The 56495-nt window shown below is 58.8% G+C and carries 51 protein-coding genes, 1 pseudogene and 2 riboswitches (2 of these 54 running past the window's edge); of the genes and pseudogenes, 21 read left to right on the top strand and 31 right to left on the bottom strand.

Going from position 1 to position 56495, the window contains the following annotated elements; translation table 11 throughout:
• Positions 1-417: the 5' portion of an SDR family NAD(P)-dependent oxidoreductase gene (locus BWI76_RS14010; protein ID WP_004137997.1), read on the bottom strand. 366 nt of this gene lie to the left of the window's left edge; the window shows 417 of its 783 coding nt (coding positions 1-417); it begins with the start codon at positions 415-417; the stop codon falls past the left edge of the window.
• Positions 418-533: 116 nt separating this feature from the next.
• Between BWI76_RS14010 and BWI76_RS14005 the strand changes: the two genes are divergently transcribed.
• A complete protein-coding gene (locus BWI76_RS14005) occupies positions 534-1082 on the top strand; it encodes a TetR/AcrR family transcriptional regulator (RefSeq protein ID WP_004137999.1) in 549 nt (182 codons plus the stop codon).
• Positions 1083-1084: 2 nt separating this feature from the next.
• Here BWI76_RS14005 and BWI76_RS14000 read toward each other — a convergent pair whose 3' ends face one another.
• The 10 genes from BWI76_RS14000 to BWI76_RS13955 form a co-directional block, all read right to left on the bottom strand.
• Positions 1085-1828, bottom strand: a complete 744-nt coding sequence (locus tag BWI76_RS14000) for a glutamine amidotransferase (protein WP_049090385.1) — start codon at positions 1826-1828, stop codon at positions 1085-1087.
• Between the two features lie 103 nt (positions 1829-1931).
• Positions 1932-3851 carry a penicillin-binding protein 2 gene (gene mrdA, locus BWI76_RS13995; RefSeq protein ID WP_004138002.1) on the bottom strand — a complete coding sequence of 640 codons (1920 nt, stop codon included), beginning with the start codon at positions 3849-3851 and terminating at the stop codon, positions 1932-1934.
• A gap of 184 nt (positions 3852-4035) precedes the next feature.
• A complete protein-coding gene (atzF, locus tag BWI76_RS13990; RefSeq protein ID WP_064371759.1) occupies positions 4036-5832 on the bottom strand; it encodes an allophanate hydrolase in 1797 nt (598 codons plus the stop codon).
• Positions 5829-9434: an urea carboxylase gene (gene uca, locus BWI76_RS13985; RefSeq protein WP_064371758.1), complete on the bottom strand. Its 3606-nt coding sequence runs from the start codon at positions 9432-9434 to the stop codon at positions 5829-5831. Before uca ends, atzF begins: the two co-directional genes overlap by 4 nt.
• Before the next feature lie 168 nt (positions 9435-9602).
• Positions 9603-10238, bottom strand: a complete 636-nt coding sequence (locus BWI76_RS13980; protein ID WP_004138008.1) for an urea amidolyase associated protein UAAP2 — start codon at positions 10236-10238, stop codon at positions 9603-9605.
• Between the two features lie 10 nt (positions 10239-10248).
• On the bottom strand, positions 10249-10977 hold the full coding sequence (locus tag BWI76_RS13975) for an urea amidolyase associated protein UAAP1 (protein ID WP_064342652.1): 729 nt from the start codon (positions 10975-10977) through the stop codon (positions 10249-10251).
• Positions 10978-10981: 4 nt separating this feature from the next.
• On the bottom strand, positions 10982-11758 hold the full coding sequence (locus BWI76_RS13970) for an ABC transporter ATP-binding protein (RefSeq protein ID WP_004138010.1): 777 nt from the start codon (positions 11756-11758) through the stop codon (positions 10982-10984).
• Entirely contained in the window at positions 11755-12570 is an 816-nt protein-coding gene (locus BWI76_RS13965; protein WP_004138011.1) for an ABC transporter permease, read from the bottom strand. The genes BWI76_RS13970 and BWI76_RS13965 overlap by 4 nt, the downstream gene beginning before the upstream one ends.
• A gap of 24 nt (positions 12571-12594) precedes the next feature.
• A complete protein-coding gene (locus tag BWI76_RS13960; protein ID WP_004138013.1) occupies positions 12595-13653 on the bottom strand; it encodes a putative urea ABC transporter substrate-binding protein in 1059 nt (352 codons plus the stop codon).
• A 57-nt stretch (positions 13654-13710) separates the two neighbouring features.
• Positions 13711-13809, bottom strand: a riboswitch (guanidine-I (ykkC/yxkD leader).
• 190 nt (positions 13810-13999) lie between these two features.
• Entirely contained in the window at positions 14000-14602 is a 603-nt protein-coding gene (locus BWI76_RS13955; protein WP_004138015.1) for a helix-turn-helix domain-containing protein, read from the bottom strand.
• Between the two features lie 43 nt (positions 14603-14645).
• Between BWI76_RS13955 and BWI76_RS13950 the strand changes: the two genes are divergently transcribed.
• Positions 14646-15338: a B3/4 domain-containing protein gene (locus BWI76_RS13950; protein ID WP_049086086.1), complete on the top strand. Its 693-nt coding sequence runs from the start codon at positions 14646-14648 to the stop codon at positions 15336-15338.
• Between the two features lie 46 nt (positions 15339-15384).
• Here BWI76_RS13950 and BWI76_RS13945 read toward each other — a convergent pair whose 3' ends face one another.
• The 3 genes from BWI76_RS13945 to BWI76_RS13935 all read right to left on the bottom strand — a co-directional run bounded on the left by BWI76_RS13945 (position 15385) and on the right by BWI76_RS13935 (position 17079).
• Complete coding sequence (locus BWI76_RS13945; protein ID WP_004138018.1) at positions 15385-16017, bottom strand: LysE family translocator; 633 nt, start codon at positions 16015-16017, stop codon at positions 15385-15387.
• Between the two features lie 19 nt (positions 16018-16036).
• Positions 16037-16116, bottom strand: a riboswitch (ZMP/ZTP riboswitch).
• Positions 16117-16170: 54 nt separating this feature from the next.
• Complete coding sequence (locus BWI76_RS13940; RefSeq protein ID WP_024358203.1) at positions 16171-16635, bottom strand: DMT family transporter; 465 nt, start codon at positions 16633-16635, stop codon at positions 16171-16173.
• A 9-nt stretch (positions 16636-16644) separates the two neighbouring features.
• Entirely contained in the window at positions 16645-17079 is a 435-nt protein-coding gene (locus tag BWI76_RS13935; RefSeq protein WP_004138020.1) for a DMT family transporter, read from the bottom strand.
• Positions 17080-17178: 99 nt separating this feature from the next.
• Here BWI76_RS13935 and BWI76_RS13930 point away from each other — a divergent pair, with 99 nt between their 5' ends.
• Both BWI76_RS13930 and katG read left to right on the top strand, forming a co-directional pair.
• Positions 17179-18111 carry a LysR family transcriptional regulator gene (locus BWI76_RS13930; RefSeq protein WP_004138021.1) on the top strand — a complete coding sequence of 311 codons (933 nt, stop codon included), beginning with the start codon at positions 17179-17181 and terminating at the stop codon, positions 18109-18111.
• Between the two features lie 265 nt (positions 18112-18376).
• Entirely contained in the window at positions 18377-20560 is a 2184-nt protein-coding gene (gene katG, locus BWI76_RS13925) for a catalase/peroxidase HPI (RefSeq protein WP_004138022.1), read from the top strand.
• Between the two features lie 50 nt (positions 20561-20610).
• Here katG and mgtU read toward each other — a convergent pair whose 3' ends face one another.
• From mgtU to BWI76_RS13910, 5 genes are all read right to left on the bottom strand, one after another.
• Positions 20611-20697, bottom strand: a complete 87-nt coding sequence (gene mgtU, locus BWI76_RS28665) for a magnesium transporter protection protein MgtU (RefSeq protein ID WP_253075166.1) — start codon at positions 20695-20697, stop codon at positions 20611-20613.
• 13 nt (positions 20698-20710) lie between these two features.
• A complete protein-coding gene (gene mgtR / locus BWI76_RS28115; RefSeq protein ID WP_004101989.1) occupies positions 20711-20803 on the bottom strand; it encodes a protein MgtR in 93 nt (30 codons plus the stop codon).
• Positions 20804-20821: 18 nt separating this feature from the next.
• Positions 20822-23554, bottom strand: a complete 2733-nt coding sequence (gene mgtA, locus BWI76_RS13920) for a magnesium-translocating P-type ATPase (protein ID WP_004138023.1) — start codon at positions 23552-23554, stop codon at positions 20822-20824.
• A 141-nt stretch (positions 23555-23695) separates the two neighbouring features.
• Positions 23696-24391, bottom strand: coding sequence for an MgtC family protein (locus BWI76_RS13915; RefSeq protein WP_004138035.1), 696 nt, complete (start codon positions 24389-24391; stop codon positions 23696-23698).
• A gap of 414 nt (positions 24392-24805) precedes the next feature.
• Positions 24806-25315 (bottom strand): anti-virulence regulator CigR family protein, encoded by a 510-nt coding sequence (locus BWI76_RS13910; protein WP_004138037.1) that lies wholly within the window; start codon positions 25313-25315, stop codon positions 24806-24808.
• Positions 25316-25603: 288 nt separating this feature from the next.
• On the opposite strand from BWI76_RS13910, the gene BWI76_RS13905 reads away from it, so the two are divergent.
• The gene (locus BWI76_RS13905) at positions 25604-27013 is read left to right on the top strand and encodes an MFS transporter (protein WP_004138039.1); all 1410 of its coding nucleotides are present in this window, start codon (positions 25604-25606) and stop codon (positions 27011-27013) included.
• A gap of 17 nt (positions 27014-27030) precedes the next feature.
• On the opposite strand, the gene BWI76_RS13900 is transcribed toward BWI76_RS13905, so the two are convergent.
• Positions 27031-28194 (bottom strand): MFS transporter, encoded by a 1164-nt coding sequence (locus tag BWI76_RS13900; protein WP_004138042.1) that lies wholly within the window; start codon positions 28192-28194, stop codon positions 27031-27033.
• A gap of 104 nt (positions 28195-28298) precedes the next feature.
• On the opposite strand from BWI76_RS13900, the gene BWI76_RS13895 reads away from it, so the two are divergent.
• Positions 28299-29204 carry a LysR family transcriptional regulator gene (locus tag BWI76_RS13895; RefSeq protein WP_024358208.1) on the top strand — a complete coding sequence of 302 codons (906 nt, stop codon included), beginning with the start codon at positions 28299-28301 and terminating at the stop codon, positions 29202-29204.
• On the opposite strand, the gene BWI76_RS13890 is transcribed toward BWI76_RS13895, so the two are convergent.
• The gene (locus BWI76_RS13890; protein WP_004138046.1) at positions 29173-30078 is read right to left on the bottom strand and encodes a LysR family transcriptional regulator; all 906 of its coding nucleotides are present in this window, start codon (positions 30076-30078) and stop codon (positions 29173-29175) included. The genes BWI76_RS13895 and BWI76_RS13890 overlap by 32 nt on opposite strands.
• A gap of 157 nt (positions 30079-30235) precedes the next feature.
• Here BWI76_RS13890 and BWI76_RS13885 point away from each other — a divergent pair, with 157 nt between their 5' ends.
• Together BWI76_RS13885 and BWI76_RS13880 are read left to right on the top strand one after the other, a co-directional pair.
• Positions 30236-31048 carry a helix-turn-helix transcriptional regulator gene (locus BWI76_RS13885; protein ID WP_064371757.1) on the top strand — a complete coding sequence of 271 codons (813 nt, stop codon included), beginning with the start codon at positions 30236-30238 and terminating at the stop codon, positions 31046-31048.
• Positions 31049-31133: 85 nt separating this feature from the next.
• A complete protein-coding gene (locus tag BWI76_RS13880; protein ID WP_024358210.1) occupies positions 31134-31751 on the top strand; it encodes a LysE family translocator in 618 nt (205 codons plus the stop codon).
• Between the two features lie 44 nt (positions 31752-31795).
• Here the strand turns inward: BWI76_RS13880 and BWI76_RS13875 are convergent, their stop codons facing one another.
• From BWI76_RS13875 to BWI76_RS13845, 7 genes are all read right to left on the bottom strand, one after another.
• Positions 31796-34096, bottom strand: coding sequence for an FdhF/YdeP family oxidoreductase (locus BWI76_RS13875; RefSeq protein ID WP_049132190.1), 2301 nt, complete (start codon positions 34094-34096; stop codon positions 31796-31798).
• A gap of 189 nt (positions 34097-34285) precedes the next feature.
• Positions 34286-35203 (bottom strand): bestrophin family protein, encoded by a 918-nt coding sequence (locus tag BWI76_RS13870; protein WP_004138054.1) that lies wholly within the window; start codon positions 35201-35203, stop codon positions 34286-34288.
• Between the two features lie 203 nt (positions 35204-35406).
• Positions 35407-36315, bottom strand: a complete 909-nt coding sequence (locus tag BWI76_RS13865) for a cation diffusion facilitator family transporter (RefSeq protein ID WP_004138056.1) — start codon at positions 36313-36315, stop codon at positions 35407-35409.
• 197 nt (positions 36316-36512) lie between these two features.
• Positions 36513-37382: an oxygenase MpaB family protein gene (locus tag BWI76_RS13860; protein WP_004138057.1), complete on the bottom strand. Its 870-nt coding sequence runs from the start codon at positions 37380-37382 to the stop codon at positions 36513-36515.
• A gap of 115 nt (positions 37383-37497) precedes the next feature.
• Complete coding sequence (locus tag BWI76_RS13855) at positions 37498-37929, bottom strand: OsmC family protein (RefSeq protein WP_004138064.1); 432 nt, start codon at positions 37927-37929, stop codon at positions 37498-37500.
• Between the two features lie 79 nt (positions 37930-38008).
• Positions 38009-38488: a GNAT family N-acetyltransferase gene (locus BWI76_RS13850; RefSeq protein ID WP_004138066.1), complete on the bottom strand. Its 480-nt coding sequence runs from the start codon at positions 38486-38488 to the stop codon at positions 38009-38011.
• A complete protein-coding gene (locus BWI76_RS13845; RefSeq protein ID WP_004138067.1) occupies positions 38488-39390 on the bottom strand; it encodes a LysR family transcriptional regulator in 903 nt (300 codons plus the stop codon). Before BWI76_RS13845 ends, BWI76_RS13850 begins: the two co-directional genes overlap by 1 nt.
• A gap of 114 nt (positions 39391-39504) precedes the next feature.
• Between BWI76_RS13845 and BWI76_RS13840 the strand changes: the two genes are divergently transcribed.
• The 6 genes from BWI76_RS13840 to BWI76_RS13815 all read left to right on the top strand — a co-directional run bounded on the left by BWI76_RS13840 (position 39505) and on the right by BWI76_RS13815 (position 46171).
• Complete coding sequence (locus BWI76_RS13840; RefSeq protein WP_064371756.1) at positions 39505-40356, top strand: Vmh family MBL fold metallo-hydrolase; 852 nt, start codon at positions 39505-39507, stop codon at positions 40354-40356.
• Positions 40357-40592: 236 nt separating this feature from the next.
• Complete coding sequence (gene sra, locus BWI76_RS13835; RefSeq protein ID WP_004101955.1) at positions 40593-40733, top strand: stationary-phase-induced ribosome-associated protein; 141 nt, start codon at positions 40593-40595, stop codon at positions 40731-40733.
• A 184-nt stretch (positions 40734-40917) separates the two neighbouring features.
• Positions 40918-42615, top strand: a complete 1698-nt coding sequence (locus BWI76_RS13830) for an NAD-dependent malic enzyme (RefSeq protein ID WP_004138070.1) — start codon at positions 40918-40920, stop codon at positions 42613-42615.
• Between the two features lie 152 nt (positions 42616-42767).
• Positions 42768-43463, top strand: a complete 696-nt coding sequence (locus BWI76_RS13825) for a hypothetical protein (protein ID WP_004138072.1) — start codon at positions 42768-42770, stop codon at positions 43461-43463.
• The gene (locus BWI76_RS13820) at positions 43456-44136 is read left to right on the top strand and encodes a hypothetical protein (protein WP_004138073.1); all 681 of its coding nucleotides are present in this window, start codon (positions 43456-43458) and stop codon (positions 44134-44136) included. Before BWI76_RS13825 ends, BWI76_RS13820 begins: the two co-directional genes overlap by 8 nt.
• Before the next feature lie 322 nt (positions 44137-44458).
• Positions 44459-46171 (top strand): ABC-F family ATP-binding cassette domain-containing protein, encoded by a 1713-nt coding sequence (locus BWI76_RS13815; protein WP_064371755.1) that lies wholly within the window; start codon positions 44459-44461, stop codon positions 46169-46171.
• Between the two features lie 37 nt (positions 46172-46208).
• Here the strand turns inward: BWI76_RS13815 and BWI76_RS13810 are convergent, their stop codons facing one another.
• Together BWI76_RS13810 and BWI76_RS13805 are read right to left on the bottom strand one after the other, a co-directional pair.
• Positions 46209-47165: a bifunctional helix-turn-helix transcriptional regulator/GNAT family N-acetyltransferase gene (locus BWI76_RS13810; protein ID WP_004138077.1), complete on the bottom strand. Its 957-nt coding sequence runs from the start codon at positions 47163-47165 to the stop codon at positions 46209-46211.
• 200 nt (positions 47166-47365) lie between these two features.
• Entirely contained in the window at positions 47366-47965 is a 600-nt protein-coding gene (locus BWI76_RS13805) for an inorganic diphosphatase (protein WP_004138078.1), read from the bottom strand.
• Between the two features lie 255 nt (positions 47966-48220).
• Here BWI76_RS13805 and adhP point away from each other — a divergent pair, with 255 nt between their 5' ends.
• Positions 48221-49231, top strand: coding sequence for an alcohol dehydrogenase AdhP (gene adhP, locus BWI76_RS13800; protein ID WP_004138079.1), 1011 nt, complete (start codon positions 48221-48223; stop codon positions 49229-49231).
• A 42-nt stretch (positions 49232-49273) separates the two neighbouring features.
• On the opposite strand, the pseudogene BWI76_RS28780 reads toward adhP, so the two are convergent.
• A pseudogene (locus BWI76_RS28780) lies at positions 49274-49372 on the bottom strand (hypothetical protein); the annotation flags it as partial.
• Between the two features lie 242 nt (positions 49373-49614).
• On the opposite strand from BWI76_RS28780, the gene BWI76_RS13795 reads away from it, so the two are divergent.
• The 6 genes in view from BWI76_RS13795 to BWI76_RS13770 are tightly spaced (at most 10 nt apart) and all read left to right on the top strand, a layout consistent with a single transcriptional unit that may run on beyond the window.
• Positions 49615-51237, top strand: a complete 1623-nt coding sequence (locus BWI76_RS13795) for a TIGR04028 family ABC transporter substrate-binding protein (RefSeq protein WP_004138080.1) — start codon at positions 49615-49617, stop codon at positions 51235-51237.
• 10 nt (positions 51238-51247) lie between these two features.
• On the top strand, positions 51248-52192 hold the full coding sequence (locus BWI76_RS13790) for an ABC transporter permease (protein WP_064371754.1): 945 nt from the start codon (positions 51248-51250) through the stop codon (positions 52190-52192).
• The gene (locus BWI76_RS13785; protein WP_049090366.1) at positions 52189-53040 is read left to right on the top strand and encodes an ABC transporter permease; all 852 of its coding nucleotides are present in this window, start codon (positions 52189-52191) and stop codon (positions 53038-53040) included. The genes BWI76_RS13790 and BWI76_RS13785 overlap by 4 nt, the downstream gene beginning before the upstream one ends.
• Positions 53037-54641: a dipeptide ABC transporter ATP-binding protein gene (locus BWI76_RS13780; protein WP_064371753.1), complete on the top strand. Its 1605-nt coding sequence runs from the start codon at positions 53037-53039 to the stop codon at positions 54639-54641. The genes BWI76_RS13785 and BWI76_RS13780 overlap by 4 nt, the downstream gene beginning before the upstream one ends.
• Complete coding sequence (locus BWI76_RS13775; RefSeq protein WP_064371752.1) at positions 54638-55627, top strand: putative FMN-dependent luciferase-like monooxygenase; 990 nt, start codon at positions 54638-54640, stop codon at positions 55625-55627. The genes BWI76_RS13780 and BWI76_RS13775 overlap by 4 nt, the downstream gene beginning before the upstream one ends.
• Positions 55628-55636: 9 nt before the next feature.
• A protein-coding gene (locus BWI76_RS13770; RefSeq protein ID WP_064371751.1) for an alkylhydroperoxidase domain protein crosses the window boundary here: on the top strand, positions 55637-56495 show its 5' portion. Its footprint extends 233 nt past the window's final position; only the first 859 of its 1092 coding nucleotides appear in the window; it begins with the start codon at positions 55637-55639; its stop codon lies beyond the right edge, outside the window.

The raw sequence follows: 56495 nt of genomic DNA, 5'->3' as shown, positions 1-56495 counted from the left end.
CGCGATGTTGACAATCGCCCCCTCTCCGGCTTCGGCCAGACGCGGCGCGATGGCGTTCGCCAGGCGAGCCACTGAGGTCACGTTGAGGGTAATCAGGCGAGTGATATCGTCGCTGCTCTGGTGGAGGAAATCACCGGGAATCGAGGTACCGGCATTATTGACCAGAATCCCAATACGCGCGTCTTCCCGCAGGCGCTGCTCCACGGCGATGATGTCGCTATCCTGGGTTAAGTCGGCCTGCAGGATGTCGACCTGAACACCGGTTTCACCGCGCAGTCGCTCGGCCAGCGCCGTCAGACGCTCGCGGTTACGCGCGACCAGCACCAGGTCGTGGCCGCGGCGGGCAAAACGTTCGGCATAGACTGCGCCAATTCCGGTCGATGCGCCGGTTACCAGTACCGCTGATTTGCTGCTCATAGATGCACTCCTGAATTTATACATGATGACTGTCATGTATAATGGCACGGGTTGGGTATACTGTAAATAATGTTATATGATGGTCATCATAAATAATTTCGCAGCAGGACGACGCCATGAGAGTGAGCAGAAAACAGGTTGAAGAGAATAAGCAGACAATCCTGACCGCCGCCGGACGCTTGTTTCGCGAGCGGGGTTTTGACGCGGTCACGGTCACCGATATTATGAAATCAGCCGGTCTGACCCACGGCGGATTTTATGGCTACTTTAAATCGAAGGATGACCTGATCGCCCAAACCCTCGCGGAACTGAAGATCGAAAGCGAGACGACGGAAAACGACTTCGCGTCGCGCGTTGAACGCTATCTCTCCCCCGAACACCGGGATAATTTTGCCAACGGCTGCCCGCTGGCTGCGCTGGCGGCGGAGACCATCCGCCAGTCCGAACCCGCGCGCGATGAAATGACCGCCCGGCTGCGGCAGCACATAGACCAGCTCAGTGAAGCGATGGATGATCAAGACGCTGAAGCCCGCCGTCGCGCGGCGATTGGCAGCTGGTCGGCCATGGTCGGCGCGTTAATTTTGGCGCGGATGACCGCGGATTCGGCGTTTTCCGACGAAATCCTGGCTGAAACGGCGGCCTGGCTCGCGGAAAAACAGCGCTAACGTTAAGCCAGGTTCAGATCCGGCTGCAGGTAGCCTGCGACAAAGCGGGTCAAAATCGCCGAGGCCACCGGGCTCTCCGCAACGTCACGACTCAGCCTGTCCGGGTCAACCCCCTCGTTGCGCAGCGCCGACTGACGGAACGCGATCAGCGAGCGGGCAATCGCCGGGGTGATCTCCGGATGAAACTGCGTAGATACGGCATGCGCGCCGTAGCGCACAATCTGGTGCGGATCGTGCTGCGACGAGGCCAGCACCGTCGCCCCCGGCGGTAATCGGGTGACCGTTTGCATATGCGTGAGGTGCGCGCTGAACGGCGCCGGGTGGTCAGCCAGCAGACGATCCGTCAGGCCGTGTGCGGACAGTGAAATGGTTTTACTTCCCGCTTCGCGTCCGGCTGGATGGTAGTCCACCTCGCCGCCCAGCGCGTGCGCCATTAGCTGATGCCCGTAGCAGACGCCAAACAGCGGCATCTCTATCGCCATCGCCTCGCGGATCCATGCGGCGGTCATTTCGCTCCACGGCAGGCGCTCCGTGACCATATCCCAGGAGCCGGTAATCACCGCCACGGTATTATTGTCCGGCGCGGGAAGCGGCTCGCCGGCATACACCCGCGCCACGCTGATTTTATTGCGCCACGGCGCCAGCAGATTGCCAAACCAGAGGGGAAGATCGCCGTGGTCGGAGACGATTTCATCCGGCGGAGTCCCGGTCTGGACAAGAAGAAGGGTATTTCGGCTTAACGACATCAGAGCGCCTTTTTCACAGCAACACAGAACGCTACTATGCGCAAAAGCGCCGGCGGCGGCAAATAACCAATCCGCCAACGCTTATGCTCTCAACGAATAACCGCTACTGCGCGTCGGCGCTCTCCACCTGCGGCACCGTCGAGGCCGCGCCCTGTACCGCCGGCGCGTTGGCCGGGTCGAAGATATGGTCGAGGATGGCGCGCGCCGTCGGTCCCGCTACCACGCCATCGCCGCCGCCGTTCTCCAGAATCAGCGCCATCGCCACCTTCGGATGCTGATACGGCGCAAACAGGGTGTAGAAGATATGGTCGCGCAGGCGCACCGGGATCATTTTCGCGTTATAGGTCTGGTTCTCCTTCAGGCTGAACACCTGGGACGTCCCGGACTTGGCGGCGATCTGGTACGGCGCGGTATGGAACAGCTTATAGCCGGTGCCGTTTGGCAGGTTCGCCATGCCGTACATGCCGTTGCGCACCACGCCCCAGTAAGGCGAGCGCGGATCGCCAACCTGCGGCAGATCCTGCGGCGGCTGATAGCGCTCAACCTTATTCCCCTGTTTCATGGAGTAAAGCAGATGTGGGTTTTGCACTTTGCCGTTGTTAATCAGGGTCGTCAGCGCCTTGACCATCTGGATCGGCGTGGCAATCCAGTAGCCCTGGCCGATACCGACGGAAATGGTATCGCCCTGATACCACGGTTTTTTATGCACCCGCTGTTTCCACTCCCGGCTCGGCAGCACCCCGGCATACTCTTCGTTAAGATCGATGCCAGTTGACTGACCGTAACCGAACTTGCTGAGCCACTCGTGAATACGGTCGATACCCATCTCAAACGCAACCTGATAGAAGAAGGTGTCCGCCGATTCTTCTATCGCTTTGGTGACGTTAAGCATGCCGTGGCCGCTCTTCAGCCAGTCGCGGTAGCGGCGCTGGGTTCCCGGCAGCGTCCAGGTCGGCGCGCCGAAGAAGGAGGTGGTTGGCGTGATAACGCCCGCCGATAGCGCCGACAGCGCCATGTAGGGTTTCACCGTCGACGCGGGCGGATAGAGACCCTGGGTGACCCGGTTAATCAGCGGCCGGTCCGGGTTATCGAGCAGCGAACGGTAGGCCTGATAGCCGATGCCCCTGACAAAGGGATTGGGATCGTAGCTGGGGCTCGACACCATGGCCAGCACGCCTCCATCGCGCGGATCGACGGCCACCACCGCCGCGCGCTGCCCCTTCAGTACCGACTCGATATACTGCTGCAGGTGCAGATCCAGCGTCAGGTAGATGTTCTTCCCGGCCACCGGCGGCACCTCTTTCAGCAGGCGCACCACCCGCCCGTGGTTATCCACCTCGACCTCCTGATATCCGGTGGTGCCGTGCAGCGCTTTCTCGTAGTAGCCTTCGATACCCTGCTTGCCGATATTATGGTCGGCGGCGTAGTTCTCCTCTTCCCCCGCTTTGGCCAGCTTTTGCAGATCGCTGTTGTTGATTTTCGATACGTAGCCAACCACGTGCGCCAGTTCGGCCCCGTAGGGGTATGCGCGCTGCTGGTAGCTCTCCACCGTGACGCCGGGGAAATGAAACTCATTGACCGCAAAACGCGCCACTTCAACATCGCTCAGGTCCGCTTTTAAGGTCACCTCTTTATAGCGGCTGTTGTGGTGCATATCGTCGCGAAAATCGGCGATATCCTGCGGGGTTAAATCGACGATCGGCGTCAGCTGCTGCAGCAGCGCCGTCATATCGGCGATTTTGCTCGGGATCACCTGCAAACGGTAGAGGGTAATATTTTGTACCAGCGGGATACCGTTGCGGTCGAAAATCAGCCCCCGGCTCGGCGCGATGGGCAGCATTTTAATGTCGTTCTGGTTTGAACGCGTCTGATAAAAATCGTGCTGATCGACCTGCAAACGGTAAAGATTAAGGATCAGGATGGCAAAGCAGACCACCACCAGTAGAAACGCAATGACGGCTCGGCGGATAAATAGCATCTCTTCCGCTGAATGGTCGCGAATTTCATCTCTCATTAGGGACATTAGCGGTCATATACCTGGGTTACAAAGGGCCTGAAAAAGGAAAAGCGGGGAAGAATAGCGTTATCGCAGCGGGAGCCCTATCGAAAGGTTGCTAATGATTTGGCAGAAATGTTTCAGCATGTTAGAAACGTGACGTCGTCACAAAAATCACCTCCCTCGGGACTTCGACGGAGGTGATGATGTCCTAGCGCGCCAGCCAGGCGCGCCAGCCGCCGTAGGCGGTAATCTCCGTGGCTTCGCCTAATCCTTCGGCTTCGCAAATAAAGCCCGTTAACCGGCGTCCGTCGGCAAGCTCAACTTTCCCTAAGCCCAGCGGCGCGGGAATGGCCGCCAGCAGCGAACCGACCTCCGCGCTGGGTAGCTCCCACACTTCAACCGCAATCGCCGCCCCGCCGCTCTCATCGCGAACCATTGCCGGGCGCTTACCGTCCGCGAGGGCGTACAAACGATAGTGCGGCGCGCTGCGGGTTTCCTGCAGCAGCTGGCCGCCCCGCGCCAGCAGCTGATCGTTTAGCGGCAGGCCGGCAAGATGCGCGCCGCAAACAACCAGCGCCATCCGGTCATGACCGGCTGCGCGTTCGGGCGGCGGGGTTTCCAGCCGCGTCCCGCCGGCCAGCGGCAGCCGCTCCGCTCGCTGAAACGCGTCGGCCAGGCTGAGCAAATACTGGTCGGTAAATGCCCGGCCAAACAGGGTAACGCCGGAGGGCAAGCCGTCCGGCATAAATCCGCACGGCACGCTCACCGCGGCGTAGTCCAGCAGGTTCATAAAGTTGGTGTAATACCCGAGATCGGCGTTGCGCGCGATCGGTTCCGCTTGCAGCTCGTCGAGCGTCACCGGACGCGGATAGGTTGGCGTCAGCACGCAGTCGAGGGTCTCGAGGATCGCGTCGCACCGGGCTTTGTACTGCTGTAGCTGATAAATCGCCTTAAAGGTCGCCGTGGCGTCGGTATCCGGCGCTTTCGCCAGCACCTCGCGAATGACCGGCAGCACCGCCTCCGGCTGCCGCGCCATCAACGGGCCGACTACCGCGTAACGTTCGGCGACCCACGGTCCGTCATACAGCAGTCGGGCTGCCGCCAGAAACGGCGCGAATTCGATCTCAACCGCCACCCCACCCAGCGCCGTCAGCCGCTGCCGGGCCTGGGTAAACAGACGCTCGCTTGCGCTGCAGCCGAGGAAATTCAGCTCGCGCGGAACGCCAAAACGAAAACCGGCTGCCGGCCTGCCGAACGCCTGACGGCTGTTCCACTGCGGATTATGGCGGCTCCAGGCATCCAACGGATCGTACTGCGCGACCAGCGCCAGCAGCTGGCTCGCCTCGTCGGCGGTGGCGCTGAAAAAGGTCACACAGTCTAACGTACGGCAGGCGGGCACGACCCCAGCGGTGGAGATCAGCCCTTTCGTGGCCTTCAGACCCACCAGGTTATTCAGCCCCGCCGGGACGCGGCCGCTGCCGGCGGTGTCCGTTCCCAGCGAGAAGCTGGCGACGCCCAGCGCCACCGCCAGCGCGGAACCGGCGCTGGAGCCCCCGGATGGGTAATCTGCAAGATAGCCGTTGCGGCAAGCACCGTACGGCGAGCGGGTACCGTTCAGGCCGGTGGCGAACTGATCGAGATTGGTTTTACCGACCGGCACCGCCCCCAGCGCGATCAGCTGAGCGACAATCGTCGCGCTCTGCTCCGCCCGGTAAGCAAACGCCGGGCAGGCGGCGGTGGTGATAATCTCCGCCAAATCGATATTGTCTTTGATGGCGAACGGCACGCCGTATAGCGGCAGCTCGGTCGGCGAGAGGCCTTCCAGCGCCGCCAGAAGCGGCTCCTGCTCCTCTTCGCTCAGGATATGGATAAATAAGCGGAATTCGGGGTTCAGCGCCTGCGCCCGCTGGCGCACTTCCGCCAGCAGACGGCGCGGGGTGGTTTTGCCGTTGCGATAGTCTGCCGCCAGGGTCGCCAGGCGTAAATCAAACGTCTGCTGCATCATGCCTTCTCCTCAATAATCACCGCCACCCGCTGCCCGGCGCGCACCGCGCTGCCCGGCTGCACGTGAACCTGTTGAATAACGCCGTCGCAGGGGGCCAGCAGCGGGATCTCCATCTTCATCGACTCCAGAACGACCAGCACATCCCCCGCGCGAACCCGACTGCCTGCCGCGGTTTGTACCTGCCATAAGTTGCCGGAAATCGGGCTCTCCACCCCCTGCTCGCCCTGACGCAGCGGCGCGTCGCCGCCCTCATCCACGGCGCCCTCCTGGCTGTCGAAATGGGCCTGGCCGCTGGCTATCCAGCGATCGCGTTCGGCGTTAAACGCCCGCTGCTGATGCTCGCGAAACGCGCCGATGCTGTGCGCTTCGCGGTGGAGAAACTGCTGGTATTCCGCCAGCCGCAGCGTGCTGTTCTCAATGCGCAGCGGGTAGCGTCCGAGCGGAAAATCGCGGCGAATTTGCAGCAGCTCTTCGGCCGAAACCGGATAGAAACGCAATTGGTCGAAGAAACGCAGCAGCCAGGGTTTGCCGGCAAAATCCGCCACGTCGTGGTAGCGATTCCACATTTGCAAGGTCCGGCCAACGAACTGATAGCCGCCGGGTCCCTCCATGCCGTAGACGCACAGATAGGCCCCGCCGATGCCGACCGAGTTTTCCGCCGTCCAGGTGCGCGCCGGGTTGTACTTGGTAGTGACCAGGCGATGGCGCGGGTCGAGCGGCGTCGCCACCGGCGCGCCGAGATAAACATCGCCCAGCCCCATGACCAGATAGCTGGCGTCAAACACCGTATTCCATACCGCCTGCTCGTCAGGCAGATCGTTAATCCGGCGGATAAACTCAAGGTTGCTCGGGCACCACGGCGCGTCCTGGCGTACGGTGGTCATGTATTTATCGATCGCCTTGCGGCAGGCCGGGTCGTCCCAGGAGAGCGGCAGATACACCACGCGCGTCGGCACCTGCAGATCGTCGCTCAGGCATACCGTGGACCACTCGCCGCGCACCCGGGCCAGCAGCGTCTCCAGGGGCAGGGTTTCCGGCTGGAAATGAATTTGCAGCGAGCGGATCCCCGGCGTGATATCAATCACGCCTTCTGCGGATTGCGCCTCCAGGGCCTGCATCAGGGCATGAATGCGGAAACGCAGCACCAGATCCAGCTCCGGCTCCCCGGCTTCCAGCAGCAGGTGGGTATCGCCGGAAAGGCGCGCCACCAGGCGTTTATCCGCCTCGCCGCAGGTCATGACGACAGGCGACGTCAGCGGCGCGGGCTGCCAGGCTATCGCCTGGTGACTTAGGGTCGTCAGTTCGGCGCGCCGCCCTTGTGCCAGCCGCCGGGCGGTGGGTAAATCTACCGCCACGAAACGTACTTTGTCCCCGGCCTTGAGCTGGCCTAACTGCCAGAGGTCGGCTTCAATAACGGTGACCGGGCAGACGAAACCGCCGAGGCTCGGCCCGTCCGGCCCGAGGATCACCGGCATATCGCCGGTAAAATCGACCGCGCCCACCGCGTAAGGATTATCGTGAATATTCGACGGATGCAGTCCCGCTTCGCCGCCGCTGTCGCGGGCCCACAGCGGCTTGGGTCCAATCAGGCGCACGCCGGTGCGGCTGGAGTTAAAATGAACCTCCCAGTCGGTGGCGAAAAAAGTCGCGATATACGCCGGCGTAAAAAACTCCGGCGCGCCGTGGGGGCCATAAATCACCCGCAGCGTCCGTACCTGCGCAAGCGCCGTGCGGAGCGCGGCGGGCAGTTGATCCCCGACTCTGGCGGCGGCGCGCGGCGCCAGATGCAGCACGTCGCCGCCGCGCAGCGCCCGTCCGCCGTGGCCGCCAAACTGGCCGAGGGTAAAGGTGCTTTTACTGCCCAAATAGTCCGGCACCTGAATACCGCCGCTCAGGCAGAGATAGCTTCTGACCCCCGCGCCGTTTATCGCGCCCAGCTTCAGCGTCGCCCCCGCCGGAATGGTAAAAACGCGGTCCAGAGGCTGGTCAACGCCATCGAGCGTCACCGCCAGCGGCGCGCCGCACACCACCGCCTGAACGTCGGTATTAAATTTCAGGGTCGGCCCGTTGAGGGTGATTTCCAGCGCGGCCTCTCCCTCGGCATTACCCAGCAGACGGTTGCCGAGACGCAGGGCGCGATCGTCCATCGGCCCCGACGGCGGTACGCCCACCGCCCAGTACCCGAGACGTCCCGGATAGTCCTGCACGCTGGTCTGGGTCCCGGCGCTCAGCACCTCCACGGTGGCCGCCCGGTAGCGCAGCTGCTCAAGGCAGCGGGTCCAGGGCTCGCCTTCGGTAAACGGCGCAAAGCCAAGAATTTGCAGCAGGTACAGGCGGTTGGTTTCTACGCCGTACAGGCGGGTCTCCGCCAGCGCCTGCGCCAGGCCGGCGATAGCCTCATCGCGGCTGGGGCGCCAGGCGATCGTTTTCGCCAGCATCGGGTCGAAAAACGGCGGCACTTCGCAGCCGGCTTCCACCCAGCGGTCGATACGCAGGGCGGCGCCGTCCGCCGGTGGAAAGATGGCTTCCGTTAGCAGTCCGGGAGACGGCTGAAACTGCCGTCCCGGATCCTCGGCGTAAAGCCGCGCCTGAATAGCATGCCCCTGAGGCCGTAACCCGGCGGCCAGCACGTCTAGCGGGGGTAAATCGCCCGCCGCCAGCTCAATCATCCAGCGCACCAGATCAACGCCCCACACCTGCTCGGTGACGCCGTGTTCAACCTGCAGCCGGGTATTCACTTCGAGGAAATAAAACTGCCGCGCCGTGCTGTCATAGACGAACTCCACCGTGCCGGCGCTGCGGTAGCTCACCGCTTTACCCAGCGCGATAGCCGCCGCGCATAGCGCCTGCGCGGTGCCTTCCGGCAGATTCGGCGCGGGCGTCTCTTCAATCACTTTCTGGTTACGCCGCTGTACCGAACAGTCGCGCACCCCGAGGGCGATAACGTCCCCCCGCCCGTCGCCGAAGATTTGCACCTCCAGATGGCGGGCGCGTTCGATATATTTTTCGAGAAATACGCCGGCGTCGCTGAAGTTGTTTTGCCCCAGCCGCTGCACCGTGGCGAACGCCTCCGTCAGCTCACGAGCGTCGCGGCAGACGCGCATGCCGATCCCGCCGCCGCCGGCGGTGCTTTTAAGCATCACCGGATAGCCCACCGCCTCCGCCGCCCGGCAGGCTTCGTCGCTGTCGGCCAGCAGTTCGCTGCCCTCCAGCAGCGGCACGCCCTCGGCTTTGGCTAAGGCGCGGGCGGTATGCTTCAGGCCGAAGACGCGCAGCTGCCGCGGGGTTGGGCCGACAAAGGCCAGCCCCGCCGCTTCGCAGGCCTCGGCGAAGGCCGCGTTCTCCGACAGAAAGCCGTAGCCGGGGTGGATCGCCCGGGCGCCGCTCTGCTGCGCGGCGGCAATGATCTTCTCCGTGGCCAGATAGGTTTGCGCCGCCGGGCCGTCGCCGAGGCTGAGGGCTTCATCGGCGTCGCGGATATGCAGACTGCTCAGGTCGGCTTCGGAATAGACGGCGACGCCCTTCACCTGCATCGCGCGCAGGGTGCGCAGAATGCGGCAGGCAATCGCGCCGCGGTTGGCAATCAGTAAGGTATCAAACATAAGCGGAACTCACAGGGTCGCGGGTCGTCCCGCAAAAATTCGATGTTCCCCTGAGGTCGTCCCCGGGGTGAACCGGCGCTTAAGGTTTGCGCGTCGGCGTACTGTTCAGGCGATCGGCGCGGACGGCGAAGAGCCGAAAGGCCAACAGGCGCCAGCGCTGCCAGCGGGTCAGTTCCATACCAGCACCTCGGCGGGCGTGGGGTTCCAGCCGTTGCAGGGATTGTTCAACTGCGGACAGTTGGAAATCAGCACCACGGCGCTGCACTCGGCGCGCAGCTCAACGTATTTCCCCGCCGCCGATATGCCGTCCTCAAAGGTCAGACCGCCTTCCGGGGTGACCGGGACGTTCATAAAAAAGTTGATGTTGGCGCCGATATCGCGCTTGTGCAGGCGACCATCGTGCAGGCAGGCGCAAAGGAAATTATCCCGGCAGCTGTGCATATAGCGTTTATCCTGGGCGTAGCGCACGGTGTTGCTCTCCTGGGCGCAGGCGCCGCCGAGGGTATCGTGGCGACCGCAGGTATCAGCAACGATGGTCAGCAGCGGATTGCCCAGATTGGAATAGAGCACGCTGCCGGTGGTCAGATAGGCATTGCCCTGGCGGCGCAGCGTGCGCTGCGGATCGTAGCGTTCGCGGGGGTTATCGGCGTTGTAAAACAGAGTATCGATGGCCTGGTTGCCTTCGAGGTCTAGCAGGCGCAGGGTTTGCCCTTTTTGTACCTCAAACAGCCAGGGTTCCCCTGCCGGGATCACATGGCGATAGACGGCATCTTCAGGACGACGGTTACTGGTGATAAGACGCATCGCAGCCTCCTTACAGGGCAAAAAGTTGGGTGTTGAGGAACGCGCGCTGGTTTTCATCGCGAGTAAAGAGCGCTTCCGCGGTCGCCTGCGCATCGTCGGCCTGGTACCAGCTGAGCTGAATCGGCCGCGGGGCGTATTCCGCGGCCGGGTCCTGGGGATGCGGCAGCGCGGTCAGTACCATGAGGACATCCATCGGCGCAAACAGCTCAACGTAATCTCCGGCGCGGCTGTTGCCGGGGATAAAGCGGAAACTGCCGTCCTCATCGACGGTCACTTTGCTGAAGAAGTTAACCACCATCAGCAGGTCTTCCAGGCCCAGATCCCACTTGCCCATCTCGACCAGCAGGTTATCGACGCCGTTGCGATAGAAGCCGTTGCGCAGCTCCTGGTAGCGTCCTGCGCCATATTTTTCACGCGTCTCATCGGCGTTGAGCACCCCGCCGAACGGGTCGTGCCAGCCGCAGCTGTCGGCAACGATCCCGGCCAGGACGCGCCCCATATCGGAGTAGAAACAGTGCCCGGCGGTCAGGCGCGCGGTATGCTGGCCCTTGAGGGTGTCCGGCAGATTCAGGCGCTCGCTCTTCTCGTGGGGATTAAGCATCATCATGCTGACGTTGGCCCCGCCGTCGATATCGGTCAGGCGCAGGATCTGACCTTTGCGCAAAATTAACGAGGTGTGCGCCCCGCCGGGGAGCCGCTCTTCGCGCAGGCTGGGGGAGGAGTGAAAAAGTGCGGTCATCAAACTATCTCCTTAATGCGTAAACGTTATTGTCGCTGCCGGTCGTCAGCTGCGACATCCGCGCTTCATTGAGCGGGATATCGTAGGTAATGCGCGCCCCCCAGGCGTTGGGCGCCTGCGGATCAATGCGCACTTTGTCGAAAACCAGCAGCCGGGTGCCAAGGTTGAAGCCTTCCGCAAGGTCGTGGGTGACCATAAAAACCGTCATCCGGGTTTCGCTCCATAGCTGGAGCAGCAGCCCGTGCATATCCTTGCGGATCCCAGGGTCCAGCGCGCCGAAGGGTTCATCGAGCAGCAGCACGCGCGGCTGCATCACGAACGCCTGGGCAATCGCCAGCCTCTGCTGCATCCCGCCGGAGAGCTGCGCCGGGTATTTATCCAGCGCGTGCCCCAGCCCGACTTTCTCCAGCATCCTCCGCGCCCGTTCGCGGGCGTCGCGTTTCCTGCCGGCAAACAGCCGGCCAAACAGCGGTGACGCCGGAAGTTCAAGACCTATGGCGACGTTATCCAGCACGTTGAGATGCGGGAAAACCGAATAACGCTGAAACACCACGCCGCGGCTGCGGTCCGGCTCCGCCGCCAGCGGCTGGCCGTCGAGGGTGATTTCGCCGCGAGTCGGCTTTTCCTGGCCGAGCAGCAGACGTAAAAAGGTTGATTTGCCGCAGCCGGACGCGCCGACCATCGAACAGAACTCGCCCTCTTTCACCTGCAAATTGATGCGCTCCAGCACCACGTGATCGCCATACTCCTGCCAGATATTTTTGATGTCGATAAAACTCATGCCCGACCTCCTTCCGCCCACGGGAAACAGGCTTTGTGCAGCTGGCGCAGAGCCAGATCCATCAGCCACGCCAGCAGCGTTATCCAGATGACGTAAGGAATAATCACGTCCATCGCCATATAGCGGCGAACGAGGAATATGCGATAGCCGAGCCCGGCGGTGGCGGAGATGGCCTCGGCGGAGATCAAAAATAGCCACGCGGAGCCCAGCAGCAGGCGCAGGGAGGTGATCAGCCGCGATAGCAGCTGCGGCAGCACCACCCGCAGCACCACCGTCCAGCTATTGGCGCCGAGGGTTTGCGCTTTGATAAACAGCTCCGCCGGGATTTCCCGCGCCCGCTGTTCAAGGTCGCGCGCCAGCATCGGCGTAATGCCGATGACGATGAGCATCACTTTTGACAGCTCATCCAGGCCGAAGACAATAAACAGCACCGGCAGGATCGCCAGCGGCGGGATCATCGATACCACGGTCATCAGCGGCGACAGCGCCGCGCGGTACATCGGGAACACGCCGGCGGCGATGCCGATGCCCAGGCCAATCAGCGAAGAGAACGCCAGGCCAATCAGCAGGCGGCCCAGGCTAATCAGCGTATCGGCCCACAGCAGATACTCACCACTGCGTTTATCCGGCGTGAACGCCATCCGGTCAATGGCCGCGATCATCTGCGACAGGCCGGGCAGCAGCTTATCCTGCGGATTGGCTTCCAGCCGCACCGCCGAACCGATAAACCAGGCGGCGACCAGCAGGACAAAGGGCAACAGCATCAGCGTCAGGCGCATACCCTGCCGGGGATAGCGGTTAATGTGGCGCATGGCGTGGACTCCCGGAGTCAATCATTACAGCTTGCCCGCCGCGGCCAGCTTCAGATAGCTGTCGTCAAAGCGCAGCTTGCTGTTCGCGGTATCGCCGACGGTGACGCCGCCGGGGAAGGTCATGCCGATAAAGTCGGCGCTCTGCGCGCCCTCGCCCAGCAGCCCTTTATCAAAGGAGAACTGCGCCACCCGCTGCATGGTTTTGGCCAGCTCCGGCGAGGAGATAAACGTCAGGGTGTCGGCAGGCGTCCAGAACAGATGGGTCGTTTTTAGCTGCGCCTGGTAACCGGCGAGATCGGTGCCGGAGTCGGCGGCCATCGCGTTTAGCGCCTCGGTATCGCCGGCCCGCATTTTGGTCATCATCTCGAACCAGGCGCCGGTCAGGGCTTTGCCCAGCGCCGGGTTATCTTTCAGCGTCTGAGTATTCACCACCATCATGTCGATCAGCTCGCCGGGAACCTGCGAAGAGCTAAAGACTTCCGTGGTTTGCGGCGTCTTTTTGATAACCGAAAGCTGCGGATTCCAGGCCACCGCCGCGCGTACGCCGCTGGTGCCAAAGGCCGAGACGATATCCGCATCCGAGGTATTGACCACTTTGACGTCTTTTTCCTGCAGTCCGGCTTTTTCCAGGCCGCGAACCAGCAGGTAGTGCGATACCGAAAGCTCCGGGAGATACACCGCCATCCCTTTCAGATCGCTGAGCTTTTTATTCGCCCCCTTCAGTACCACGCCGTCGTTGCCGTCGGAGTAGCTGCCGGTAATCAGCGCCGTCGTGTCAACGCCGCCCGCCGCCGGAATGGTCAGGGCATCCATGTTGGTCATGGTGCAGCCGTCAAACTGGCCCGCGGTATACTGGTTGATGGACTCGATGTAGTCGTTTAGCTGAACGATATTGATTTTGATGCCGTATTTACTGGCCCACTTATCGATGATTTTTTCGTTGCTGATGGTGCCCCAGGGCATCCATCCGGCGTAGATAGTCCAGCAGACGTTGAACTCTTTTTTGACGGCGGCAAACGATGGGACGCTGGCCAGCAGCGCCAGCGACAGAATTAGAGAGCGGAGGAGCGGCGGTGTCTTCATGGTGGACCTCTGGTTAGCACGGGAAACGGGGGCAGCGCGACACCCAACGGTGCTGCTGTCTCCCGGGCTTTTGTCCCGCCGTGTAACCTCGCAGAGGTCGCCAGCTCTCGGACCAGACGTTCACCTGAGTGAACCGGAACCCTAGCCAGCTATTGTGTTATCTCAATTGTCTGTTGCGCTGCCTTCTGACGAGGAGTTTGCAAGGTCTATGCCAGGCGCGCAGAGCGCGTAAACTCAGCCATGCGACGACAGGCGTCGCCGCGATTCCCAATAATGGGGAGTGATGATGGGGCATTGCATGGATTTGGTGCGCTCGCCGTGAAGGAGGAGCGCGGTCGGGATAATACTAACGCGCTTTTTCGCTGACCGTCATAGTGAACCGCGTGACCGCATCCCCGGCGTTAGCGTAGCTATGCGGGGCGTCGGTGCGCGCCACGGCGGACTCTCCGGCGACAATCACATAGCTCGCGTCGTTGACCGTCAGGGTTAAGGCGCCCTCGGTCACGAAAAGCAGTTCTGTCGTGCCATCGCCGTGCCCCGGCGAGGTAAAAATCTCACCGGGATAGAGACTCCATTGCCAGAGCTCCACCATATCCGGTCCGCTGGTACCGGCAAGCAGCCGTGCATGACCGCCCCGCTCGCCCTGCCATAGGGTGGGAATATCGCTTGCGGCCATCACCTTGACCGGCGGCGCGGCGGCGACGTTGACAAAATCGGCCACGGATACGCCCAGCGCCGAGGCCAGACGGCACAACAGCGCGATGCTCGGATTGGCCCGGCAGGCTTCAATGTCTACCAGCATGCCTTTACTGACCCCCGCGCGTCGCGACAGCTCATCAAGGGAGATCTTCTTTTCCGCCCGGTAGCGTTTAAGGCGCGCCGCAACGGCTTCATTGATCATGGCGGCATCGGCGCCCGCATCGGTCGTTATATTGACTTTATTGGTCATCGGTCGATATTATGCTTTAAAATGGTCGTTACAGGATTATCCAATGAATAGCGTATTACCGTCAATCAGCCCGCAGGTCTCCGCGCTGGCCCCCGGCTTTCGCGCCCTGAGCATTGATGTTGTTTCCGCCGCCGTACGCGCTCCCCAGGTCGGGTCCGATGCGCTCCGCTCCGCCTGCAAAGCGGTTCTCGCCGGCGAGCCGCAGTGGGCGGAGGCGCACCTGCAGGCCTGGAGCGAAGTATTCCGCGCCTTTGGCGCAAAACCTAAAAGGACCCCCTGCTCGGCTGAAGCCTTGCGCAAACGGGTGCTGCGCGATGGCGAGATGGCCGCGCTCGATCCTATCGTCGATCTCTATAACGCGGTAAGCCTGCGCTACGCCGTGCCGGTCGGCGGCGAAAACCTGGCGGCGTATGTTGGCGTGCCGCAGCTCAAGATCGCGGACGGCAGCGAGCCGTTCGATACCGTTAAAGAAGGACAGACGGTCGACGAATACCCCGACGCGGGAGAAGTGGTCTGGGGCGACGATCGCGGCGTGACCTGCCGACGCTGGAACTGGAGGCAGGGAGTCCGTACTCGCCTGAGCGTGGAGAGTCCGCGGATGTGGTTTATTCTTGAAAGCCTGCCGGAAATGCCGCTTAGCGCGCTGCAGGAGGCGGGAGAGATGCTGTGCAACGGTCTGCTGGAGATGATGCCGGAAGCCACGATCCGCTCGCGGCTGATTGGCCCGGGGGCTTAATCCCCTTCCGCTGCGCCCGGCAGCGCTATGCTACCGGGCAGAGCGATTACTTCCGCGCTTCGAAGGCAATTTTCACCGCCATCCCCGCCAGTACCGTCGCCATCAGCCAGCGCTGAAACTGCTGCCACAACGGGCGCCCCGCGAGAAACAGCGACACCTGCCCGGCCATCATCACAATCAGCGCGTTAACCGCCACGCTAATTATCGCCTGGGTAAATCCCAGTACCAGCGACTGCGCAAGGATGCTGCCGTGTCCGGGAGAGATAAACTGCGGCAGCAATGAGAGGTACATAATAGCGATTTTAGGGTTCGCCAGATTAGTGATAAAGCCCATCAAAAACAGCTTACGGCCGCTATCGGCGGGCAGATCCCGCACCGCAAAAACCGAGCGCCCGCCGGGCCTCACCGCCTGCCAGGCCAGATAAAGCAGATAGACAACGCCGCTGATGCGCAAGACGTCATAAGCATAGGGCACGGCGAAGATCAGCGCGGTAATACCGAACGCCGCGCACAGCATATAAAAGACAAACCCCAGCGCCACCCCGCCGAGGGAGACCAGCCCGGCCCTTCTTCCCTGGCAAAGTGAGCGCGAAATCAGATAGATCATATTCGGCCCCGGGGTCAGCACCAGGCCAAGGGCCACCAGAGCGAAGGTCAGCAGCGACGAAATCTCAGGCATAGCGTATCTCCATACAGTGAAGTGATGCCCAGGCGCGCGGCGGCGGCAACCATGCTCCCCGACAGTGATCTGTCTAAAGCGCCAGTCACATGGTGACGAACAGTATGGCCGCGGTTGGCGATGCGCGACAACTCACCTGAACAGGTGGGCGGTCTATCGCTTCTCTGCGGCTTTTGCCGCCGTGCCGGAGCGATAAATAAAGAACAGCGCCAGCCCCAGACAAACGATCGCCCCCAGCCGCCCCGGCGAAAAGGTAATGGCGTCATTACCCAGCCAGCCAAAGTTATCGATTAGCAAGCTCATGGCCAGTTGGCCAAAAATCACCGCCACCGTGGCCGCCGCGGTACCAATACGCTGCACCGCCACCACCATAATCACGATATAGGGGACGCCGCAAAATGCCCCCAGCAGCTGCCATTTCGGCACATCCAGCAGCGTCGTCGTCTGGTGGGGCGCAAAGTAGAAAATCAGCAGCGCGGTGATCAACGCGCCCACGGAGAAAGTGAGAAACGCGCTACGAAATACGCCTACCTGACTGCCCAAACGACCGTTAATCGCCGCCTGCATGCTCAACATCGCGCCGCCGGCCAGCGCCAGCAAAATCATTATGCTACTCATCTTAACTCCTCAGCTTGTGGCGATCAGAATCAGGGCGACGACGATAAACAGCAGCGCGATAAGCCGCCGACCGTCGATTTTACGTTTTGGCGAACCAAACAGGCCGTAATGGTCAATCAACAGGCTTTTGCAGACCTGGCCGGCAAGAATGCCGATCATCGTCATGGCGATACCGATAACCGGCACGGCGATGGTTAAGATGACGACATAGATGGGGCCCAGGATGCCCCCGGTAAGCTGCCAGCCCGGCAAAGAGAAGAACGAGGGGCTTTGTCTCTGGCCAAACAGCAGCATCAGCAGAAACGTCAGCGCGCTGCCGACGCTGAAAATGCTGAAGGTGGCCCACAGGTCCCCTACCTGACCGGCCAGCGGCCCGAGTAGTCCGGCTTCCACGGATAATCCCATGCCGCCGGCAATCACAAGAAAAATCAGTAATAACTGCATCGTTGATATCCGATTATTAATGAGGTGGCAGAGCATAAAACAGCGGAGTGATGTGAAAAACGATACAATCAAGGAAACACTTTTGCGGATATTGCATTAATGAGCGATGCGGGTAATGTGAATTTTCGGGCGCTGCAGCTGTTTATCGCCGTTTACGACAGCCAGAGCTTTTCCACAGTGGCGCGACGAGAAGGCGTTTCTCCCTCAATGGTATCGCGCACCATTCACCAGCTTGAGGACGCGCTCGGCCAGCAGCTGTTTTATCGTAATACCCGGGCCGTGGTGCCTACCGAAGCAGGACGCCTGTTTGCCGCTCATGCCAGAGGCATCAGCGAACAGTTCAGCGCCGCGCGACGCGATTTGCAGGACCGGAGCCTTGAGCCGGGCGGGCTGGTGCGCATCAACGCCCCGGTCTATTTTGGCCAGCGCCATATCGCGCCCTGGCTGCCGGGGCTAACGGCGCGCTATCCGCAGATGCAGATTGAGCTGGCGCTGACCGATGATTTCATCGATCCGCACCGCGATGCGACCGATGTGATTTTTCGCATCGGTAGCCTGCCGGATTCCAGCGTTCACGCCAGGGTACTGGGTATGCAGCATCACTATCTGGTCGCCGCTCCGGCGTATCTGCAACGCCGCGGCATTCCGGAGACGCCGGAAGATCTTCGCCAGCACAGCACGCTGGTCTACAGCGGCTCAAACGGGCCCAACCGCTGGCTGTTCCGTCTTGCGCAAGGGGAATGGGTGCACTATCCGCAAACGCCGCAGCTCACTTCAAATAACGCCGATGCGCTGCTGACCGCTGCGCTGGGGGGGATGGGGATGGTCCTCTTTCCCGACTGGATGGTTAATGAAGCGACTGGAGAAGGAAAGCTGATTAAGCTGATGCCCCGCTACGCTGCGGCAATCGGCAATACCCCCTCGCCGGTCTCGGCGATTTACCCTCACGCCCGGCATCCGTCACTTAACGTACGGGCGGTAATTGACTATTTTATCGACGTTTTTGGTACGCCTTTATACTGGCAGCGCTAAGCTTGTTTACGCACTAAAATTGTCATAACGCAAATAATGGGGTCTTCGCTGGCGGAGATGATGCCTTAACGATTCCTTTACGCTGATGTTACGACTATGGTGGTGAGGTCATTGTTAAAAACCAGCCCTTCAACAATGATATATATTCGGTTTTTACAAGAGCATTGAACGGAAATAACTATTAAATCCGTAGACTCATTCAAATATCGCTTATTGGTAGCAGTGTATATCGTAATGGCATTCACAAAAGCAAACGGAGCCTGATATGAGCACGTCAAACGATCCTTCGAATACCCCGTCGGCAGGGAAATGCCCTTTCCACGCCGAAACGTCGACGCCCACGCAGAGCGCGGGCGGTGGCACCGGCAACCGCGACTGGTGGCCTAATCAACTACGTGTGGATCTGCTGAATCAGCACTCCAATCGTTCAAACCCGCTGGGCGAAAACTTTAACTACCGCGAAGAGTTTAAGAAACTCGACTATTCGGCCCTGAAAGCCGATCTGCGCGCCCTGCTCACCGACTCTCAGGAGTGGTGGCCGGCGGACTGGGGTAGCTATATCGGGCTGTTTATTCGTATGGCATGGCACGGCGCCGGTACCTATCGTACCGTTGACGGTCGCGGCGGCGCGGGTCGCGGGCAGCAGCGTTTCGCCCCGCTCAACTCCTGGCCGGATAACGTCAGCCTCGACAAAGCCCGTCGCCTGCTGTGGCCGGTCAAACAGAAATACGGCCAGAAAATCTCCTGGGCTGACCTTTATATGCTGGCGGGCAACGTGGCGCTGGAAAACGCCGGTTTCCGCACGTTTGGCTTCGGGGCCGGTCGTGAAGACGTATGGGAACCGGATCTGGACGTTGACTGGGGTAATGAAACCGAATGGCTGGCCCATCGTCATCCGGAAAGCCTGAATCAGCAGGCGATCGGCGCCACCGAAATGGGGCTGATTTACGTCAACCCTGAAGGCCCTAACGCCAGCGGCGACCCGCTCTCCGCGGCCTCCGCAATTCGCGCGACCTTCGGCAATATGGCGATGAATGATGAAGAGATCGTCGCGCTGATCGCCGGCGGCCATACGCTGGGCAAAACCCACGGCTCCGCGGTGACCAGCCACGTTGGCGCAGAGCCGGAAGCGGCGCCGATCGAAGCGCAGGGCCTCGGCTGGGCAAACAGCTACGGCAGCGGCGCGGGCGCCGATGCGATCACCTCCGGTCTGGAAGTGGTGTGGACGCAAACGCCAACCCAGTGGAGCAACTACTTCTTCGAAAACCTGTACAAATATGAGTGGGTGCAGACCCGCAGCCCGGCAGGCGCGATTCAGTTCGAAGCGAAAGACGCCCCTGAAATCATTCCTGACCCGTTTAACCCGGAGAAAAAACGCAAGCCGACCATGCTGGTCACCGACCTGACGCTGCGCTTTGACCCGGAATTCGACAAGATTTCCCGCCGCTTCCTGAACGACCCGCAGGCCTTTAACGAAGCTTTCGCCCGCGCGTGGTTTAAACTGATCCACCGCGATATGGGGCCGAAGTCCCGCTACATGGGCCCGGAAGTGCCGAAAGAAGATCTGATCTGGCAAGACCCGCTACCGGCGGCGATCCACGCCCCGACCGCAGAGGATATCGCGACGCTGAAAACCGCCATTGCCGACGCCGGCCTTTCGGTCAGCGAGCTGGTTTCCGTGGCCTGGGCATCCGCATCCACCTTCCGCGGCGGCGATAAACGCGGCGGCGCCAACGGCGCGCGTCTGGCGCTCGAGCCGCAGAAATCGTGGCCGGTCAACGCCATCGCCTCCCGCGTGCTGCCGACCCTGCAGGCGATTCAGCAGGCATCCGGTAAAGCGTCGCTGGCCGATATCATCGTCCTCGCCGGCGTGGTGGGCATTGAGCAGGCTGCCGCGGCGGCAGGTGTTCAGGTCAGCGTACCCTTCGCCCCTGGCCGCGTCGATGCGCGTCAGGATCAGACCGATGTCGAAGCGATGGATCTGCTGCAGCCGCTGGCCGATGGTTTCCGCAACTATCGCCGCGTGGGCGGCGGCATCTCCACCGAAACGCTGCTGATTGATAAAGCGCAGCAGTTAACGCTGACGGCGCCGGAAATGACGGTCCTGGTAGGCGGTCTGCGCGTGCTGGGCGCTAACTTTGACGGCAGCCGCCACGGCGTATTTACCGACCGCGTTGGCGTATTGAGCAACGATTTCTTCGCTAACCTGCTCGATATGGGTACCGTCTGGAAAGCCGCTGACGAGCACGCTGAGCTGTTTATCGGCCGCGATCGTAAGAGCGGCGAAGAGAAATACACCGCGACCCGCGTCGATCTGGTGTTTGGCTCCAACTCCGTCCTGCGCGCCCTGGCCGAAGTGTATGCCTGCAGCGATGCGCGGCAGAAGTTCGTCAGCGACTTTGTCGCCGCCTGGACCAAGGTGATGAACCTCGACCGCTTCGATCTGTAATCTTTTCTCCGGCAGAAATGCTCATCCCGGGCCAGTGGCCCGGGATCCTCTTATCTAATCCAGATAGTCAGCAAAATAATGATGGCCGCAATCAGCGCCGCATGAATAAAGACTTTGTCCAGCGAACCTTTGCGCATCGCGCCCCCTTATTCAGAACAGGATTTGCCAGATAGCCAACAGCAGCACCAGCAGACCCATCAGGAAAAATATCAGCGCGATGATAGTGTCCGGAGAACGATTCATCTCTGCGCCTCCTTATTATCAGAACCACTGACCGAAACGTTTGATATAGAAACGCTTCATGCCCTGCGCGACCACGCAGTAGCTGAGCAGCGTCGCGACCAGCCACGGGAAGTAGCTCAGCGGCAGCGGCTCCAGCCCGACCATCGCTCCCAGCGGAGAGAACGGAATGTAGATGCCCATCGCCATAATCAATGCGGTGGTGAGCAGCACCGGCAGCGTCGCGCGGCTCTGGATAAACGGAATTTTCTGCGTTCTCAGCATATGTACGACCAGCGTCTGCGACAGCAGTCCTTCAATAAACCATCCGGACTGAAACAGCGCCTGGGCTTCGACGTTGTTCGCCGCGAACACGTACCACATCAGCGCGAAGGTGGTGATATCAAAAATGGACGACGTCGGGCCAATCCACAGCATAAAGCGGCCGATGTTTTTCGCATCCCACTTGCGCGGTTTGCGCAGGAACTCTTTGTCCATCTTGTCCCACGGCAGCGAGAGCTGGGAGAGATCGTACATCAGGTTCTGGATCAGCAGATGAATCGCCAGCATCGGTAGGAACGGAATAAACGCGCTGGCCACCAGTACCGAAAAGACGTTGCCGAAGTTAGAGCTGGCGGTCATGTTCAGATACTTGATGATATTGCCGAAGGTCTCACGCCCTTTGATCACCCCTTCTTCCAGCACCATCAAATCCTTTTCCAGCAGGATAATATCGGATGCCTCTTTGGCGATATCCGCCGCGCTGTCAACCGAAATACCGACGTCCGCATCGCGCAGCGCCGGCGCATCGTTGATGCCATCGCCGAGGAAGCCGACGGTGTGGCCGTTTTTCTGCAGCGTTTTCAGGATCCGCGACTTCTGCAGCGGCGTCAGTTTGGCGAACACCGCGCGCGTTTCCACTTCGCGCTCCAGTTCGTTATCCGTCATCGCCTCAATCTGCGGCCCGGTCAGGATACCGTGGGCATCGATGCCCACTTCCAGGCAAATCCGCGCCGTGACGACCGGGTTATCGCCGGTTAACACTTTCACTGCCACCCCGTTGTCGCGCAGCGCGGTAATCGCTTTTCCCGCGCTCTCTTTCGGCGGGTCGAGGAAGGTCAGCATTCCTTCGACCGTTAGCCCCTGCTCATCGTCGGCGCACAGCGGGGCTGTCAGAGCGGAATCATCCAGCTTGCGGGTCGCAACCAGCAGCACGCGGAAGCCCTGGGCATTGTAATCCTGCGTTTTGGCTAACAGCAGATCGCGTCGGGTGTCATCCAGCGCAACCACGCGGTCACCTTCGCGCAGATGCGTGGCCACCGTCAGCATCTCTTCGACCGCGCCTTTGCAGATCAGGCTTTTATCGCCGTGGCGGACATCTTCCACCGACACAGACACCCGACGGCGAACAAAATCAAACGGCAGTTCATCAAGCTTCACGAAGCGCTCTTTGGTCGCTGGCGCAATCCGCCCCTCGCCAAAGCGCAGCACCGCCCGGTCCATCAGATTACGCGCCCCGCTCTGGCTGCTGCTGTTAAGCCACGACAGCGTCAGCACCCGGTCGCTCTCGCTGCCGCTGACGTCAAGGTGATGCTCAAGAATGATATTGTCCTGGGTCAGCGTGCCGGTTTTATCGGTACACAGCACGTCCATGGCGCCGAAGTTCTGAATCGCGTTCAGCCGCTTGACGATCACTTTGCGCCGCGACATGGCGATAGCGCCTTTCGCCAGGTTTGAGCTGACGATCATCGGCAGCATTTCCGGCGTCAGGCCGACGGCGACCGCGAGAGCAAACAGCGATGCTTCAACCCAGTCGCCTTTGCTGAAGCCGTTAATCAGCAGCACAATCGGCACCATCACCAGCATAAAGCGGATCAGCAGCCAGCTGACGCTGTTTACTCCGCGATCGAACGCCGTCTGGGTACGCGTGCCGACAATAGACTTCGCCAGCGAACCAAACCAGGTGCGGTTTCCGGTGGCCACCACCACCGCCTGCGCCCTGCCGCTGGTGACGTTGGTGCCCATCAGACAGATATTGCCCATCTCCAGCAGACTCTTGTCCTTGTTCGGCTCGGGCAGCCTGTCGCACCCTTTGCCGGACACGCTGGCCAGAACATCATACTTTTCAACCGGCAGCGATTCGCCGCTGAGTATCGACTGGCTAACGAACAGGTCGCGGGACTCCAGCAGGCGGACATCCGCCGGAACCAGATCCCCCGCCGCCAGGAAGATGATGTCACCGGGCACCAGCTCCTCAATGGCAATTTCCTCCTGCGTCGGCCCCATGTTACCCGGACCGCGACGCAGCACCGTCGCCGTGGTGCGGACCATTGATTTCAGCGCCTGCGCCGCTTTGTTAGTGCGAAACTCCTGCCAGAAACGCAATAACCCGCTCAGGCTGACCATCGTGACGATAATGATAATCCCGGTCAGATCGGTCTCTTCGCCGTTACGCAGCGGCAGCCAGTAATCGGTCACGAAGCTGACGGCGGCCAGCGCCATCAGGACATAGATAAACGGGTTATTGAATGCCTGCAAAAGCTGAATTAGCGCCGGCGGCGCCTGCTCATGCGCAACCTCATTGCGGCCGTATTCATCCAGCCGTTCAAGGGCATCTTCGGTGGTGAGCCCCTGACGGCTGCTGTTGAGCCGCGCCAGCGTATGATCCGGGCTGTTAAATGCCTCGGTTTCAATGGCGAAGCTTTTTTTATGCTGCTTATCATTTTCTGACGCAGACCGGTTGAGTTTCCGGTTTTCTATTTTCATGTCAGTCATGATTTATCCTCAAATTAAAAACGTGGTTATCCCTGCATAATTGGCTTATGCATAATTTATTTTTACGCTATTAAACGCTTCTTACTTTAATTGCCTGGGAACATTCATCATTCCCTCCTTATGCAAACTCTTGCCCGAAGGTTAACTTCCCTCAATGGCCCAGCGGACTGACGTAATATTTTCGTGACCGCCAATTTTTTCCATAATAAGGTCTCGCGCCTTGCGATAATCGGCATTGCCGACCAGCTCGATGCGAATTTCTTTATGCCCTTGTTCTTGCGCGGTTATGGATGCCAGCCCCAACAGGCTGAGCCTCATCTCTTTGCTGATAGCGAGTAGTTGCTGACGAATCGCGTTTTCATGTTCGCTATGACAGATAATATTCAGGACATAGCATTTCTCTTCTTCTGTCGCGCCGGGAATATGATTAATTCGCTGCGCCGCTTCGCGCAGTAAAATATTCGCGCAGAGGATGATCAGCGTTGCCGCCGCGGCTTGCCAGAACTGGCCTAACCCGCACAGGACGCCAATCGCCGCCGAGCACCACAGCGTGGCGGCGGTATTAAGGCCGCGCACGTTCATGCCTTCGCGCATGATAACGCCCGCGCCGAGGAAGCCAATCCCGGAGACCACCTGCGCCGCAATACGGCCCGGGCTATCCGGGGAAGCGGCAACGGAGCTGAGAATAAACACCGCCGCGCCGGTGGCGACCAGCGCATTAGTGCGCAGGCCGGCCATCCGCTGCCGCCACTGTCTTTCGGCGCCAATCAGCGCGCCCAACAGCATCGCGGCGAGTAAATTTGCGATATAAGGAAACATCAACATAGTTTCCTCCATTTTTGCTGGAAGAATTAACTATGTGCTTTATTAAGCACACGACAAATTGTCGCCGGAGAGGCGATTAACGTCGCGTTGACGGTGGAGGGAATAATGTATTTTTAAACAGGAACATGACGATTATCCTCGCAGCCTGGCTGCGTTATTTTTTATGGGATGCAATCGTCTGGATCAGGAGGATTGCTGCCCGCCGGTTGGCAAGCAGCGCAGAAAAAATAGCGTCAGCTTGCCTTGATGTTTAAGTAAGGGTGACTGTCCAACATATTTCTCCTGTATGAATTTGTGCTCATTATAGTCATTCAATTATTTGAGTAAAGGTAAAATCTCGCTTTAGTGACGATTTGTTTAGAATGACCTTAATGCGCTAAATCGGTGCTGATAAAACTAACCCCGGCACTAACCGGGGTTAATTCACTAATCAAAAACGCCATTAATTATCGACGTCACGATCGCCGTACTTAGCGCGATCAGCACTAAATCCTGACCCACCACCCGCCATTCATAGCCTGGATAGTAAGGCAGTTCATTGAGCATCGATGCCGGAACCGCTTTTTTGGCAATCCCCGGAGGTAATGGTTTGCCGCGAGCCAGGTTTTTGGCGATTCCCGGCGGCAGCGACTGGTAGCCGGTTAAACCGTAGTTTACCGCCAGCGAACGCGCTCTGGAAAAGCTGATATCGGCAGAGACATGATCGGGTTGGCCGTAATTTTTTCTCTGCCCCTGATTACCCTGTTTGTGACCCTGATTGCCCTTGTCTGCGTTGTTTTTACCGCTATTGCCGTTGTTGCCATGGTTACCGCTATTACCATGGCTACTGCCGCCGTTGCCGTTGCCGTTGCCAGGATTGGCGAAGACCGGCGTTGCCATCATTGACAGCGAAAGCGCCGCCGCCAGCGCTGCCTGTAGGACTTTCTTACTGGACATGATTTTTTTCCTGAGTGGTCGTACTCGCTTTGAATGTAGGTGAATAACCAGAGCGCAACAATCTCTCGTTATCTTAAATTTAATCCAGATCAAACTCAGCGGTGTGATGGTGAATTCCTTCAGGCTGCGGGCGGATGAAGCGCTAAAACCAGCATACCACTCTACTCGGATAGCATTGTCGCTATTTTATTCTGCAAATGCGATTTCACCGATGTGATTAAAAATTTAAAACCATTAACAATCAAATAACATTAGCAGGCAAACATTTTATCTGAGGAAAATAACAATATGTCTACCACCCAGGTTCTGGGCGACGCCGCGTTCGCCTCCCCAGGACATCCGCACTCCAGTCTGACCGCCCGCATCGATGCGCTGCCCGCTTCCGTTGGCCTGTGGTCTTTTATCACCCTCCTGGCGCTGGGCGGCTTCTTCGAGCTGTACGATCTTTTTCAGACCGGCTATATCAGCACCGGGCTGCTGGCAGAGAATATTTTCCATACCGGCGAACAGGGTATCTTCGGCATTTCCGACCAGGCCGCCTTCGCCTCGTCCACCTTTATGGGGCTGTTTATTGGCGCCAGCCTGCTTGCGCCGCTGGCGGATAAACTGGGCCGCCGCCTGACGTTTATGTTCGCCCTTGCCTGGTATGGCGTATTTTCGCTGATGATGGCCCTGCAAAGCAGCGCCGAAGGAGTTATCTTCTGCCGCTTTCTGGTGGGCGTCGGTCTCGGCATTGAGCTGGTAACGATCGACACTTATTTAAGCGAATGGGTACCGACGCATCTGCGCAATAAAGCCTTTGCTTTCGCCTTCTTTATTCAGTTTTTATCGGTTCCCGCCGTGGCGCTGATGTCGTGGATGCTGGTGCCGATCGCCCTTTTCGGCCTGACCGGCTGGCGCTGGGTGATTATCTTCGGCGCGCTCTGTTCGCTGATCATCTGGGTTATCCGCAAGAAGCTGCCGGAGTCGGCGCGCTGGCTGGAGGAAAAAGGTCGCCACGAGGAAGCCCACAAGGTGATGTGCGAAATGGAACAGCGCTGCGGCGTTTCTCCCTCGCCGCGCCACCGGATTGAGACGCAACATAACCGCCGCAGGCTGGGAAGCTTTAAAGCGATCTGGGCGCCGCAGTACCGCAAACGCACGATCATGCTGATGGTGATGAACTTCTTCCAGGCCATTGGCTTCTTTGGCTTCGGCAACTGGCTGCCCGCCCTGCTTTCCGGTCAGGGGGCGAGCATTACCCACAGCCTGCTGTACGCGTTCTTTATTACCCTCGCCTATCCGATTGGCTGCCTGTTCTGCACCCGCTTCGTCCATCGTTTTGAAAATAAATGGCAAATTGTGCTTTCGGCGCTGATGACGGTGGTGTTTGGCACCCTGTTTGCCCTACAGAACAGTCCGGTGCTGCTGGTGATTTGCGGGTTTATGATCACCTGGTCAAACGCCTGGCTGACCATTAGCTATCACGCCTACCAGGCGGAGGTCTTCCCGACCCACATTCGCGCGCGGGCGGTTGGCTTCTGCTACTCCTTTAGCCGGCTGTCAACGGCGATCACCAGCATTTTGATCGGCGTTATTTTGCAATACGCCGGAACCCCAGGGGTGATTAGCTTTATCGTCGCCAGCATGCTGATGGTGATGCTGTCGGTGGGTATCTTTGGTCCGAAAACCCGCGGGATCAGCCTGGAGAATATTTGACGCTAGCCGCCGCCGGGTTAGCCGGCGGCGCGCGTGGCTAATCTTTTCTCCTGAACCCGCAGCAGCCACGGCAGCGGCAATGCGCTCAGGGCGCAGAGCAGCAATATCCCCTGCATCGCCCGTTCGCCGCCCCCGTCAACCGAGAGCAACCACGACGAAAGCAGAAAGGCCGCCGCCGTGCTTAATGACATCAGGGTATTCTGTAAAAGCGTAAATCCGGCCCTGGCGCTATCCGCTGGAAAACGCATCGCCACCGCCGATGAGGCCACCAGGCGGCAGTAGGCGGCAGCCAGAAACAGCAGCATAAACAGTGCGCCGCCGTGGTTGAAGATAAAAGCAATGCTCAGGCTCAGTATAAACAGCAGACTGCCCAGCAGGCTGATGCGGTAGCCGCTATAACGCTGACACAGCCTGCCGGTCAATTTAGTGGCGCACAGCCCTGCCGCTCCGCCGGCGAAAAAGAGCCACGGCAATTCGTCGCCGCTGGCCCCCAGCTTAGTCGTAAGTAGCGGTACCAACAGCGGAATGATTAACATTGGACTGAACTGCGTGAGGGCGTTGCCGGAGGCATGAAACAGCAGCGAGGATGACCATCGCAAGCCCGCCTGAGGGCTCGCCTCGATGGACTGTTCCGGCAGCGCAAGGACTATCAGCGGTAAAGCGATTATACAGAGTCCGCCGATCGTCGCGGGGGCACTCTGCCAGCCGATTTTTTCACTGAGAAATAGCATCGTCGGCATGCCGACAATGCTGACCAGCGAGAATGCGGCAATCGTTGAGGCCAATGCCCGAGGGCGCAGCTGCGGCGGCATAATGTTGACCAGCAGACTACTGGCCACGCCCATCGTGGTCCCGCCGACCACCCCGGCAAGGAAACGCCAGAATAACAATATGTCAAAACGGGTGGTGGTTAGCGTCATCGCCGTTAATCCCCCCAACAGGGCCATGTTGCAGAGCAAGAAACGCCTTGGTTTAAGCTGACCGACCCATCGCCATACGCCGATCCCCGAAATGACTGAAGCCAGCGTATAGATACCGGTGACGTAACCCGCCTGGCTTACCGGGACCTGAAACGTCGGCGCCATCCAGGTAAATAAGGGATTAAAAATCATATATTCAAGCGCGTTGATGAACTGAACGAAAGCGATAATCAACGTTGCGCGTACCAGATAACCGGGCATGTAAAGCTCCTTACAATGGAATGCGCAGAGTCTAGCCGCTGGTAAATCCGCGCATAAGCCGGTAAAAGTGGCGTTGTTAATTATCAAAATCGGGATAATCAAGAGTGAAAAGAGTGGATCTCAACGCGCTGCGGGTCTTCGTCACCGTGGCGGAAAATGGCTCATTCAGCGCCGGAGCAAAAGCGCTGCAGATGCCCTCATCGAACGTAAGCCGACAGATTTCACAGCTTGAGGAGAGCCTTCAACTGCGTTTGATACAGCGCAGTACCCGGCATATGAAGCTGACCTCTGCCGGGCAGACGCTGCTCGCCAGTATGCGGCCGCTGCTGGAGCAACTTGCCGCGACGGAAGCCGAGCTGACTCAGCAGCAGGCCGAACCCGAAGGGCCGCTGCGTCTGTGCCTGCCGAACGAGATTGGCCCCTCGCTGTTTGCGCCGCTCATGGCGCAATTCGCCCTGCGCTACCCGAAAATAACCGTGAGCTGTACCACGAATCTGGCGGGCACGGAGGTGTTAAAAGAGGATGTGGATATTGCGGTGATCATCACCCGCGGCAAAATGGAAGACGCCAGCGTGATTGCGCGCCCGCTCTTTTCGTTTCCCTGCTGCGTGGTCGCTTCTCCGCAGCTGATTGCCAGAACGGGTATGCCGACAAACAGCGAGCAATTAACCACGCTGCCCTGTATTACCACCGTTAGCGCCCTGGCGGGGCAAGCCTGGCAGTTCGCCGCGGCGGACGGTAGCTTCAAAAAGGTTAGCGTCAACGGCCACTATCGCGTCAACAGTGGCGAAATGGCCCTGCACGCCGCGCTTGCCGGCGTCGGCTTCGCGATTCTGGGGGAGAAACCCTGCCGCCCGTTTATCGAACGCGGTGAACTCCAGGAAGTCACGCTGGAGCTGCCGCCGGCGCCGTTACAGCTCTCCGCCCTCTATCGTGAGCGCCACTTTATGCCCGCCAGAACGCGCGTCTGGCTTGAATTTATCCAGTCGCAGATGGCCGACGTTCGCTAAAAATCACCTGCGCATCGGTAAAACATTTTTCCGCCAGCGACGACACCGGCTCTTTATTACGCATGATCAGCGCCAGCGTCGAGTCGACCTCCGTCTCGGCGATTGGTCTGATGTCGAGATTATCGCTCAGCGCTTCCAGACCGTTGTTCAGCGGCATAATCGCGCAGCAGATCCCGGCCTGCACCGCCTGGATAATCTGAAACGTGGAGTCGCTTTCGAAAACGTATTTTGGCGCCAGCCCCTTGGCCTTAAAGCTCATCTCAATCGATTCGCGGTAGTACATGCCCTTGGTCAAAAAGCCCAGCGGCAACGAGGCCAGCGTCTCCCAACCGGGGATCGCGTCAGCAAACTGGAAATGGCGCTTATCGTGCAGCAAACCCATCCGGGTGTTCGGCAGCCACACCACGTTGAACAGCTGGCTATCGACGTGATGCAGATAGCAGATCCCCAGATCCAGCTGGTTGCGGCTGACGCCGTCGATAATCTGTTCCGAGGTCATGGACAGCAGACTGAACTGCAACTCCGGGTATTTATCCGCCAGCGGTTTGATCAGCTGCATCGGATTCAGGCTGGCTAAGGGCACCATTCCCACTCTGAGCTGGCCGACCATCTGCCCGCGGCAGATAGCCGCCTCCGCCTCCAGCCCGTCGTGCGCCGCCAGCAGCGCTCGCGCCCAGGCCAGAATACGCTCGCCTTCCGGGGTAAACCCTTCAAACCGCTGCCCGCGCTGAATCAGAGTCAGATTAAGTTCTTCTTCAAGATTGCGGATCCGCATTGATAGCGTAGGCTGGGTGATATGGCAGGCCGCCGCGGCCTGGCCGAAATGTCGTGTTCTGTCGAGCGCAATCAGGTACTTAAGCTGTTTGATATCCATTAATGATCCACTGTTTGCGCAATCTGCTGCCCGCGCCGCAGGCAAAATGTTAGCTAAATGTTATGTTCAGCGTTGATGAAATTCAAGCGCCGGTCGACCGTTGCTCGTCCCGCGCACCTGAGGCTACACTCATGCTATGCCCCGGCAGGAGAAACCGTTGAAAACTCGCCTTCATCACGTTCAGCAGCACCGGATAGCCATGCCGGGGCTGGAAGCCATATCGTTAGTCACGGAACAGAGCTTTTCGCGCCATTCCCACGATCGGTTCGGCATCGGGATTTTCACTCAGGGCGCGCAGCGTTCGTGGAGCCATCTGGGCAAAGTTGAAGCCGCCGCCGGAAATATCATTATGGTTAATCCAGGGGAGATGCACGACGGTATCCCGCTGGAGGGCCCACGCAGCTGGCGGATGGTCTATCTCGATCCTGAGCGCGTTGTCGACGAACTGCAGGGAGAGATGAAGGCCGAAGAGATCCTCCTGCGTCCGGTCGTCGACGACCCGCAGCTGCGCGGGCAAATGCAGCGGCTGTTTCGCGAGATCGTCGCCAGCGCGCCCGACGATACCGCCGTGGAAGAGGCGCTGCTGCTCTGCCTGATGCAGGTGAGCCAATATCATCTTTGCGCCAGGCAGCCCGCCAAAATCGGCACTCCCGCCATTGCGCTGGCCAGGCAATATCTCGACGACGCCCCGGAAGAAAAAATCTCTCTCGACGCGCTGGCTACCCTCTGCGGTCTCAGCCGCTTTCAGCTGATCCGCGGCTTCGCCCGTGAAACCGGCATTACGCCGCACGCCTACCTGGTACAGGCCCGCGTACGCCTGGCTCGCCGTCTGCTGGCGGAAGGTTACTCCCCCGCCGATACCGCGTTCATGGCCGGCTTTGCCGATCAGAGCCATCTGACCCGCGCGTTTCAAAAACAGTTTGCCGTCACGCCGGGCAGCTATCAGGCGCTCGTTCAGGCGAGTCGCTAGCCGATGTTGTGCAATTTTGTTCAATACCGGCGCGCGGCTTTGCGAAATACTCAGGGCCTCGATTCACAACATCAGGAATAACATCATGGCGCTCATCAGCCCTGAGTTTCTTTTGACTTCGCTTATTGTGGTTATCGCTCCCGGCACCGGGACGCTGTACACCATTGCCACCGGTCTGGCGGCGGGCAGACGAATGAGTTTTGCCGCGGCCTTCGGCTGCACCCTGGGCATTATTCCGCATATGCTGGCGGCGATAACCGGGCTGGCGGCCATCCTCCACAGCACGCCCGGCGCATTCGAACTGGTGAAGTACGCCGGCGTCGCCTGGCTGCTGTACCTCGCCTGGGCCACGCTGACCCAGCGCGGCAGCCTGAGCGTGGAAGGCGTCGTGCAACGCAACCCGCGGCAGGTCATCAGCCACGCCATTCTGATCAATTTGCTTAACCCCAAGCTGCCGCTCTTCTTTCTCGCCTTTCTGCCGCAGTTTATGCAGCGCGGCTCGGCTTCGCCGGTCCGGGAAATGCTGATCCTGAGCGCCATGTTTATGCTGATGACGCTGCTGGTTTTTATGCTCTATGGCGCCTTTGCGGCGGCGATGCGCGGGTACGTGCTGACTCGCCCCAGGGTTTTACAGGGGCTGAGAGTCAGCTTTGCCGCCGGTTTTGTCGGGCTGGGGATTAAGCTGATTCTGGCGCAAAGGTAGCCGTTCGCCCGCGTCGCTATCCGCGCCGTGGGCGAAACGGCGGCTTAGCGCAGCCCCGCCAGCGGGCGGATCTCTTTCGAGCGCAGGGTTAAACGGACGGGCGCCGATTTATACGACGGCGTGCCGCTCTCTTTATCGAGATAATCCAGAGGGACCAGCACGTTCGCTTCGGGGTAGTAGGCAGCAACGGTGCCCGGCGCGATGCTGTAGGCGACCAGCGTGATATCTTCCAGCCGCTGCTGGTGGCCCGGCAGCGCGGAGCTGATATCGACCCGATCGCCATGCTCGAATCCCTGCTCCGCCATGTCCTGCTCGTTCATAAACAGCACGTCGCGACGGCCAAACACCCCGCGGTAGCGATCGTCCATGGCATAAATGGTGGTGTTGTACTGATCGTGGCTGCGCAGCGTCACCAGCCGCATCACATCGTTACCTTCCACCTGTAGGTTTTCGCGCACGCCGTGGAAAACCGAGAACATCGCTTTACCGGTCGGCGTCGGCCAGATACGCTCCGTCGGCGGCAGCGGCATACGAAAACCGCCGGGATGGCGAATACGCTGATTGTACTGGTCAAAGCCGGGAACGGTCTGCTCAATCAGATCGCGGATCCGATCATAGTCGGCGACCAGCCACTGCCAGTCGATTTTGCTCTCCGGCAGCGTCGCCGTTGCCATTGCGGCGACAATCGCCGGTTCCGAACGCAGCTCAGGCGAGCCGGGCTTCAGCTTGCCTGATGACGCGTGCACCATCGACATCGAGTCTTCGACGGTGACCGACTGGCGTCCGGTCTCCTGAATATCGAGTTCGGTTCGCCCAAGGCACGGCAGGATAAAGGTCTCTTTCGCCACCAGAAGATGCGAGCGGTTAAGCTTAGTGCCAATATGGACGCTCAGATCCAGCCCCCGCATCGCCGGAAAAGCCCGTTCGCTATCCGGCATGGCCACCGCGAAGTTACCGCCAAGGCAGATGAGCGCTTTCGATTCACCGTCAATCATCGCCTGCAGCGCTTTTACCGCATCATGGCCGTGCTCCTGCGGCGGCGTAAAACCACACACCCGCTGCAGGTTGGCGAGAAACTGGGCGCTCGGTTTTTCGGTGATGCCGACGGTACGGTTGCCCTGGACGTTGGAGTGGCCGCGCAGCGGGCAGATCCCGGCTCCCGGCTTGCCAATATTCCCGCGCATTAGCAGCAGGTCAGCTATCAGGCGTACGTTGGAAGTGCCCTTGTTATGCTGGGTGATGCCCATGCCGTAAGTGATAATCGTGGCGTGAGATTTAGCGTAAGCCGCCGCCACCCGTTCAAGATCGCCGCGCGTCAGGCCCGACTCGCGTTCGATATCCGGCCACGGCGTCGCGTCGACATCCCGCGCAAAGTCGGCAAAGCCCAGGGTATGCTCATCGATAAAGGTCCGATCCAGCACCTCGCCCTGCTCCTCCTCAAGCCTTAACAGCGCCTTCGCGATACCCTTAAGCGCCGCCGCGTCGCCGCCCGCTTTGACCTGGAAGTAGGTCGATGCAATGTTGGTTGAGCTGTAGGTCGCCATCTCAATGACGTTCTGCGGATCGGCGAATCGCTCCAGCGCCCGCTCTTTTAACGGGTTGAAGACGATAATCGGCACGCCCCGACGCGCCAGTTCGTGCAGCGTACCCATCATGCGCGGATGGTTGGTGCCGGGATTGTGGCCGATAGAGATAACCAGCTCGGTTTTGTCAAAGTCATCAAGCGAGACGGTCCCTTTACCGATGCCGATCGACTGCGGCAGGCCGACGCTGGTCGACTCGTGGCACATATTGGAGCAGTCAGGAAAGTTATTGGTACCGTATTCGCGGGCAAACAGCTGGAACAGCCAGGCCACTTCATTAGAGGCGCGCCCGGAGGTGTAGAACTCCACTTCATTGGGCTGCAGGGTGCGAAGAACTTCGCCAATGCGGGTAAACGCCGCTTCCCATGACACCGGACGCAGGGTGTCGCTGGCCTTATCGTAGGCCAGAGGCTGGGTTAAACGCCCGTAGCCTTCCAGCTCGAAATCGCTCCGGGCCAGCAGCGACGTGACGCTGTTCGCCGCCAGAAACTCTGCCGTGACCCGTTTGCTGGTGGCCTCCCAGGTCACCGCTTTGGCGCCGTTTTCGCAGAACTGAAACGTGGATTTATGCTCTTTATCGGGCCAGGCGCAGCCGGGGCAATCAAAGCCATCCGGCTGATTGGTTCGCAGTAGCGTCGCGGGGGCATCGAGCGCATCCATTTGCGTACGAACGGCGATGGCGGTGGCTTTTAAGGCACCCCAGCCTCCCGCCGGGCCATCATACGGATGGACGCCGGGAACGACGCGTCTTTTATTACTCATGTTCACTCCTGATGCGCTTTCGGCGGCGGATAGCAGGTGAAACGCCGCGTGATTCTTATCACCCGCTACCAGCCAGCGTAACGGGCGTTTTTGTTAACGAAAGCATAACAATCAGGGCCAGGGCTGTATAATCAATGTTATCTATCACACGTTAGATTTAACTTATTTAACGAATAATAAACATACAAATTAGGTCAGATTGTAGTAGCGATCCGGCTCAAGTTTCGCTGGCAAGGGATGCTGCCCGGTCATATCCAGCAGGTTGCGCTCAATGGTGTTGCACATCGCGTTCAGCGGCAAATCATTGGCCGCGGTACCGAACGGATCCTCCAGCTCTTCCGCCAGCGAATCCCATGACAGAAAGGTGTAGGAGATAAAGACCGACACGAACGGCGTCATATAGTGCAGGTCGCCGACCAGGGCAAACGGCAGCAGAGTACAGAACAGGTAAACCGTGCGCTGCAAAATAAGCGTGTAGGCAAAGGGGACCGGCGTGCTGGCGAGGCGCTCGCAGCCGCCCAGCGCATGACCGAGCTCATCTAGCTTATTGTCCATCAGGCTGAAGGTGATATCGCTGAGCTTCCCCTCCGCGCGAAGAAGCCCCAGCTCATCCCCCGCCAGCAGCAGAATACGATTGGTGGGCATCGAGCTGGCGAGAATGTCCGCCACGTCTGACGGCGGCAGCAAACGCGCTAAATCGGCGCTCGGGTCCGTCTTGCGCAGCTGATGCTTCAGGCTCCAGCTAAACGCGACCAGATAGCTCACCAGCCGCTGATGGGATACGCTTTCCATCGGCAGGATATTCTTCAGCTGGCGCACCAGCGTTCTCTGGGCAATCAGTACCGTTCCCCACAGATTGCGCGCTTCAACAAAGCGGTTGTACCCGGCGCTGTTTCGAAAACCGAGAAAAATGGCAATGGCAATCCCCAGCAGGCTAAACGGCGCGACGGTAAGATGGATCCCCAGTTGCTCGTACCATTGATAGCTGATGATGGCGATAATCGACATCAGCAGATTAAGCAGCAGGCGAAAGACGATTTTTGACAGCACCGAGCCGTGCCAGTCAAACAGACGAAGAAACCAGTGTTGTTCTGGCCGGATAATCATTGTATTACTTCCTGAAATTTCGCACGGGCAATAGATATTTTCTATTAGCCGATTGGCTTTTTATATTGTTTAAAAACACGACAATGCGTCAACCTGCTATTAATCAGCGATGAAAGAATAGCCGCTGAATTATGGTCCTTTTTTATTTGCCAGGCAATATTGTCCGCAGAATAATAAAATCCTTTAGGTTTCTGGGGAATAAACTACGTATTCATTGCGGCTATTTCCGCGCGACAAGGGTCGATATGAATCATCATATGCATAACGTTATGGCTATTTAGTACTCGCGAGCGCGCCGTCAGCGCAATATCGTGCCCTTGCGCAACCGATAAATTTCCCGGTACTTCAATGTGCACATCGACCAGAATGAAATCTCCGGCACGGCGGGTTTTGAGGTCATGCAGCGCCGCAACGCCGGGCGTCGCCAGAATGGTGGCGGTTATCTGCTGCTCGGTATCGCGGTCCACTGAGCGATCCATTAAGTCATGCAGGGCGTCAGACGAAAAGGTATAGCCCATGCGGGTGACCAGCGCGCCGACGACCAGCGCGGCAACCGGGTCAAGCCACGCGAAACCGGCCAGATTACCGATGATGCCGACCGCAACGACTACCGAAGACGCGGCGTCTGAGCGGGCGTGCCACGCGTTGGCAATCAGCATTGAAGAGTGGATTTGCTTAGCCGCCCTTAGCATATAACGGAATAAAATCTCTTTGGCGACCAGCGCGGCGAGCGCCACCCACAGCGCGGTAATATGCACATTCTGGATAGACTCCGGATGCCACAGCTTGTCGCAGGCGGACCACAGCATCCCCGCGCCAACCAGTAACAGCAGCGCGCCAATCGCCAGGGAAGCGCCGTTTTCATAGCGCCAGTGCCCGTAGGGGTGATCGTCATCCGAAGGCTGGCGGCTTTTTTTATTCGCCAGCAGCACGACAAAATCGGCGACTAAATCGGAAAGAGAATGGATACCATCGGCAATGAGTCCTTGCGATCCGCAAAACACGCCCGCCAGCACCTGAGCGCTGGATAAAAAAAGGTTGACCACCACGCTGACCAGCGTCGTTTTACGCGCAACCTGAGAACGCCGATTCTCATCAGTCATCCCGCTCATGTTCGCTTCTCCGTAAAAAAATAAATAACGTACGCGCTTCGGCTTAATTTTTCCTGAATAATTCGCCGCCGTTAAGAGAATATTTAATTATTTTTACCATCGCTAAATATATAAATGAGAATAGTTTGTTTTTAAAAAATATAGCCATGACAATAATAGCCATGGCTATATTCCCAGGTAAAACGCAGCCTGAATAATTAAAATTGATTCATCCGGCGCATGGCGCAGTGATAAGCGCCGTTGCGCACCGACGCGCGCAGTACGCGAGCGACGCCGTGCACCGCTATCCGCGCGCTGTGGCGCTGCGTTGCGCTCATCGGTAAATTGAGCATCTCCTGCGCCCACGGCGGCAGCAGATCAATTCCGGCGCACATCATCATTCGCCCAACCGGCTGGCTCAGGCGACCGGGCAGGCGGGTCGACAGCAGTACGTCGGCCACTTCCTGCGTTCGCTCATCGCAGCGCAGCGCCGGGCGCATATCCTGCAGATAGTCGGCAACCTGCCGCGGCGTCACCGGGATATCCCGAGCGCCAAGGCGGCGGGCAATTTCGGCGGCTTCCTGATAATACTGCTCCTGGCGGGCGGGGCTCACCACGGTACGTTTATAGCGCAGATGCGAGGCCATAAAGCTGCTGCATTCAGCGACGTGGACCCAGGTCAGCAAGTGCGGATCGCTGGCCTGATACGGCGTGCCGTCTTTATCCCGGCCGCTGACCCGCAGGTGGATCCCCCGCACTTTTGCGATCAGCCGTTCGGCGTCGGCGGTGGTACCAAAGGTGGTGGCGGAAATAAACTGGCTGGTGCGGCGCAGGCGGCCGAAGATATCCTCACGGAAGTTTGAGTGATCCCAGACCCCCGCCAACGCCAGAGGATGCAGCATCTGTAACAGCAGCGCGCTGACGCCGCCGCAGAGCATGGAGGCAAAATCGCCGTGAACCTGCCAGATCGCCGATTGCGGGCCAAATAGCCCCGGTTCCCCTTTGGGATGCTCAAAATCGATCTCTTTTAGCGCTATCCCGGTTAATCCCAGAACCTGAGCCTCAATGGTTTTACGTATGCCGATCATTACCCTACCTGCTCTTTTCCGTGAGCGGCAAAGATAGCATTAATTCACGCCGGGGGCATTTGCCAACGATGGCTTTCAAGGCAGGAGCGCCCGCCGACGGCGGGCGCCAGTGAGATTAAGGATTAAGCTGGTAGTCGAGGCTTATCTCCGCGTTCAGGACCTGCGACACCGGGCAACCGGCTTTGGCCTTTTGAATGATCCCGTCAAACGCATCGGCTTCGATGCCTGGCAGCACGATTTTGCTCTGCAGCGCGATTTGGGTGATGGCAAAGCCGCCGCCGGATTTATCCAGCGTCACCACCGCCACGGTATCAATGGAGGTGGCGGTGTAGCCCTCTTCGCTCAGCATCAGCGATAGCGCCATGGAGAAACAGGCGGCATGTGCGGCCCCGATCAGCTCTTCCGGGTTGGTCCCCTTCACGCCTTCGAAACGGGTGTTAAAACCATAAGGCTGCTGGTTCAGCGCGCCGCTCTCGGTAGAGACGGTTCCTTTACCGCTTTTCAGATCCCCTTCCCAATGCGCCTGACCTTTCTTATGGATTGCCATAATATCGCTCCTTTTTGACATTAAAGGGTTAAGTATAGAACCCCCTTACGCATTTGGGCGGCGCGCGGCGTTTTTCAGATCAATCCGTCGGGATATTTTTACTCATATTAACGCCGGTCACGCGGAAACCCGCGGCGTCGTAGAGATGGCGGGCGCGCGGGTTATCCCCGGCGACGCGCAGCTTAACTTGGCTGATGCCCTGGCTTTTCAGCGCATGCTCAAAAGCCGCCATTGCTTGTTTACCCAACCCTTGCCCCTGCAATGCCGGATAAATATAAAAATCGCAGATAAAGGCGGAGCGCATTTCTTCATCCGGCTTGTACCAGAGATAGCCGACCCGCTTTTCTGCTCCGTCGCTGTCATCGAATAAGCAGCATAAAACCTGGCCGCAGGTATTGACGCCGTCAGGCAGATCCGCGGCGATTTCGCGCTGCGCCTGGGCTAAAGCGGCCGCCGGCGAAAGCGCATAATTGGCCGAGATTTCCGCCGCGTAGTCGGGGATAAAATAGTCGAGATAAGCGGGATACTCTTCATTACGCATGGGGCGAAGCACTATCATCAAAGGTTTCCTTTTATATCGTGAGTTTGCGCCAGTAGCTGCTGAATCTCGCCAAGAAACAGCGGCAGCGCGCTCGGCTGGTAGTCCCTGGAGAGGTAAATCCCATACACGCTTAACGGTTTTGGCCGCCAGGCCGGCAACACCTGTTTCAGCGCCCCGCCGTTAAGCGCCCGCTGCGCCTCCAGCTCCGGCAGCATCGCGATGCCGCAGCCGGCGACCGCCGCCTCCATTAGCAGCGAAGAGATCCCGGCGCTAAGGTTGCCGGAAACCGCCACCGCCACGCTTTCGCCGTCGGGGTCGCTAAACTGCCACGTCTGGCTGGCAAAATGGCTGTAGTGCAGACAGTTGTGGCGGGCGAGATCTTCTGGCGATTGCAGAGGGCCGTTCTGCTGCAGCCAGCGCGGCGAAGCGCAGAGCACCGAACGGCATACGCCAAGGCGGCGGGCGATAGCCCCCGGTTCCGGGTTATCGGTGATCCGTATCGCCACGTCGATACGCTCGCTAATCAGGCTCACCGGGTGATTATTAATATCCAGCTCCAGGCGCAGCTGCGGATAGCGGGCGAGAAAATCGGGTAACAGCGGAGAAATAAGCTGCATGGCGGTGAAGTGCGCGCAGGCGACGCGCAGGGTCCCGCTGGGGATCGCGCGCTCGCTTTGCCCGGCGATCTCATCCGAAAGCTGCGTCAGGGTGCGCGTTTTTTGCAGCACCTTTTCACCGGCGGCCGTTAAGGTCAGTTTGCGGGTGGAACGGTGGACCAGTCGAGTACCGGCCCACTGCTCCATCTGCTCCAGATAGCGGCTGACCATCGGGCGCGACATCCCCAGCGCGCGCGCGGCGGCGCTTAAACTCCCCAGTTCACAAATGCGCATATACACCTGCGCGGCGATTACCCGATCCATAACTGATTTCCATCTGCACGTTTTATGAAACTCAGCATCTCTTTTTTCAGGAATTTTCGCAAATCAGGAAATCCGTAAAATAGCGCTCATTCACCTGACCAAGAGAAAATGAATATGAAATTATCTGCCCTGGCTATCGCGACCGCGCTGTTCAGTACTTCCGTTCTGGCCGCCCCTTTAACGCTGCAAACCTACAACCCGCAGGAAAACGCCATTTTCGCAGTGAACTCCACCCTCGCCTCCGGCCCGCATGAAGCGGTGCTGTTCGATGCCCAGTTCAGCGTTAAAGATGGCGAGAAGCTGGTTGAAATGATTCAGAAAAGCGGTAAAAAACTGACCCGCATCGTGATCACTTCCGGCGATCCGGATTTCTACTTCGGCCTCGAGCCGCTGGTGAAGGCCTTCCCGGACGCCAAAGTGGTGGCGACCGCGGAAGTGGTTAAACATATTAACGCCACCAAGGAGGCCAAACTGGCCTACTGGGGCCCGCAGATGAAGGACGGCGCGCCAAAGCAGGTTTACGTCCCGCAAGCGCTGACGACCAATACCTTCTCCATCGACGGCGAAAAAGTGGAGATCCGCCAGCCGCAAAATTACGCCGCCTATGTGTGGATCCCGGCGAATAAAGTCATTCTTGGCGGCACAGGCGTGGCGTGGGGGATGCACGTCTGGACCGCGGACACCCAGAGCGTCGAAAGCCGCCAGCAGTGGATCAATACGCTCGATGAGATGGCCGCGCTGCATCCGCAGCAGGTGATCCCCGGCCATTACCTGGGTACGCCGCCCGCAGGCGACCGCGCAATTACCTTTACTCGCGACTATCTGACCCAATTCGAGCAGGCGCTCAACGCGCACAAAGATTCCGCCGGCGTGATCAAGGCGATGAAACAGCGCTGGCCGGGACTGGCGGAAGAGAGTTCGCTGGATCTAAGCGCCAAAGTGAATACCGGCGAAATGAAGTGGTAATTCCGGCTATCGCACGGGAATGTCGGCCGGATGGCGGCTGAGGCCTTATCCGGCCGACAAACCGCGGTCCGCTGAAGAGACTGTTCTTAATCTGCCGCCGCAACGTTGCTAATCCCGGCAAAATGGGCCACGCTGATTATCGCCGCGCTAAAAATAAGCGGCGTACTTAAGGGTTAAATTTCGTCCGACACCCGTCGGGCTTGTCCTTGAAACCGACACAGGATAAAGGAGTAAGAATGAAATCGAACCAACAGGCACGTCATCTTCTCGGTCTGAACTACAAGCTTTCTCAGCAGAAAAAAGTGCTGCTGGAGGGCGATGCGGAAACCACGGTTAACCATGTTCGCGCCACCGGCCGCAAACGCCGCGGTGGCTAACTTTTCAGCTGAATGATGATAAAAACACCGTCCTTTCCACAGGATGGTGTTTTTTTAACGCTATCGTCCTCTTGTTTACTCTCCTTTGATGCCATCTGCCTTATACTCTGCACGCTGCCATTCTCTGCCAGCCCCCCGCCTGTCGCCGCGCCCGGGCTGAAGCGATTATCAAGGAGTTAGTGCGATGCAATTCACCCATAAGAAAAACCGCTCTCTTTACATCCCTTACGCCGGCCCCGTGCTGCTTGAATTTCCGCTGCTCAACAAAGGTAGCGCCTTCAGCATGGAAGAGCGCAGCAGCTTCAACCTGCTGGGTCTGCTGCCGGAAGTGGTCGAAACCATTGAAGAGCAGGCCGAACGCGCGTGGATCCAGTACCAGGGATTTAAAACCGAGATCGACAAACACATTTATCTGCGCAACATCCAGGATACTAACGAAACGCTGTTCTACCGTCTGGTCGGCAACCATCTCGAAGAGATGATGCCGGTTATCTATACCCCGACCGTCGGCGCCGCCTGTGAACGCTTTTCTGAGATCTATCGTCGCGCCCGCGGCGTGTTTATCTCTTATCAGAACCGCAATAACCTCGACGATATTCTGCAAAACGTGCCGAACCACAACGTCAAGGTGATCGTGATGACCGACGGCGAACGTATTCTCGGCCTCGGTGACCAGGGTATCGGCGGGATGGGCATTCCGATCGGTAAACTGTCGCTGTATACCACCTGCGGCGGTATCAGCCCGGCCTACACGCTGCCGGTAGTGCTGGACGTCGGTACCAACAACCAGCAGCTGCTGGACGATCCGCTGTATATGGGCTGGCGTCACCCGCGTATTACCGACGACGAGTACTATCAGTTTGTCGACGATGTTATCCAGGCGATTAAAGCCCGCTGGCCGGACGTGCTGCTGCAGTTCGAAGACTTCGCGCAGAAAAACGCCATGCCGCTGCTCAACCGCTATCGCCACGAGGTATGCTCTTTTAACGATGATATCCAGGGCACCGCTTCGGTCACCGTCGGTACGCTGATCGCCGCCAGCCGCGGCGCGGGCAGCCAGCTGAGCGAGCAGAAAATTGTCTTCCTCGGCGCCGGCTCCGCGGGCTGCGGTATCGCCGAGCAGATCGTCGCCCAGATCCAGCGCGAAGGGTTAAGCGAAGAGGAAGCCCGCAAGCGCGTGTTTATGGTTGACCGTTTCGGCCTGCTGACCGACGCCATGCCGAACCTGCTGCCGTTCCAGAGCAAACTGGTGCAAAAGCGTGAGCATCTGCAAGCGTGGGACACCACGAATGATGTGCTGTCGCTGCTTGACGTGGTACGCAACGTCAAACCGGACATCCTGATCGGCGTTTCCGGCCAGCCGGGTCTGTTCACCGAAGAGATTATCCGCGAGATGCATAAGCACTGCCCGCGGCCAATCGTCATGCCGCTGTCCAACCCGACCTCCCGGGTGGAAGCCACGCCGCAAAATATCCTCAGCTGGACCGACGGCGCGGCGCTGGTTGCTACCGGCAGCCCGTTCGCCCCGGTCACGCTCAAAGGCAAACAGTACGTTATCGCCCAGTGCAATAACTCCTATATCTTCCCGGGAATTGGCCTCGGCGTGATCGCTTCGGGCGCGTCGCGCGTGACCGATGAGATGCTGATGGCCGCCAGCGAAACCCTGGCGAAACACTCGCCGCTGGTGAATAACGGTGAAGGCCCGGTCCTGCCTGAGCTGAAGGATATCCAGACCGTCTCGCGGGCGATTGCCTTCGCGGTCGGTAAGGTGGCGCAGGAACAAGGCGTGGCGGTGAAAACCTCAGCTGAAGCGCTGCTGCAGGCGATTGCCGATAACTTCTGGCAGCCGGAATATCGCAGTTATCGTCGCACTTCAATTTAATTAATAATAACCGGGCCAAGTGTTTGGCCCGGTTATATACACCGCACCAATCACTTCAGCCTCTGTTGTTTTATACCGATGATAAAGATAATATTTATCACCTTATACAGGATACACAATATATCCCCCTGGACAAGACAAAGGAATGTTAGGTGATAAAATCAAACCCCGACGAAAAGAAAAAAACGGCCAGAACGATCAGAATAGTTTTGGTTCTATTAAGTATTACCGCCATCATCACCGGCCTGTGTCTCCTCAGCGGTGATATGTGGAGGGTAACGCCCTATTATGATTCCATAAATGCTAAAGCCGGAGATATCGTTGGTCTGATCATCTATTCACCAAGTAAATTTTTCTTCGCGTTACTGTATGCCTTCATTGTACCGCTGGTATGGTTATTACTTATCCGTACAATCCACAGTCGCATCCTCCAGAGCTCAATATTCCCTTTATTACTATTTATTCTCGCGGTGATATTCATTTTTCTACACCCTGAAATCACACCAGGCCGCGATGCAGGCTATCAATACAGTCGTCACAATATTTATCATACCTCTATATCATGGCGGAAAGAAAAACCAGGCCACTATTTAAATCATCAGTCGAAATATGAAACCTATCTCCAGGCTAAAGATCCTGATGGGTACATGGAAAGGAATAATATTAAAAGCGCATGGTCCTGCGAAACTCAGCGTTATTCAATGTTTTTCACCCTGTCAATCTATGAGAGCTGGTTTCCTGATGGCGACGCCCGCGTGCTGGAGGCTCAATGTCGCAAAATCACAGACATCCATATGGTCTCTGAAGAAACGCTGCTCGTTGCAAAATGGAACATGAAAAATGAATAATAAAAAAGTTATACTCAACCCTATTTTAAGAATATGGCTGGCGATATTTTCCATAATCATTTTCATTAGTGTTCTCAGCGCGTTCAATGGAGAGCGCTGGCATTTTAATAAAACAGTAGATTATTTCAAAGCGGCAACCGGAGACGTGACAACGCATGAGCTATACACTCCAGCAAAAATATTCTTTGCTCTGATATTCTCTTTTGCTCCGCCCTTACTCTGGTTGCTTGTTGTTAACAAACGAAAGTTAATGGCAGTAACGCATGGCGTTATACCATTAATTTTCTTTTTATTGTCCATTGCTTTTTTCTTTCTCAAACCGGAAGTTATTCCCGGTGGGGAAACGACAACTTACCGCTATGGAGCGCATAGTCTTTATTACGAAAAAATTCGCTGGCAAAAAATGTCCGCTGATAATTACATCAGCACTAAATCCGAATACAAGACATTTCTTGAATACAAAGACCCAAGAGGCTATCGCGAGCCAGAGAATATAAAGAATGCTTATGTTTGTGAAACTGAAAGAGAAACGATATTTTTCACCCTGGTAATAAATAAAACCTGGTTTCCGGATGATTATCCCAACATCATGGACGCGCACTGTACTCAGATTAAAGATATTCGTTCACTATCGGAATACACGCTTTCCAGTGCTCGCTGGTTTCCGATATAGCGCTGGCATCACCAGAACAGGGCTGTGACTGGCTACAGCCCCGCTTGCTTTAAGGCTAGCCAAAACGCTCTTCTCCCTCTACACTGCCAGCACCCATCAACTAACTGAATAGAAAAGGAGGATCCCATGTCGTACTGTGAAATGTTTTTTTCACGTGCATTTGGCGATCGCACCAGCTCAAGCGTTATCGGTATCGTGCTGCGATAACTTCAGCTTGAGCGAAGAAACCAAAGACTAACTCCCTTCCCTCGGGCTTACCGGGTTATCGTCAGCGATGTTTGACGAGGCATTCACATGCCTGTAACTCTTGAGTAAGTTCCCAATGAGCACATTACTAACTGCACAATCTCTTCATGTTGATACGGCGTTTGGCCCGCTGTTCACAAACCTCTCCTTTACCCTGAAAAAAGGCGACCGTATTGGCCTGATTGGCTACAACGGCTGCGGAAAAAGTACTCTGCTACAGGTGCTGGACGGCACGATCGTGCCCAATTCGGGTAGCGTGGCGTTGGCCAATCACTGTCTGATGGCGCGAGTGGAACAGCATCTACCCGATACGCTGTTAGCGCAGCCTCTGCTGCAGGCGGTATTGGCGAAACTTCCCGTCCTTGAGCGTGAGAGCCAGCGCTGGCAAGCGGAAAGGCTGCTGGCGGAGATGGGTTTTACGCCAGATGAGGTCCTGCAGCGGGCGTCGACGCTTAGCGGCGGTCAGCACACCCGACTGCTGCTTGCCAGAGCGCTGATCCAGCAACCGGATCTCCTGCTGCTGGATGAGCCGGGAAACCACCTCGACCTGCCGACCCTCCTGTGGCTGGAAAGCTTCTTGCAGACCTGGCAGGGGAGCTTCGTTCTGGTGTCGCATGATAATATCCTATTGGATGCTGTAACTAATGCCAGTTGGATCCTGCGCGACAGAACCCTGCACGCCTTCTCCCTGCCCTGCAGCGCCGCCCGTCAGGCGCTGGAAGCCCAGGACGCCAGCGACGCGCTGCGCCATAAAGCGGAGCAAAAGGAGATCGACCGGGTCGCCGCCAGCGCTAAACGGCTGGCCATCTGGGGCCGGACGTATGATAACGAAGATCTCTCGCGCAAAGCCAAGCAGATGGAAAAGCAGGTTCAGCGCCTGAAGGAGAGCCAAACCGAGCTCACCGATGGAACGCCCTGGCGGCTGGCGCTGCGCGGCGACATGCTGCGGGCTGACCGACTGCTGGAGATGGAACAGCTCCCCGTTCCGCCCGCGCCGGGTCTGCCGGCCCTGTTCACCGCGGGCCTGGCGCGCCTGAAAAGCGGCGATCGGGTGGCGGTGATGGGGCGTAACGGCTGCGGCAAGTCTTCGCTGCTGCGTCTGCTGTGGCGGCAAATGCAGCAGGAAACGACGGATCCCGGTCTGCGTTTGCATCCGCGGCTGAAGCCCGGTTACTACGACCAGACCCTGCATCAGCTGGCGGATGGCGACACCCTTCTCGACGCGCTGGAGCCCTTTGAACCAGCGGCGGAAACGCGCCGGCGCGCGCTGATCTCCGCCGGATTTATCTGGGCGCGTCACGGGCAAAAGGTCGCCACCTTAAGCGGCGGCGAGCGTTCGCGCCTGCTGTTCGTCGGCCTGTCACTGGCCCGCTATAGCCTGCTGCTGCTGGATGAGCCCACCAACCATTTAGATATGGATGGCAAAACGGCGCTGGCGGCGACGCTGAACGACTACCCCGGCGGCCTGCTGCTGGTCAGCCACGATCGCGAGCTCATCAACCACAGCTGCAATCGCTTCTGGCTTATCGACGAGCGCGGGCTGAGCGAATGGCAAAGCGCCGACGAGGTGTATGACGTTTTACGCGCCGCCGTTCGCCGTCCGCTCATCGAGGAAACAACGGTGAACAGCCGCGAAGCAGAGGACGATCATGATGCGCTGCTGGAGCGGTTAATCATGCTTGAGCAGCTGCTGGCCGACGATCTGGCGCGCAAGCCAAAACATCAAAAACCGCAGCTGCAGGCGCAGTGGCGTAAGGAGATGACGACGATCAATACGAAATTAAGCTAAATGCTGTTCTCCCGGCGCGGCGATTCGCGCCGGGAGATTATTCAGCGCGGGCCTGCTGCCGGCTAAACTGCTGCTCGGTCATCATCCGCCCCCACTGATCCCCCTGCCACTCTTTATGCAGCGTGAAGCCGAAGGATTCATATAGCCTGCGGGCGGCGTTCAGCCCGCTGAAGGTCCACAGCTGCACCGCAGCAAAACCCTGGCTATCGCAAAAAGCCAACGCTTCATTCAGCAGACGGCGGCCAATACCGCTTCCCCGACAGCTATCGTCGAGAATAAACCAGCGCAGATGCGCTTGATTGTTACCGAGATCTTCGCCGTCAATCGCCACCGACCCGACAATCTGCTCGCCCTGCACGGCAAGCCAAACCTGATTGCGCGGTTTATCAAGACGACCGGAAAACTCCGCCAGCCCGCAGGCCACTTTGCTCTCGAAAAAGTGACCAAATCCGTAGTGCTTCGCATAGTACTCGCCGTGCATCTGCGCAATGCGGCCAATCATTCCCGGACGATAGCCGGTAACGATAGCAATCGCCTGTTTCGCGGCGGTCGCCTCAACGTCGCGACATTTTTCCAGCGCCCAGGCCCAGTCGGTGAGGCCCTGAGCAACACCTTGTTTCTGCTCGTCGCTCAGGTGCGCCAGCGCGTTGACCACCCGCATTGCGCCATAGGCGTTAACTTTTGCCACCGTCGCCGCGCCTTTGGCCGTTAACGCAAGCTGCTTAAAACGCCCGTCGCCGGCGGAGGGTATTTCCTGGAGCTCGCCGGCGGTAACCAGGCGGGCGAGCATTCGGCTAACGCTCGATTTTTCGAGCCCCAGAATCTGCACCAGCTGCGCGGCGGTCATCGCCCCGCGCAGCGATATTTCCAGTAAGGTGTGCACGGCGGAAGGTGAATAGTCCGTGGCGGCCAGCGTCGCGCTCATAAAGCCAAGCTCCCGCACCATCAGGCGCGATGCGGTGCGAATTTCATCAATAAGCGGGGATGAGGTCATGGTCAGTCAGCCTGGTCGCAAATGGTTGCATAATACAACCATCTTCAGGACATACGTGTCAATGCCCTGGACTTTCCGGTCATCCGCCCGCGTTAGCATCAAATCGGGGGTCATCGGCGCTTTCGTAGCGTATTGCCTCGTTCTGCGGACAATAAGGCGAAGAAAAAGCGACAGGCACCGGGCGATGCCTGTTTTTACGCTTATTGCACATTATTTGCTTTCCAGGCATCCCATGCCGCTTTAATTTCCTGTTTCGCGGCGGCGGCATCATTAAAGCCGTTCAGCTCCACTTTTTTACGCCCTTCCGGCAGCTGTTTGTAAACGCGGAAGAAAGCCTGCAAACGCTCCTGCTCAATTTTCGGCAGATCGCCGATCGTGTTGATCTCATCGTAGGTTGGGTCGATTTTGCTGGCCGGAACGGCAATGATTTTGTCGTCCTTCTCGCCGCCATCAATCATCTTCAGCACGCCAATCGCGCGCAGCTTAATCAGCGTTCCCGGCGCCATCGGCGCACGGGTGTAAAACACCACGTCCAGCGGATCGCCATCCCCTGCCAGGGATTGGGTCAGCGAGCCGTAGTTAGCCGGATAGGCCACCGGCATTGACTGAAAACGATCGGCGATCAGAAAGCCGGTTTTGGCGTCGGTTTCATATTTGATAATCCCGCCAGCGGGAATTTCGGTCACCGCATAAAACTCTTCAGGATTGTTTTTCGGCTGCGGGAAATCCAGCACGTTCTGCGCCTCAGCGGTAGCGGAAAGCAGAAGGCCTGTGGCAAGGAGTATTTTCACCAGATGCATTGTCGTGTCGCTCTTTCGTTATAAGAATTGAAAAACAGAACGATAGAGGCCGCAAATGAAGCGTGCATGACGTAACGATGACGGTAATGTGACGAGAATTTCATTAATAAATCTGATTAAAAAAACGGCACATAAAACTCACCCCAGCAAGGAACAGCAATTATTCCCTTGATTTTGTGATGATTTAAGCTAAACCTTAACATGCGTAAAAAACAAAACTGTGTTAATACGCTTATGTTCAATAAGGAGAACAGAATGAAAGCTGCTGTCGTCACGCAAGATCATCAGGTCAATGTTACGGAAAAAACGCTTCGTCCACTGCAATATGGCGAAGCCCTATTAAAAATGGATTGCTGCGGCGTATGCCACACCGACCTGCACGTTAAGAACGGCGATTTTGGCGATAAAACCGGGGTCATTCTGGGCCATGAAGGCGTGGGCGTCGTACAGCAGGTCGGCCCCGGCGTGCATTCTCTGAAACCGGGCGATCGCGCCAGCGTCGCGTGGTTCTTCGAAGGCTGCGGGCATTGTGAATATTGTAACAGCGGCAACGAAACGCTGTGTCGCTCGGTGAAAAATGCCGGTTATACCGTCGATGGCGGTATGGCGGAAGAGTGCATCGTCATGGCTGATTATGCGGTCAAAGTGCCTGACGGGCTGGATTCAGCGGCAGCCAGCAGCATCACCTGCGCGGGCGTGACGACCTATAAAGCGGTAAAAGTCTCCCATATCAAACCCGGCCAGTGGATCGCCATCTATGGCCTCGGCGGCCTCGGCAACCTGGCGCTGCAGTACGCCAAAAACGTGTTTAACGCCAAAGTGATCGCCCTTGACGTTAACGATGAACAGCTGAAGCTGGCCGCGGAAATGGGCGCGGACCTGACCATCAACTCACGCAGCGAAGACGCGGCCAAAATCATTCACGAGAAAACCGGCGGCGCGCATGCCGCAGTGGTCACCGCCGTCGCGAAAGCGGCGTTCAACTCAGCGGTAGACGCGGTTCGCGCCGGTGGACGCGTGGTGGCGGTAGGCTTGCCCCCGGAAGCAATGAGCCTGGACATTCCGCGTCTGGTCCTCGACGGTATCGAAGTGGTCGGTTCGCTGGTCGGCACCCGTCAGGATCTGACCGAAGCCTTCCAGTTCGCCGCGGAAGGTAAAGTCGTACCAAAAGTCACCCTGCGCCCGCTGGGCGATATCAACGCGATCTTTAAAGAGATGGAACAGGGGCAGATTCGCGGCCGTATGGTCATTGATTTCCGCCGCTAATCGTCGGACCTCTCCCCGCAGCGGGAGAGGTTTATTTCCCCTTTACACGCGCGGCCCCTTCGCGCAACCGTACATCATCACCAGCGGAAATAGCGGTACCAACGGAATCAGAGCGATCGTCCCCAGCGTGCTAATATCTCTCCGTCATTAAATTATCCAGCTTGAGAGTTAGCTGAAACACATGCGAATACCAGCCCCCAAAAATCGAACCGGCTAACGGACGAAATCTGTCACCCTGAATGGCAACAAAGATATCCCCGGCCCGGCATCAAATGTGGCGGGTATAAATGCTTTTTATGCAAATGCTTAGCGCAAATCCTCACTTCCTTTGTTAAAACGCGCGCCCGATGATGGCCAAACAATAGATAACAAAGGAATTCACCATGCACACCCGTTTTCGCCTGCCCGCGCTGGCGGCACTTTTTTTCAGCGGCGCCTTTTCCGCGTGGGCCGCCGATGCGCCGGTTAAAGGCGGCACGTTAATTTATCTGGAGCAGCAGCCGCATACTAATCTTTATCCACCGGCCGGCGGGTTCTATCCCAACGGCGGGATTCTGAATCAAATAACCGATAAGTTAACCTGGCAAAATCCCGAAACTCTACAAGTCGAACCCTGGATTGCCGAAAGCTGGAGCGTTAACGCCGATAAAACAGAATATATCTTTAAGATTCGCCCTGGCGTCACCTTCTCGGATGGAACCCCGCTTGACGCCAATGCGGTTGCCAAAAACTTTGATACCTACGGGCTTGGGAATAAAGCGCGCCGCCTGCCCGTTTCCGAGGTGATTAATAATTACGATCGCAGCGAAGTCATCGATCCGCTGACGGTAAAATTCTACTTTAAAAAGCCCTCGCCGGGATTTCTGCAGGGCACCGCGACCATCGGCTCCGGGCTGGTTTCCCTCAGCACCCTGGCGCGTAATTTTGAAGAGCTGGGCGACGCCCGCCATATTATTGGTTCCGGCCCTTTTACGGTTAAAGATGAAAAACCGGGGCGTGAACTCACGCTGGTCGCGCGTAAAGATTATCAATGGGGGCCAAAAAGCCTCGCCCAGCAGGGACCGGCCAATCTCGACGGCATAACCTATATCGTCACCCCGGAGGATGGCGTGCGTATTGGCGCGCTGCTGGCGGGCCAGGCCGATTTTATCCGCCAGGTGCAGGCCTACGATGAAAAGCAGGCCACCGATGCAGGCTTTAAAATCTATGCTGCTCCGACGCGCGGCGTCAACGACAGCCTCAGCTTCCGCCCCGATAACCCGCTGGTTGCCGACCTGCGCGTCCGCCAGGCGCTACTGCACGCCACCGACGCGAAACAGGTGGTCGAAACCCTGTTCTCCGCCAACTATCCGCAGGCCACCTCCGTCGTCGCCAGTAGCGCGGCCGGATACGTTAACCTCAGCGACAGGCTGGCTTTCGATCCGGCCAAAGCGAAACAGCTGCTGGATGAGGCGGGCTGGAAACCGGCCGCCGACGGTATACGGGTCAAAGATGGCCAGCGGCTGGCGTTAACCGTCTATGAATCCCTGCCCCAGCCGCAAAACAAAGAGGTGCTCCAGCTTATCGCCCAGCAGTGGCGTCAGGTCGGCGTTGCGCTGGCGGTCAAAGCCGGTGATGCCGGTAGCCGTACGCTGGATAGCCTCGACCCGTTAAAAACGCCGCTCACCGTATCGGAAGTGGGCCGCGCCGACCCGGATGTGGTTAAGAGCATGTTCTTCCCCACTAACCGCGACGCGCTGCTGCAAAAAGGCGGCTCCAGCGACAAAGTGCAAAGCTTCCGCGACGATAAGCTCAACGCGCTGCTGACCGCGATTTCAGCCGAAGTCGAACCGCAAAAACGCCTCCAGCTGACCGGCGACGCCCAGCGCTATCTGCTGGATAACGCCTACGTAATCCCGATTTTTGAAGAACCGCAGGTCTTTGCCGGCGCGCCGTGGGTTAAGGGCGTTAGTTTTGAAGCGGTTGGCCGCCCGTCGTTCTACGGCGCGTGGCTGGAAAAGCACTAAGGAGTCTGCGATGAGCCACTATCTTCTGCGGCGCTCCGGCCAGGGACTACTGGTGCTGTGGGCGGCGTTTACTCTCTCCTTCGCGCTATTGCAGGTGCTCCCCGGCGATGCGGTACTGATCAAGTTTCAGAACCCGGATCTGGGACTGAGCCCCGAGCAGATCGCCGAAATGCGCCTCGCCTACGGGGCCGATAGCCCGCTGTGGAAGCAATATTTCCACACGCTATGGGCCATGCTGCGGGGCGATTTTGGCTATTCGCTGCAGGCCGGGCTGCCGGTCAGCGCGCTTATCGCCAGCAACCTGCCGGAGACATTAAGCCTGGCGCTGCCCGCTTTTGCGCTGGCGGTGGCGCTGGCGTTCACCCTCGCCCTCGCCTCACGGCTACCGGGTCTGCGCTGGCTGAGCAACGCGCTGCAATCGCTGCCGGTGCTGTTTATCTCGCTGCCAACGTTCTGGCTCGGTATCGCCCTGATTCAGCTGTTCTCCTTTCAGCTGCGCTGGATCCCGGTGATCAACCCGGGACCGGTTGAGGGCTTGATTTTGCCCATTATTGCCGTCGCGGTGCCGATTTCCGCCCCGCTGGCGCAAATCCTGATGCACAGTCTGGATCAGGTCGCCGCGCAGCCGTTTGTCGCCGTTGCCCGCGCCAAAGGCCTGAGCGAAACCGGCGTTCTGTGGCGGCACGTTACCGGCAACGCCCTGCTGCCGGTGCTCAATATTGCCGGTCTGCTGCTGGGGGAACTGATCGCCGGAGCGCTGATTACCGAAACCGTGTTTGGTCGCGGCGGTCTGGGACTGCTGACGCAGCAGGCCGTCAATAATCAGGATATCGCGGTACTGCAGGCGGTGGTGATGATCTCCGCCCTCGGTTTCGTACTGATTAACCTGCTGGTTGACCTGCTGATGCCGCTGTTCGACCCGCGCCTGAAAACCGTTATCGGAGGTGCCGTATGAGCCTGGTGGATTACGCAATCGCCGCGCGCCGCCGCAGGGTAAACTGGCGTACGCTACGCGTTCAGCCCGGCCTGCTGCTGGCATGGACGGTAACGATCGTTGCCGCGCTGATGGCGATCGCCCCGCAGCTGTTTACCGCGTATAACCCGCTGGAGGGCCTTCCCGGCGCCCAGCGGCTGGCGCCGCAGGCCGGCCACTGGCTGGGTACCGACCAGCTGGGTCGCGATCTGTGGAGCCGCATTGTTTACGGCGCCGTACATTCCCTCTCCGCCGCGCTGGCGGCGGTGGCGATCGGCCTGTTCATCGGTACCGCGCTGGGCACCCTGGCCGGTGCGCTGGCGGGACGCGTGGAGTCGGCGATCATGCGGCTGGTTGACGTGCTGCTGGCGATCCCCTCTTTATTGTTGTCGCTGACGGTCATCATCCTGCTCGGTTTCGGCACCCTTAACGCCGCCGTCGCGGTCGGCGTCGCGGCAATAGCCAGCTTTGCCCGCCTGGCGCGAGCGGAAGTGGTTCGCGTGCGCCACAGCGACTTCGTCGAAGCGGCGTACGGCAGCGGCGGCACCTTTTTCGCCGTTTTCTGGCGGCATATTCTGCCCAATTCGCTCACCGCGGTACTGGCTTTTGCCACCCTCCAGTTCGGCCAGGCCATTCTGGCGCTCTCAACCCTGAGTTTTCTCGGCTACGGCACGCCGCCGCCGGTTCCGGAGTGGGGGCTGCTGATCGCCGAGGGCCGTAACTATCTCTCCACCGCCTGGTGGCTCACCACCCTTCCCGGCCTTGCGGTGATCGCGGTGGTGCTCGCCGCCAACCGCATCAGCCGTCAATTTAGCGGAGAACGCCCATGAATGTTTTGACCGTCGAGAATCTGCGCATCAGCTATCGTTCGCAGCGCGAATGGCGCGAAGTGGTGCACGACGTCAGTTTTGCGGTAAAACGCGGCGAAATGCTGGCGTTCGTCGGCGAATCCGGTTCAGGTAAAACCACCACCGCGCAGGCGATTATTGGCCTGCTGGCCGATAACGCGCGCCGTGACAGCGGGCGCATCTTGATTAACGGCGAAGAGATCAGCGGCTGGTCCGCCAAACGCCTCGACGGCCTTCGCGGCGCGCGGATTAGTCTGGTGCCTCAGGATCCGGGCAACTCCCTGAATCCGGTAAAAACTATCGGCGCGCAGGTGGGCGAAATCCTGCGCCTGCATCAGCAAAGCAGCGCCGCAGAGCGTAAAGCGCAGGTGCTGGCGCTGCTGGCGAAGGTTGGGCTGAGCCACCCGGAACAGCGCATCGATCAATATCCCCACCAGCTTTCAGGCGGTATGAAGCAGCGGGTGCTGATCGCTATCGCCATCGCCCTGAAACCCGACTTAATCATTGCCGATGAGCCCACCAGCGCCCTCGACGTGACGGTACAAAAACGGATCCTCGACCTGCTGGATACGCTGCGCCGGGAGTCCGGCACGGCGGTGCTGTTCGTGACCCACGATCTGGCGCTGGCGGCGGAACGCGCCGACCGACTGCTGGTCTTTCGCCACGGTGAAATTCAGGAACAGGGCGCGACCGGCGATGTGGTGCGCACGCCGCAGCACGCCTATACCCGCCAACTGCTCAGCGATCTCCAGGGTTCGACGCTGACCATTGCCCCGGCCAGCGGGCGCGTGCTGGCGACCCCGGCGATCCGCGTAGAGGGCATCAGCAAACGTTTTTCGCTCGGCCGCGCGCATTTACAGGCGCTGGACGCCGTGAGCTTCGAGGTGAAACGGGGCAGCACCCACGCGCTGGTCGGCGAGTCCGGCTCCGGCAAAACCACCCTTGCGCGGATCCTGCTGGGATTCGAAAAGGCCGATGTTGGCCATATCGCTATTGACGGTATCGATGCCGGGCATCTCAGCCGCGAGGCGCTCCGCCAGCTGCGGCGTAAAATCCAGTTCGTCTACCAGAACCCCTTTGCGTCCCTGGATCCGCGGCAAACGCTGTTTGAGATTATCGAAGAGCCGTTAAAAAACTTTGACCGCCTCAACGCCGAGACAAGACGCCAGCGCGTGGAAACGGTCGCCGCCCGCGTGGCGCTCGCGCCGGAGCTGCTGTCGCGAACCGCCCGCGAGCTATCCGGCGGCCAGCGGCAGCGGGTGGCCATCGCCCGCGCGCTCATCCTTGAGCCAACGATCCTGGTGCTGGATGAAGCGACCTCAGCGCTGGACGTCACGGTGCAGGCGCAAATTCTCGCCCTGCTGCAGCAGCTTCAGCAGCAGCTCGGGCTGAGCTATCTGTTTATCACTCACGATTTGGCGACGGTGCGCCGTATCGCCCACAGCGTGACGGTGCTGCGGGCGGGCCAGGTGGTTGAACACGGCGACGTCAGCCGGCTGTTCAGCGCCCCGCAGCATGACTATACCCGCGAGCTTATCGCCGCGATTCCCCACTTTTCATCCCCGAGCAAGGAGGTTGCATGACGCGTAAACGACTGGGCTTTTTCACCCGCCTGCTGGACCACGCCACGCCCAAAGAGCGCTATCGGCTGGCCACCGAGCAAATTCGCCACGCCGAACGCCTGGGGTTCGACAGCGCGTGGATTGCGCAGCACCATTTTCATGAGCACGAAGGCGGCCTGCCGTCGCCGCTGGTTTTTCTCGCCCATGCAGCAGCGCACACCGAACGCATTCGTCTGGGAACCGCCATTATCACCCTGCCGATGGAAAACCCGCTACGGGTGGCGGAGGATGCGGCGGTGCTGGATCTGCTCGCCGATGGACGGCTGGAGGTAGGCTTCGGCTCCGGCGGCACCCCCACCTCGTTTTTACCCTTCGGCCTGACGATTGACCAGCGCAGCGCGATATTCGCCGAGCATCTGCATCTGATTCAAAGCGCCTGGCGCGGGGATTCGCTCGCCCATCCGGATAATCATCTTTACCCTCAGGCGCCGCAGCTGGCGGAACGTATCTGGATTGCCACATTTTCCGTCGACGGCGCGGTCCGCGCCGCGCAGGCCGGACACGGATTGATGCTCTCGCGCACTCAGCCGCGTCCGGCCGGGCAACCGACGCTGCCGCTCGACGCGATTCAGAATCCGATTATCGACGCCTATCTCGCCGCGCTGCCCGCGGGCGTCGAGGCAAGGATCCTTGCCTCGCGTACCGCCTTCGTCGCCGACAGCCAGGAGTACGCGCTACAGGTCGCCGAACCCGGTTTACGCAGACAGGCAGCCCAGCATCGCGCCGCCGGCCATGAAATTATTGGTGACACCGTCACCGAATTTCTACCGCAGCTTGACGCTCACGTCGGCGACCCCGCGCACGTCGCCGCCTCGCTGGCGCGCGATAGCGTGCTGCGGCGGGTGACCGATATTTCGTTTCAGGTGCACTCCGTTGAACCATCGCACCGGGACACGCTGCGTTCCCTTGAGCTGATCGCTCAGCACATTGCCCCTCAGTTACGATAAGGAGTCACCATGACGCTAAGTCAGGATATATTGGCCGAACTGGCAGAGATCGCCCCCGATTCCGCTTTAGCCGCGGCGCGCGCCGCGCGCGAGGCGGCCACCCGCCACGCGCAGGGAAGCTATGAAACGCTGTTTGGTCAGCAGGATAACGACTTTCCGCTCGATGAGCGTTTTGCCGTTGCCGCCAGGGTGGCTAAGCTGCATGACAGCGATGCGCTGGCTGCCCACTATGCCGGTTTTGGTATTGCCGACCCCACATCCCCGCGGCTGGCCCCGGCGCTGGCCTTTGCCCGACTGTTAACCTTTACGCCTGTGGAGGCTACGCCATCGCCGCTGGAGGCCTTAATCCGCGCCGGATGGACCCTGCGCGGCATTGTCACCCTCGCCCAGCTTATCGCCTTTGTCAGCTTCCAGAGTCGGCTGGTCACCGGGCTGCGCCTGCTTAACGGCAAAAGCATTACTGTCGCACAAACCCCGGTCGCGGCCGGATTCTGGCATACCTCGCCGCAAACCCTCAGCGGTAAGCGCGCGCCGGTGCGCTTTACCCGCGACGAACTGTACTGGGAGCCCTGGCTGGCGGCTAAACCGCTGGCGGAATTCTCCCCCGATGAGCAGGCGCTGCTGGCGAAGTTCGGCCACAGCGATTCCCCCTATTTCCGCCTGCTGGCGCGTAACCAGCCGATACTGGAGCAGCGTACGTTAACCGACAAAGGCATTTTTTATACTCCCGGCGGCCTGCCCCGCGCCGAACGCGAGCTGGCGGCGACGGTAGCGAGCAAAGTTAACGGCTGTATTTATTGCGCATCGGTGCATGCGCGTAAGGCCGCGCAGCTGGCGAAGGATGAAACGGCGGTAGAGACGCTGCTGG

Source organism: Klebsiella sp. M5al, assembly GCF_002090195.1.
In the GTDB taxonomy this organism is placed as follows: Bacteria; Pseudomonadota; Gammaproteobacteria; order Enterobacterales; family Enterobacteriaceae; genus Klebsiella; species Klebsiella grimontii.
Note: the sequence above shows the minus strand (reverse complement) of the source record. Positions and strands in the feature narration are given on the sequence as shown.

What these genes read in the sequence shown, in the direction of transcription:
- BWI76_RS14005 (WP_004137999.1), top strand. Translation starts at nt 534, where the DNA reads ATGAGAGTGAGCAGAAAACAGGTTGAAGAGAATAAGCAGACAATCCTG.
- BWI76_RS14000 (WP_049090385.1), bottom strand. Translation starts at nt 1,828, where the DNA reads ATGTCGTTAAGCCGAAATACCCTTCTTCTTGTCCAGACCGGGACTCCG.
- mrdA (WP_004138002.1), bottom strand. Translation starts at nt 3,851, where the DNA reads ATGTCCCTAATGAGAGATGAAATTCGCGACCATTCAGCGGAAGAGATG.
- atzF (WP_064371759.1), bottom strand. Translation starts at nt 5,832, where the DNA reads ATGATGCAGCAGACGTTTGATTTACGCCTGGCGACCCTGGCGGCAGAC.
- uca (WP_064371758.1), bottom strand. Translation starts at nt 9,434, where the DNA reads ATGTTTGATACCTTACTGATTGCCAACCGCGGCGCGATTGCCTGCCGC.
- BWI76_RS13980 (WP_004138008.1), bottom strand. Translation starts at nt 10,238, where the DNA reads ATGCGTCTTATCACCAGTAACCGTCGTCCTGAAGATGCCGTCTATCGC.
- BWI76_RS13975 (WP_064342652.1), bottom strand. Translation starts at nt 10,977, where the DNA reads ATGACCGCACTTTTTCACTCCTCCCCCAGCCTGCGCGAAGAGCGGCTC.
- BWI76_RS13970 (WP_004138010.1), bottom strand. Translation starts at nt 11,758, where the DNA reads ATGAGTTTTATCGACATCAAAAATATCTGGCAGGAGTATGGCGATCAC.
- BWI76_RS13965 (WP_004138011.1), bottom strand. Translation starts at nt 12,570, where the DNA reads ATGCGCCACATTAACCGCTATCCCCGGCAGGGTATGCGCCTGACGCTG.
- BWI76_RS13960 (WP_004138013.1), bottom strand. Translation starts at nt 13,653, where the DNA reads ATGAAGACACCGCCGCTCCTCCGCTCTCTAATTCTGTCGCTGGCGCTG.
- BWI76_RS13955 (WP_004138015.1), bottom strand. Translation starts at nt 14,602, where the DNA reads ATGACCAATAAAGTCAATATAACGACCGATGCGGGCGCCGATGCCGCC.
- BWI76_RS13950 (WP_049086086.1), top strand. Translation starts at nt 14,646, where the DNA reads ATGAATAGCGTATTACCGTCAATCAGCCCGCAGGTCTCCGCGCTGGCC.
- BWI76_RS13945 (WP_004138018.1), bottom strand. Translation starts at nt 16,017, where the DNA reads ATGCCTGAGATTTCGTCGCTGCTGACCTTCGCTCTGGTGGCCCTTGGC.
- BWI76_RS13940 (WP_024358203.1), bottom strand. Translation starts at nt 16,635, where the DNA reads ATGAGTAGCATAATGATTTTGCTGGCGCTGGCCGGCGGCGCGATGTTG.
- BWI76_RS13935 (WP_004138020.1), bottom strand. Translation starts at nt 17,079, where the DNA reads ATGCAGTTATTACTGATTTTTCTTGTGATTGCCGGCGGCATGGGATTA.
- BWI76_RS13930 (WP_004138021.1), top strand. Translation starts at nt 17,179, where the DNA reads ATGAGCGATGCGGGTAATGTGAATTTTCGGGCGCTGCAGCTGTTTATC.
- katG (WP_004138022.1), top strand. Translation starts at nt 18,377, where the DNA reads ATGAGCACGTCAAACGATCCTTCGAATACCCCGTCGGCAGGGAAATGC.
- mgtU (WP_253075166.1), bottom strand. Translation starts at nt 20,697, where the DNA reads ATGCGCAAAGGTTCGCTGGACAAAGTCTTTATTCATGCGGCGCTGATT.
- mgtR (WP_004101989.1), bottom strand. Translation starts at nt 20,803, where the DNA reads ATGAATCGTTCTCCGGACACTATCATCGCGCTGATATTTTTCCTGATG.
- mgtA (WP_004138023.1), bottom strand. Translation starts at nt 23,554, where the DNA reads ATGACTGACATGAAAATAGAAAACCGGAAACTCAACCGGTCTGCGTCA.
- BWI76_RS13915 (WP_004138035.1), bottom strand. Translation starts at nt 24,391, where the DNA reads ATGGAGGAAACTATGTTGATGTTTCCTTATATCGCAAATTTACTCGCC.
- BWI76_RS13910 (WP_004138037.1), bottom strand. Translation starts at nt 25,315, where the DNA reads ATGTCCAGTAAGAAAGTCCTACAGGCAGCGCTGGCGGCGGCGCTTTCG.
- BWI76_RS13905 (WP_004138039.1), top strand. Translation starts at nt 25,604, where the DNA reads ATGTCTACCACCCAGGTTCTGGGCGACGCCGCGTTCGCCTCCCCAGGA.
- BWI76_RS13900 (WP_004138042.1), bottom strand. Translation starts at nt 28,194, where the DNA reads ATGCCCGGTTATCTGGTACGCGCAACGTTGATTATCGCTTTCGTTCAG.
- BWI76_RS13890 (WP_004138046.1), bottom strand. Translation starts at nt 30,078, where the DNA reads ATGGATATCAAACAGCTTAAGTACCTGATTGCGCTCGACAGAACACGA.
- BWI76_RS13880 (WP_024358210.1), top strand. Translation starts at nt 31,134, where the DNA reads ATGGCGCTCATCAGCCCTGAGTTTCTTTTGACTTCGCTTATTGTGGTT.
- BWI76_RS13875 (WP_049132190.1), bottom strand. Translation starts at nt 34,096, where the DNA reads ATGAGTAATAAAAGACGCGTCGTTCCCGGCGTCCATCCGTATGATGGC.
- BWI76_RS13870 (WP_004138054.1), bottom strand. Translation starts at nt 35,203, where the DNA reads ATGATTATCCGGCCAGAACAACACTGGTTTCTTCGTCTGTTTGACTGG.
- BWI76_RS13865 (WP_004138056.1), bottom strand. Translation starts at nt 36,315, where the DNA reads ATGAGCGGGATGACTGATGAGAATCGGCGTTCTCAGGTTGCGCGTAAA.
- BWI76_RS13860 (WP_004138057.1), bottom strand. Translation starts at nt 37,382, where the DNA reads ATGATCGGCATACGTAAAACCATTGAGGCTCAGGTTCTGGGATTAACC.
- BWI76_RS13855 (WP_004138064.1), bottom strand. Translation starts at nt 37,929, where the DNA reads ATGGCAATCCATAAGAAAGGTCAGGCGCATTGGGAAGGGGATCTGAAA.
- BWI76_RS13850 (WP_004138066.1), bottom strand. Translation starts at nt 38,488, where the DNA reads ATGATAGTGCTTCGCCCCATGCGTAATGAAGAGTATCCCGCTTATCTC.
- BWI76_RS13845 (WP_004138067.1), bottom strand. Translation starts at nt 39,390, where the DNA reads ATGGATCGGGTAATCGCCGCGCAGGTGTATATGCGCATTTGTGAACTG.
- BWI76_RS13840 (WP_064371756.1), top strand. Translation starts at nt 39,505, where the DNA reads ATGAAATTATCTGCCCTGGCTATCGCGACCGCGCTGTTCAGTACTTCC.
- sra (WP_004101955.1), top strand. Translation starts at nt 40,593, where the DNA reads ATGAAATCGAACCAACAGGCACGTCATCTTCTCGGTCTGAACTACAAG.
- BWI76_RS13830 (WP_004138070.1), top strand. Translation starts at nt 40,918, where the DNA reads ATGCAATTCACCCATAAGAAAAACCGCTCTCTTTACATCCCTTACGCC.
- BWI76_RS13820 (WP_004138073.1), top strand. Translation starts at nt 43,456, where the DNA reads ATGAATAATAAAAAAGTTATACTCAACCCTATTTTAAGAATATGGCTG.
- BWI76_RS13815 (WP_064371755.1), top strand. Translation starts at nt 44,459, where the DNA reads ATGAGCACATTACTAACTGCACAATCTCTTCATGTTGATACGGCGTTT.
- BWI76_RS13810 (WP_004138077.1), bottom strand. Translation starts at nt 47,165, where the DNA reads ATGACCTCATCCCCGCTTATTGATGAAATTCGCACCGCATCGCGCCTG.
- BWI76_RS13805 (WP_004138078.1), bottom strand. Translation starts at nt 47,965, where the DNA reads ATGCATCTGGTGAAAATACTCCTTGCCACAGGCCTTCTGCTTTCCGCT.
- adhP (WP_004138079.1), top strand. Translation starts at nt 48,221, where the DNA reads ATGAAAGCTGCTGTCGTCACGCAAGATCATCAGGTCAATGTTACGGAA.
- BWI76_RS13795 (WP_004138080.1), top strand. Translation starts at nt 49,615, where the DNA reads ATGCACACCCGTTTTCGCCTGCCCGCGCTGGCGGCACTTTTTTTCAGC.
- BWI76_RS13790 (WP_064371754.1), top strand. Translation starts at nt 51,248, where the DNA reads ATGAGCCACTATCTTCTGCGGCGCTCCGGCCAGGGACTACTGGTGCTG.
- BWI76_RS13785 (WP_049090366.1), top strand. Translation starts at nt 52,189, where the DNA reads ATGAGCCTGGTGGATTACGCAATCGCCGCGCGCCGCCGCAGGGTAAAC.
- BWI76_RS13780 (WP_064371753.1), top strand. Translation starts at nt 53,037, where the DNA reads ATGAATGTTTTGACCGTCGAGAATCTGCGCATCAGCTATCGTTCGCAG.
- BWI76_RS13775 (WP_064371752.1), top strand. Translation starts at nt 54,638, where the DNA reads ATGACGCGTAAACGACTGGGCTTTTTCACCCGCCTGCTGGACCACGCC.